Source organism: Aureisphaera sp. (genome assembly GCF_059726885.1).
This window is the reverse complement of record NZ_AP041051.1, coordinates 1,825,317-1,881,647: the sequence shown is the minus strand read 5'-3', so window position 1 is coordinate 1,881,647 and position 56,331 is coordinate 1,825,317. Positions and strand designations below refer to the sequence as shown.

Sequence of the window (56,331 nt, the reverse complement as noted above, 5' to 3'; positions counted from 1 at the left end):
TGTTCACCAAATGGTGATTGTGCAAATGCACAGCAAAGTCACAGTGTACTCCTTCATCTCTGGAAATTAGTTCGTTAGAGAATGTTAATCCAGGCATTAAACCACGTTTTTTCAACCAGAAGATAGAACAGAATGCTCCAGAGAAGAAAATCCCTTCTACTGCTGCAAAAGCGATTAATCGTTCTGCAAAACTTGGGCTATCTATCCACTTTAGTGCCCAATCTGCCTTTTTCTTAATGGCAGGAAAATTTTCAATAGCGTTAAACAACTGGTCTTTTTCCTTATCATCTTTCACATAGGTGTCAATAAGTAGCGAATAGGTCTCGCTATGAATATTCTCCATCATGATCTGGAAACCATAAAAGAACTTTGCTTCCGAATATTGAACTTCGTTTACAAAATTCTCTGCAAGGTTTTCATTCACGATACCATCACTGGCTGCAAAAAATGCCAAAATGTGTTTAATGAAATAGCGCTCGTCATCATTTAGCTTGTTGGTCCAATCGGTTAAATCCTGGTGCAGATCTATTTCTTCTGCGGTCCAGAAACTTGCTTCCGATTTTTTGTACCAATCCCAAATATCGTGATGTTGAATTGGGAAAATTACAAATCGGTCTTTGTTTTCTGCTAAAATGGGTTCTACTGCGCTCATGTCCTTCGTTTAAATTTTTCTGGATTAATTTCTCATTACTAGGGACTAACAAATATGAAAAAAATAGGAAGGAATTTTAAAAAAATCCGTGTTGGGTTTTCAACAAAGTTTTCAACACGACAACATATTGATTGTTATTATAATTATGTTAATTTTTGTATTTAAAATATTGATTTTCAGTTATTTAAAGTGTTTTGTTGAAGGTTATGAACAATGAAGAATTTTCCCGTTGATAACCCCAGCGGATGTCCATTCCACAGGTGCTGAACCACTTTTTCATAACGTTTTGGTAACACCAATTTTCAACAAAAATCTCACGAAAAAAAATTGAAAATTCTTCTAAAAAAGAATATTGAAACAAAAAAACCGAAGGGTTTTCCTTCGGTTATCTATTTCTTCCGGGCAAATTTCTATCCAAGCTTCCCCGGATCCAAATCTTTAATGGCATCCCAAGTAGCATCCACATCCATATTCATGCCCGTAACATTAAAGTAGAACCTTTCATCCTGCATAAATTGAATGACACTACGATTGTTGTTTTTGTGGTATTCCTCGACCGCTTTAACACCTTTTCGTTTTATGGTTCTTCTCGTCTTGTATTCTGTTTCCTCCTCGAAATCCTGAGAAAACATAATTCGCATAGCAGCCGTCGCATTGGCACCCATTTCGCCAGCACCGTCAATAATCTGAATCTTAAATTGTTGCGATTTATCCTCTGAGGCATAGGTTGCCTCCACACTTGCCAGGTTCATATAAGAGCCCTGTCCTGCCTTATACTTGATTCGCTTCATCCCCTTTATTTCATCGGGCAACCAATCCTTGAATTCCTCATTGGTGAGCGGAGTTAACTCCCTGAGCTTTTGGATATCCTCCTGCATTTCATTAATCTCCTTAAAGGCTTCTTGGGTATTGGATACATTTTGACGGGTTTCCTTTATTTTTTCGGAAACGGGATTGTCCTTGCAGGCTACAAAAAGCACCAGTACAAAGATGGCGTGTACTACTTTTTTCATTTTAATTTAAGTTTGATTGAAATTCGTAGCCGTAAGGTAATGATATTCAATAAGATAAAAACAGGGAAAAGACGGTATTTTTAAGGGGAATTTTACTACAGGTCTTTTGCGATCTTCTCGAGCTCACCGTACCAATGCACTCCAAATTTTCGGATTAGGGCATCCTTTACGAATTTATAAACGGGCACTTTTAATTCTTTACCCAAGGTACACGCATCATTGCAAATGGGCCACTTATGGTAATTCACGGCGGCAAACTCACTATATTCCTGTACGCGAACGGGGTACAAATGGCATGAAATGGGTTTTCTAAAATCAATTTCCCCTGCATTATAAGCATCTTCTATACCGCAGCCCGCTATTCCCTCGTCGGAAAAAGTGACGTATGCACATTCTTTTCCATTTACCAAAGGGGTTTCCAACTCACCAAGATCGGAAACGATATGTGTCCCTTGCTTTTCAATAGCTTCAATTCCTTCCTTTCTGAGGAACGGTTTAACCTTAGGGTAAATCTCACTAAGTATGGCCACCTCGTCTTTTGAAACTGGAGCTCCTGCCTCACCAGCAATACAACATTCTCCTTTACAGGCCCCAAGATTGCATACAAACTCCTTTTCGAGCAGATCCTCAGATACGATGGTTTTCCCCAATTGAAACATGCCGCAAATATACTTCCTTTATAAAGAAATCCAGACCAAGCATTACGATAAAAGTTTAGTATTAATAGGTCACTTTGGAGTTTTTATTGATTAATTTTGCACCCTAAACAACCTAGGTTATGAATTTTAATTTCAAAGAAATAGCCACAGCCACCATGGTCCTATTCGCGGTAATAGATATCGTGGGCAGCATTCCAATTATTATATCCCTACGCGAAAAATCGGGTAAAATTAAAAGCGGGCGTGCCAGTATCATTGCTGCGGTCGTACTCACCATGTTTCTTTTCGTGGGAGAGGAGATCTTAAATTTGATTGGTATTAATGTGAATGAATTTGCAGTAGCAGGTGCTTTTATCCTCTTTTTCATTGCCATTGAGATGATCCTCGGAATTGCTCTTTTCAAACAGAGTGAAGAAAGCCTTTCAACAGCCACAGTGTTCCCAATTGCGTTCCCCATAGTAGCCGGCCCGGGAAGCTTAACCACTTTACTATCCCTTAAAGCGGAATATACTACCGAAAATATCATCTTGGCGATCATCATCAATATTATAATCGTGTACATCGTACTTAAGACATCGGCCAAACTTCAAAAGTTTTTGGGGAAAAACGGGATTGGTATTATTGAAAAGGTATTTGGGGTAATTCTCCTTGCCATTGCCGTAAAACTATTCACTTCCAATATTCAAGAATTATTCACATAACCCTAATATGTCATCCTCATGAAAATATTCACCTATATATTGATACTCATCGGAGTTGGGTTAATCGTTCTAAACATCACCAAACTAGAATTCTCCAATCTTTTGGAAGGTGATAGCGGAACAGCGGTTATTGGAATTTTGGCTGCCTCTTGCGCCATCTTGCTTGCCCTTATCCTAAGGACTTCGCTAAAAATAAAAAACAGGAAAAGGTAATTGCTAGAGCTCTGAAGGATTTGCTTCTAGTTCCAATATTTTCGTAATCATAGGGTCGTCTAGGTTCAAAAAGTATTCGTACGCATTGGGGCCAAACAATTGTTGCGCAATATTTGCTTTTAGGGACTGCCTAAGTTCTTTCTCGTAGCCACTTATATCTATCTGAGCCTCTTCCAAACGTGCATAGGCAATAAAATCCTCTGCCAGGGCTTCATCGACCTCATAGGAATCTGCAAACTCCTTAAGGGAAATTCCTTCGAAGTCATCACGATTGGCTTCTAAATATTCGAAAATGAAATAGCTCATGAAACCGTTGCGGGTTACATATTCTAAGGTTTCATTCTCTACGCTGGTATCTTTAGGCACGAATATGTCGGGGATAATTCCTCCACCTCCATAGACAACCTTTCCTTTTGGGGTAACAAATTTCAGTGAATCTGCTACTTTAATACTGTCGGAACTTCGCATTTCCCCGTTTCTATACCTATTTTCATAATCGCGATAGTAATCGCCGTTTCCATTTCCGTAGGGACGCTGAATAGATCGTCCCGTAGGCGTATAATAACGTGCAATGGTAAGTCTAACCGCGCTACCATCGCCCAGAGCCATTTCACGTTGCACCAACCCTTTTCCAAAAGAGCGCCGTCCCACAATGAGCCCCTTGTCGTTATCCTGCAATGCCCCTGCCACAATTTCACTAGCGGAAGCAGAATTTTCATTGATTAACACATACAATTTGCCTTCTTCGAAGTCACCTTTACGGGTTGCATACGTTCTATTTTCATCCCCGTTTTTGTTACGGGTAATCAACACGAGTTTATCATCTTCCAGGAATTCATCCAACATACGTTCTGCAGCTGAAATATATCCTCCAGGGTTGTCCCTTAAATCTAAAACCAATGTCGACATGCCTTCATCTTCTAAATCATCTAACGCAGTCTTGAACTCGTTGAAAGTAGTTTCGGAAAAGCGGTTTACCTTTATATAGCCCACATCATCAGACAATTTATAAGATGCATCCACACTAACAATAGGTACACGTCGTCGCTTCAGCGTAAAATCCAATAGCTCCTCTTCCCCTTTTCTATATACCTTGAGCTTTACCTTGCTATTAATGGCCCCTTTTAGATATTTCGAGATACTATCGCGATTCATGTCTTCCCCAAAAAGCTGTTTGTCATCGGCATAAAGGATTCGATCGCCTCCTTTTATCCCTGATCTAGCCGCCGGACCTCCTTCAATGGCTCTAATAACCGCAATAGAGTCGTTATAGGGATAAAAGCTTACGCCAATTCCCACAAAGTTTCCTCGCATATCATCGGCATTATCCTCATATTGATCTACGGGAATATAAACAGAATGGGGATCCAGGTTTTCCAATATACCATTAACCGTAACATCTACGATACTATCTGTATTAACCTCATCCACATACTCATAGTCTATATAATCTATAAGACGGTTCAGCTTGTCCTTTTTGGAATTCGTGGCAAATATCTTCTCGTTGCTATCGTTGAAGTTTAATTTAGACCCAAGAAAGACTCCAAATATTAGAGCTATCCCAAGAAATAAAGGCATGTATTTTTTCACGTTCCCCATTTAATCCAATTCCGGTATGTGTGTTATTTCAACGCCGGCTTTCCTTAAAAATTTCAATCCACTATCGTCTTTGTATTCCTGCAAATACACCAAACGGGATATCCCGGCCTGATGAATTAGCTTACTGCATTGCTGGCAAGGTGACATGGTGATATACAACGTTGCGCCCCTGCATGATTGTGTTGAAGAGGCTACTTTAGAAATGGCATTCGCCTCGGCATGCAATACATACCATTTAGTATATCCTTCTTCATCTTCGCAGATGTTCTCGAAACCCGTGGGAGTTCCGTTATAACCATCGCTGATTATCATTTTATCCTTTACGATAAGAGCTCCTACTTGTTTGCGTTTGCAATAGGAAAGCTTACTCCATTCGGCTGCCATTCGCAGGTAAGCCACATCGTATTGTCTTTGTTTATTACTTGTCATATAGTAAGTAAGCGAATTTAGCAGTTAGTTACAGCCCAGCAAAGTGACTGGGTGTTAAATGTTTCAGAAATATTCCAGACAGCGTTCTACCGTCATATAGCCGCTTACCAAGACAATGATCGCAGATACAACTACCACCACAATTGATTTTCTAACCTTCAATAGCGAAAAGAAGGCACCTACTAAAAGTACGCCGATTACAATGAGTATTTGTGCGAGCTCAATTCCTAGGGCAAAGGAGAGCAAAGGGGTAAATCCCCCTTCATCGTTTATTTGATTGTAATAACGGCCAAAACCAAAACCATGGATGAGCCCGAACAGCAAGGTAGATCCCCAAAGAACCCAATTATTGCCATGGGCAGACACATTCTTCCAGGAAGTATAAAGCACATAGGCTGCGGTTGCGAAAATGGTGGCCGGGATTAATATTTCTATGATGCCAGCGCTTATGGGCAATATCCCTTTGCTTGCAAGATACAGCGACAGGGTATGTCCTAGGGTAAAGAAGGTAACCAAACCTAAAAGCCGTTTCCAATCCTTAATCTGAAATGTAATCGCCAGTGCAATAAGGAACAGTGCATGGTCATACCCCTGGAGATCGAGCACATGCTCCAGTCCCAATTTGAAATATAAACTAAAATCGTTCATAATGAATAAATGATAAGATTGATGAAATACGAGGCCCCAAAATAGCCAAACTGGAAGGAATTTCATAACTTTAAGAGAGAGTTTCATAAACTCCCCCCTAAATTGGAAGAGAACTTAACACTCCAATAAATCAAAGGAGGTCAAGTAGGATGAAAAACCGTTCGTTTTCAAGATTTCTTTAGAATTCAAGGTTAGATTATATGGCATTAAAAAACTGATCCCTATAGGTATTTCCTATTGTTAGTTGTTTATCGCCCACCTCCACGTAGTCCGATCCGTATGCTTTAATATTTGGGAGGGATACGATAAAGGATTTATGAATTCTAACAAAATCATTATTGGGAAGGGACTTCTCCAAATCCATGAGCCTATGGTACACCACATATTGAGAACCTATGGTATGAATAATTACATAATTGCTTAATCCTTCTATGTACAAAATGTCCTTGTAATATAGCTTTACATTTTTCCTGTCAACCTTAAAATACTCATATTCGGCTGAATCATTTTTCTTGTTTTTTAAAGAGATCTTATTGACCGCTTTTAAAAACCTTTCAAAAGAAAACGGTTTAAGAAGATAATCCACGGCATTCATGTCATAGCTCTCTAAGGCAAACTCCCGGTAAGCGGTAGTAAATATCACATTAGGGGCTTCATCCAGTGTTTTCAAGAAACTAATCCCAGTTATTTTGGGCATTTCGATATCCAAAAACATGATATCTATACGTTGCTCTTTGAGCACAATCACGGCTTCCATGGCATTGTCGCAAACACCAACTAAAACTAATCCCGGAGCATCATTTATATAACCCTTTAGGATATTCTGAGCGATAGGCTCATCGTCAACTATTAAACAGTTAATACTCATTCTCTAACCTATTTATTTGCAGTTTTACCAAAAAAGTATCACCCAAGTCCTTAGCTTCAAATTCTTTATTATCTGAATATATAAGATCCAATCTTCTGGAAACATTTGTTAACCCTAGCCCCCCCATGTTTTTAACCAAGTGATTTTTTGGAATTGTATTCTGAATCGTAAAAAGAAGTTTAGACCCTTCTACCTGTATTTCAATATGTATCCAACCCTTTCCAACTTCATCCTTTACACCATGCTTGAAAGCATTTTCCACCAACGGGATTAGGATTAGTGGCGGAATTTTAAGACCCTCAACATCTCCTTTTTTATCAAAAAGAATATCAACCCGTTTGCCAAAACGCTCCTTCTCTAAATCGATTATATTTTCTATCAATTCTATTTCTTTCTCCAAATCGACCCATTTGGTATTGACATCGTACAAAGTGTAACTCAGAATATTTGAGAGTTTAAGGATTAAGCTCGGTGTTTTATTGGACTTGCCCAATGCTAAGCCATAAATACTATTCAAGCTGTTGAACAAGAAGTGAGGATTTGTTTGGGCTTTTAGGAATTTTAATTCGGCTTCCTTTTTTTCCTGTCTCAAGGCTTCGGCTTCTTTTTTACTGTTAAACCAATTTACAAACAGTTTAAACCCTGTGGTGAAGGCTACTGGGGAAACAATGATTAACATCGCCTGAAATAATCTTGAAATATTAAAAGGTTCAATTCTACCACTCATCCATTGCGGGAAAAATTCCGGATAGCCCCAGTACAGCACGAAGAACCTATGAAAGACACCTACTATAATTAAGAGTCCAAATAGGGTTAAAAAATATATTACCAGCTTATTCTTGTATAAATAACGAGGGATTAAAACAAACCAATTGAAATACACAGCCATCAATCTGGATGGAAGAAAAAGGAGTTCGAAAATAATAGCTTCCATTAAATTCTCCCGGTAACTCCACTCAGATATTGCGAATGATGCCATTATAATAATCCAAAATAGCACATGATAGGTTATGTGTTTGATATTGTAAGCCATATTTTCAAAAGTATTACATTTTGACGAAGCCCCTCAATCATATTATCCCTACTCACTATTATCTTATGTGTACAACAACTTCCTATGAATTAACGCCAAAAATACTCGAAGACCCCTATAGTATTTACATAACCAAAATCAGGTTATACATAGCTTTATTTCTAGTATAGATAAAAAAAATCGGGCGGTACTATTCAATAATATCTTTATTCAAAATAGTTGACAATGTCTAAGTTTTTGAGTTTACTTATTTCGTTTCTAATGTGCCATTCCCTTGTTTTTTCCCAAAATGAAAAACAAAAAATCAACAACAGTTTCATTGCCTTTGCAATTGCGGAAAAAGATTTACTTCCCGAAAGCATTGCCTACGACCCCGTACATCGTGATTTTTTTATGGGCAGTACTAGGAAGGGGAAGGTCATCAAAATTTCCGAAGATGGAACAAGTTCCGAATATATAACTCCAAAATCAAATGGCCTCTGGATGACCGTTGGCTTGAAAATAGATGCGCAACGCAGGGTCCTCTGGGTGTGCAGTTCTGGTGGGGAAAACTTAGAAGGCTACAATCTAAAAGATGATTCGGAAGGCAGACCCGCTGGAGTGTTTAAGTACGACCTGGATTCTGGTAAACTCATTAATAAGTTTACACTCGAAGATAAGGGAGGTATACATTTTTTCAATGACCTGGTCATCGCGAAGAATGGCGACGTCTATATCACCCATATGTTTAAGGAGCACGCCATTTATAAAATTTCAAGTTCCAATAACACGCTTCAGAAGTACAATACCTCCAGTATTGTTAAATACCCCAATGGAATTACGCTATCCAATGATGAATCTAAGTTATATATAGCCCACGCCGAGGGCATTGCTTATATAGAATTAAAGAATGGCATAGCAAAGGAAGTGAAAGTCCCTTCAAACTTGAAAATCAAACACCGAGAGAGCATCGATGGCCTATACTTCTACAAGAACTCCTTAATAGGCGTGCAGTCGGACATAGGGACAATACAACAATTTCATTTAAATGAAGCCAAGGATGAAATTGTTTCAACAGAATTATTGGAAGTTAATCACCCTATGATGGATCACCCTACTACGGGTGAAATTATTAACGATCATTTCTATTATATAGCTAATGCTCAATTTGGCAGCTTCAGTGAGGATGGTAGTTTATATCCTATGGAACAGTTATATGAGCCCATAATATTAAAAGTAAAATTAAAGTGACAAAAATCCCAACTTTAAATGTAACATGGCTCATTCGTTATTGGCTCGGAATAATGATGATTTCGCATAGTTACGCCCCCTTACTCTTTGATGGAGTAAGTGATTTTTCGAGTTATCTGGAATCATTGGGTATTCCCTATCCCATCGTAATGGCTTATGTGGCAAAACTAGCAGAATTGGTCGGTGGTTTTATGCTTTTGGTAAATTATAAGTCTCGATTCTTTGCCAGCATTATAATGGCTGTCATGCTAGTTGCCACATTTGTAGCTCACAAAGGGCTAATTCTAACTGAAGGAGAACTTGCTTTTAATTATCTACTATTGGCAACGATCCTATTCTTTAACCCACATATACCTTTTAGAATTTTTAAGAAGTGAAAAATAAAAAGCCTTTCATATCTGTCGTGGTATCCATACTATTTCTTTGTCTTGTTCCGGGGATTTCGCTCGGTCAATCAAAAATAGCTATCGTTAATACAACGGTTATCCCAATGGATTCCAGTACTGTTCTAGAAAATCAAACCATCCTCATAGAAAATAATGAGATTGTAGCTCTAGACGCGTCTTCCAATATCACTTTACCAGCAACTGCAAAAATTATAGATGGTACAGGTAAATTCTTATTGCCTGGCTTCATCAATATGTACACCCATGTTAATGAAAGCAACCTAATGCTGTATCTGGCAACAGGGCAAACTACCGTTAGGGATTTACCCAGTCATATTAACGTTCTTGGTTTAAGGGAAGATATCAAAAAAGGGGAAATTGTTGGGCCGAACATACTGGCATACGGGCTTCGGGCTACTGGTGCTCCAGCCCCTTACCATACACAACAGCCCATATTTACAGTCGAACAAGGCAAGGAGCAGGTTAGGGAGGCCAAAAGATTGGGCTATGACGGTATGTTTATTTATGCCACTTGCAAACCTGAAACTTACAATGTCATTTTGGATGAGGCCGAAAAACTGAATTTTCCCATAAGCGGGCATTTCCCAATTTTTATTGATGAAGATGAAGTAATGAACAGCAAACAAATGGAGTTTGACAACTTAACTGGGTTGACTAGAAGAGGAGAATTAACCGTCGACAAGAGTAGGCTAATCCAAGCTTTAAAAAAGCATAACAAAGCCATTACCCCATCATTGGCAGTACATCATAGCTGGTCCATAGCACACAAGGAAGATAGCCTATACAACAGCCCAAACATGGACTATGTCCCCAACAAACTAAGGATAAATTGGAGGCCAGACGAAACCCCTTCAAGCGCTTCATCAAACTACAACTACAAGAACGTAGAAAAGCTTATTAAGGAGTTAAGTGATAACAACATTCAATTGTTCTTGGGAAGTGATGGTGGATACCCATTAATAATTCCGGGTTTTGCCTATTTAGATGAAATGGAATTATTCTCTAAGGCGGGTATAGACAATTTTAAAATTTTAAAATATGCCACTGTCGATGCGGCAAAATTTTTAAAACTGGAAAACCGTGGAACCATTGAAATTGGAAATATGGCCGACATTGTTTTATTGGATAACAATCCTCTGAAGGATATGGAGAATGTGAAAGGTATTTTCGGTGTAATGGTGGGTGGCAAATGGCTGGACAGGGAATATTTAAACGAACAATTGAAGTTGTTGAGAGCAGAAAATAATTCAACAAAAAACCGTTTCGAAAGCTGGAAAGAATACTTGGCGAAAAAGGAAACTTCGAGTGAGCTGGAATACACTTTTTATAACAAGGATACTGAAGTTGGCGGTCAGAAGATCATTATAGACACCCTAGGGAATAGACGTTTGGGGATAACATCGGTTATGATTTCCGATGCTCCAGATTATCGCGAAACCTACAGCTACCAATCGGTAAATAGAAAGAGGATAGACTCTTTATACATTCTAAACAAGGGTAGTGAAGGTATTACGGAGGCTACATTGGTGAGAGAGGGCGATTCCATTTTTATCGATGGAAAATCCCCGTTTCATGGTAGCTTTAATTACGCAAAATTTGCGCCGCCCGGCACTCAATTATGGAGTCCATTTACATCTCGATACTTTGAGCTAGAAAACATGCTCAGCTATTATTCGGCGGTTGGATTTTCACGGCGGTTGGAAACGAATGAATCCGAACAGTTCAATGTTTATCAAATTGAGCTCAACTCCGAAGAATTTGGAGATTCATATATATTGGATGAAGCCGTAACCACATTGTTCAAGATAGGTGAAAATGATTATAGGTTAATCTATCCTGGTTTCTCAGGGTTTTCCAATCGGACAAGCCTGCCCTTTTCAATAAGCATAACAACAAATGAAGATAATATTCCAATAGAGGTATCTAACGGGGATTTGTCGATTAAACAAAAAAAGCAATAGCATTATGGATAGAAGAACAATTATCAAGAACTCTGCCCTTGGCATATTAGGGTTATCACTACCTAACATGCTCAAAGCAGCCAATGTAAACCCACCAAGTCTGTTCGTTACAAGCAAAAACAATGATATCCCAAAGCACTGGCCTAACATTGACCCAGAGATTGTTTCGGAAGTTGTGGGAAAATCCCATTTCAACTTAGAAAGAGTCAAAGAACTAGTAGATGCTAGACCGGAATTGGCAAGGTCCGTTTGGGAATGGCGATTCGGTGATTTTGAGTCTGCCATAGGTGCAGCATCCCATGTAGGTAGAAGGGACATAGCACTTTACCTTATGAGCAAAGGGGCTAGGCCTTCCATTTTTACTTTTGCTATGCTGGGAGCATATGAGGCCGTCACGTCAATGATTGAATTCTCCCCAGGTATCCAAACAACAATGGGTCCGCATGGCATTAGTCTTCTTGATCATGCCCATTATGGAAAGCGCATGAAAGACAAAATGACCTCAAAAGAATTGGACAATGTAAAAAGAACCATTGACTACTTGGAATCTTTAGGAAACGCAGGAGGAGAAAAATATATCGAAGAAACCAAAGAAGAACAGGCAAAATTCCTAGGGGATTATAAATACGGTGATGGGGAAAAGGACGGGTTTACAATCGCCCTGAACATGAGGGAAATAATGGCTCTTGGCCCCATTGGTGGTTTCGGTGGTGCCCTACGTAAAATTCGGGATAACTATTATACCTATAACGGCGCTCCCTCGGTTCATGTGACATTCGATATGGATAAGGACAAAGTAAGGTCCTTAACACTATCAGATCCCGATATTACTATAACCGCAAAGAAAATGCACTAATGACGTCATGAATACAAAAGCTATTTTCACAATAGTATTGGCAATAATTGGAGGAGAAATCGCTCTTATTTTATTCGCCACGCTAGCTCAAGAGGTCCTGTTTAATGGAATAAGGTATACTACTGCTACGAATTTAGAGCTCTTATTTGGAGGGATGGCAACATTTGTTGCGGCAATGTTAGCAGGAATGGTTGCAAGGTTAATCAGTAAAAAATACAATTTTGCAGTGCCTTTGGGCATATCTCTTCTCATAACTGCAGAAACCAGTTACCTTATTTCTGTAAACTTCACAAATGACCCAATTTGGTTTGATATTATGGGCGGTTTCTCCCTCATTCTAGGTGTTTGGTTGGGGTACTCGCTTAAAGAATTTCTGTTTAGGAATAAACCAAATTTAATCTGAACCAACCGAAATTAACAATCTTAAATCGAATATAAAGTGAATAAAACAATAATGACTTTTGTGACCGTGCTATTTTCAATTTGTGCTTTCACACAAGAAAATGACCTTCAACATTTTGTAAATGAATTTGAAAATGAAGTGGGTGTTTGGATTACGGATAATTCTGAATACCAAAATGAAAATGAACCCTACGAACAATACGCTGTAGAATGGAAATGGGGTTTGGGGAAAAAGAGTTTGATCGGTAGATTGTATGGCATTAAAGGTGGCAAGGACATTGGAAATTTCTGGCAATTCAGAAAATATTTCGATCCATCCATTACCAAAGTTATAGTACTTCAATTTGGATCAGACGGTAGCTTTGGAAAAGGAGAACTGACACATCTTAGCGACAATGAAATAAAGCTAGAGCAAACTTTTACCAATCCCGATGGCTCCACTTACAAGATTGGGCATAAAACAACATATTTAGATCAAAATAAACACATAGGGAAATCTTTTATTATCGATGAGGAAAATAATTGGGTTGCCAACAGAACCTATACCTGGATTAGACAGCAGGAATAATTTGGTAGTACTTAATCGATAGGGATTTGCATTATTGATAGTGCATTACACATAAATAAGTCTACAATTAGCCTAAAAGTTTAAATCGGTTCAGTTAAAGGAGTTAATTTGGAGTGTAATCAAAAAAGAAATTTGACATGAAAAAAGTATTAATTGTAGCATTACTGGTATTTTCATTTTCAGCCAGTCTAAGTTGTTCTCCAGAACCTTTAGATTCTAATGAAGAGTTATATGGCCCTGGGATTGAACCTATGGGTGCAGACAAAGGCCCCGTGGTCGATCCGTATGGTTAATTATAAAAGCACGTTTCACATTCGTTCATAGTTTTGATGAACACGATCATTAAAGGGCATGAATCATTAAAACCAATATGCTAGTTTTAGCACCAATCCTCTGTTCTTACTATTCAAGGTTTCGGGATAATAATTATCCGAATACACAATGAATAAATCGGACATTGGGGCATAACGCCACTGAAATCTACTGTTGATATTTACATTATCATTCTGGGTATTATACTGTACAAATGTTGTCCAAAACATCTTATTCGAGAATGAAATTTCTGATGTAAGTCCAGCCAAATGAAAATCTTGGCTGTCTAAATTCTCAGGAAGATTCACATCATTGTAGTTGTAATTCAAGCTAAAATTGCCCCATGGTTGAATCCTATAATTAGCTTCGGCCTCAAAAAAGGTTCTTTTGCCATTGAAAAACTCCCCATGGGTTGCGCCCATTCTTCCAGAGAACTTTTTCCTAGGGTTGAATCTATACCAAAACCCATACCTGTTGTACGTGTAGTCGTCTTTTGGAAAAGGGATGTCTCCAACTATAAACGAGTCGAAGGGTAAATTGTCCCTATCTTGGGTAAACTTTACTTCGAGTGCACTTTGATTCTTAAAATTCACAAAGTAAAACAGACCCGCAAACATGGCGTTTAATGAACCGTCGATATTTAAAATGGATGTGGTCGATATCCTTGGGCCATGAAGATTTATAGGGGATGATTCTTTTTGAGGAAAAAAATCGTAAACCAACAAATACGCTAATTGATAAAAACCTTTCCTTACAATGGTATCACTTGCAGCATCATAGTTCTCAAGCCTTGGGACAAAACCAACATCGGTCAGGTAATTTTGCCCCACCCTATGACCCGACACCCGGGTTAATAGCCTTTTTGTCTGAAACCTTAATGTAGATGTAAAATAGGCTTCTTCATCCAAATCACCCGGATTAAAAGATTTATGCCCCCCTACATTAGCGCTCCACTTACCCTTGCTATCTACGAAGTTATATTCCATAGCAAATACCCTATTGTAGGCATTTTCAGATGGATTCTCTTTAGACGATGTTGCCTGTCTATTCACAAGCATAGCATCCAAAGTGGATCGATTTCCAATTCTCTGCGACAGGGATGAAACAAAGTAATTTTGCGGATTTATCCCATCCTCACTACCTGTTTGAATATCCATTACTCCAATACGTAGTTTTTTATTCAGGTTTCCAGATAATCTTGCTCCAAAATTAATGGGCACGTTTAGCCCGATACGTCTCGAGAAAAATGGGTTGATCGATCCTATGCCAAACGAATTGAATAGGTCACTGTTCTCCAGAAAAAAACCTCTTCTTTCAGGAAAGAATAAAGGGAACCTAGTTAGGTTTATTTGTTGTTGGTCAACATCTACCGTCGAGAAATCCGGATTCACGGTCAAGTCAAGGTTCAAAGCAGGACCAAGCCCAACCTTGGCATCCACCCCAAAGTCCAACCCATAATCCGCTTTTTCGCTGTTTTCAAAATCCCTATTTGCCGAACCCAATACATAGGGCAGAACATTGATTTTGCCTTTCTTTACTTTGGGTGGATTCTCAGGCCATGTCATTTCACCTGTGTAGCCTAGGTTTATGGTATTGAAGTTCAAAGGCACTCTATTCCAGGAAGAAAAGTAATTGTTCTTCATATCATTACGAACAAAATTCAACCCCCAAGTGGTATTACTGGAATCATATCGCAGAGTCCTGAAGGGAATGGCCATTTCTACGTACCACATATTTTGACCATAAGTGATTTCTGAAAACCATTTATTATCCCAATTTTCGTTAATGAAGGATTCGTTACCGCTTACACTTATTAATCCTTCGAATTGAGCACCGCCGGCATTTACACCAAAAAAGAAACCATTCGTTTTTTGATTAAATGGGTCCAAAACGATGGCTATTCCATCACTTCCGAAATGTTCGTCATCTTTATCCCTTTTTAGGGTTTGAATTATATGATCATTAGAAATGTCGAAACATATAATACCTACGTATAGGAAATCTTCATCAAATGCTAGCTTTACTTCCGTCTGAACTTGGGCCACACCCTCATCATTAGGCCACTGGTTCAGAAACTCATCAGTCGCTTCAACCTGCGACCAAGTTACTTCGTTCAGTACGCCATCAATAACTATTCTTTCTTGTGTTTTGCCAACCGTTATACTTTTTTGAGAAAATGCAATGAAGGAAGTAAATACGAATGCGATAGTAAAAAGTTGTTGTAACATGTTTTTACTATAAAAATGGAAGGAATATCAAATGCGCTTCTACTTTTTACACTAAGTATCTGAATATTGATGCCATCAAATAGTTCCCATATGTATAAACTTCAATGAAAGTTATATCTGAGCATAAAAAAAGCCCATACTTTCGTATGAGCTTTTATGTTTGTACTCAAGGTGGGAATCGAACCCACACTCCCGAAGGAACTGGATTTTGAATCCAGCGCGTCTACCAATTCCGCCACTTGAGCATTACGGGACGGCAAAAATACATAAATATTTATAAATTCGACATAATTCCTTTCAGCATTTTTTTGGAGAACACTCCCTACTATTTTTTACATTTGCAACCAACGCAACTAAATAAAATAACACCATGTCGCCATCCGTACCCGCACCCAAAATCTTTGCCTGCAAACAGAGTCAAGTGCTCGCCAAACAAATTGCCAATACCTTTGGCGCTCCCTTAGGAAATGTTATTACGTCCACCTATAGCGACGGAGAATTTCAACCCTCATTCGAAGAATCTGTAAGGGGAAGTCGGGTATTTATCATTGGCTCCACTTTTCCCAACAGCGACCACCTTATGGAAATGCTTTTAATGTTGGACGCCGCCAAAAGGGCTTCGGCAAGGCATATTACTGCAGTGCTCCCTTATTTTGGATGGGCACGACAAGACAGGAAAGACAAACCCAGGGTTCCCATTGCAGCCAAATTGGTGGCCAAAATGCTGGAAACAGCTGGGGCGACCCGAATTATTACGATGGACCTTCACGCTGACCAGATTCAGGGGTTTTTCGAAAAACCTGTGGATCATTTGTTTGCCTCCACTATTTTCCTTCCTTACCTAAAAAAATTGAACTTGGACAACCTGACCATTGCCTCACCAGACATGGGAGGATCCAAAAGGGCCTATGCCTATTCCAAAGCATTGGAAAGCGACGTGGTTATTTGCTATAAACAGCGTGCTAAAGCAAATGTGATATCGCATATGGAGCTTATAGGTGATGTAAGCGGAAAGAACGTAGTATTGGCAGATGATATGGTGGATACCGCTGGAACCTTAACTAAAGCAGCAGATCTAATGATGGAGCGTGGCGCTAAAAGCGTACGGGCAATATGCACACACCCAATACTTTCTGGCAATGCCTATGAACGATTGGAAAATTCGCAATTGCAGGAATTAATTGTGACCGACTCCATTCCCTTAAAACAGCAGAGCCCAAAAATAAAAGTCTTGAGTTGTGCCAAGTTGTTCGCCGATGTTATGCTGAGCGTACAACACAACGAGAGTATAGCCTCTAAATTCTTAATGTAGAAACGAAAGAATTTACTTTCGGTTTTAGTATAAAAAATGTACATTTGCAGCCGCTTTCAAAGGAAGCGGCTTTTTTAATTTAAATCATTAAGATGAAATCAATTACGATTAACGGATCTCAAAGAGAAAGCGTGGGCAAGGTATCGACCAAAGCCTTACGTAATGCTGGAAAGGTTCCCTGCGTTGTTTACGGAGGAGAAACACCTATACACTTTTCGGCAGATGAAATTGCATTTAAGAACTTGGTGTACACTCCAAACGTTCACACAGTTGTAATTTCATTAGAAGATGGAACAAAGGTAGAATGCATCCTTCAGGACATTCAATTTCACCCAGTTAACGATCGCATCCTTCACATAGATTTTTACCAAATCTTTGACGAAAAGGAAGTAACCATGAATATCCCTGTGAAAATCACTGGAAACTCCAGAGGAGTTAGAAATGGTGGGGTATTGCGTATTGTAAACCGTAAACTGCGGGTAAAGGCATTGCCTAAGGATTTACCAGACTTTATCGAAGCGGACATTACTGAAATGCGTATTGGTGCGAAAATGTATGTAACTGCCATTGAGCAGGAAAAATTCAGCATCCAGCATACAGACAACACAGTTATATGTCAAGTAAGAACTTCGCGTACTGCTGTTGATGATACTGATGAGGATGAAGAAGATGAAGGAGAAGAAGGAACGGAGGCAGCAGCAGAAGCTCCAGCCGCAGAAGCTCCAGCAGAAGAATAAATTCTATTCCCTAATAATAAAAAAAGCATCCCATGTTCGGGATGCTTTTTTTATTTTTACCAAAAATAACGGAAGGAATGCTGTCCTTTTTTAGATCACTCTTTGTTTCAGAAAAAAACAAACCGTTTACCACAGGCGATCCTATGAAAAAATTCCTCATTGCAGGTCTGGGAAATATCGGCCCCAAATATGAAAATACCCGTCACAATATTGGCTTTAGGGTGTTGGATCATATGGCAAAAGAAAATGAACTCACTTGGGAAACCGTTAAACTTGGAGATGTTACTACCTTTAAGAAAAAAGGGCGAACTTTTTTATTCTTAAAGCCTAGCACCTATATGAATTTGAGTGGAAAAGCCGTTAAATATTGGCTGGAAAAGGAAAAGATCCCTCTGGAAAACCTTTTGGTGGTGACCGATGACCTCAACCTCCCCTTTGGCACCCTTAGGGTTAAGGCCAAAGGAAGTGATGGCGGACACAATGGTTTGAAGGATATTCAAAATGTCCTGCAAACGACCAAATACAGCCGTTTTCGTTTTGGCATTAGTGATGCATTTAACAAGGGAAGGCAAGTAGATTATGTGCTTGGTGAATGGAACGAAGAGGAAGAAGAAAAAATAAACGAACGATTGGACACAGCCGCCAAAATCATAGAATCGTTCGGTTTGGCAGGATTACAAATAACCATGAACTCCTATAACGGAAAATAATTTGGAGGAATACACTTCGGCATTGGCTTACCATAACGAAAAAGGATGCGTCGTGACCATCGGCACTTTCGATGGCGTACACTTGGGACATACCGCTATTATTGAACGCCTTGTAAAGTTAGCCAAGCAAGAAGGATTAGATGCGGTCCTTCTCACCTTCTTTCCGCATCCACGAATGGTACTGCAAAAAGACACGAACCTTAAGCTCATTAACACACTAAACGAAAAAAAGGAGCTTCTGGAATCTTTGGGGATCGATCATATGGTGGTTGAACCTTTTACCAAGGAATTCTCTCGGCTTACAGCCCTTGAATATGTTCGGGATATATTGGTAAATCAGTTGAATGCCAAACACATTATCATTGGCTACGATCATAGATTTGGAAGGAATAGAACTGCCAACATCGACAACCTAAAGGAATACGGCGAGACCTATGGTTTTCAGGTAGAGGATATCACAGCTCAGGAATTGAACGATGTAGCTATTAGTTCGACCAAAATCAGGAATGCCCTAAGCGAAGGGGATATCACCACCGCCAATGAATATCTTGGGTACGCTTACCCACTATCAGGCCTTGTTGCCAATGGAAGAAAGATTGGAAAAACCCTAGGGTACCCAACTGCCAATTTAAAAGTAGATCAAGATTACAAGCTTATTCCCAAAAAAGGGGTTTACTTGGTGCGATCTTTCATTAATGGAACCCCTCACTATGGCCTAACCAGTATTGGAACCAACCCAACAGTGGGTGGAAAGGAAACTACAATCGAAACTTTTTTCATGGATTTTGAAGGTGACTTATATGGCCAATTCATTACCTTAGAGTTCATTACGCACATACGTGAGGAAGCACATTTCGAATCGCTGGACGAACTGGTAAGTGCCATTAAGGATGATGAACAATTCGCTAGGAATTTTTTGAAGGATCATGAATAGTTTCCTTTTTAAGCATATTGATAATACCGGATTAGTCCTCTGGCGCATTGCCTTTGGCCTACTCATCGCTCTTGAAGGTTTCGGCGCGATTGCCACAGGTTGGGTGCGCAGAACACTTGTTGAGCCCGACTTTACTTTTAATTTTATTGGTTTCGACTTCCTACAACCTTTACCCGGAATGGGCATGTATTTCTACTTCGCTGTACTTGGGGTTTTGGGTGTTTGCGTAATGCTGGGATATCGATATCGTTATGCTATGTTCTGCTATGCACTTATGTGGACCAGCGTATATCTCATGCAAAAAACCTCGTACAACAATCATTACTATTTAATGATGCTGCTCTGTTGGATCATGGTGTTTTTACCGGCTAACCGCTGGCTTTCGTTGGATGTAAAAAGAAAGCCTTCGTTACGATCGCTATCCATGCCCCAATGGGTGAAAATCATATTGATTCTTCAAGTCTTTATTGTATTCACCTATGCCTCAATTGCCAAAATGTATCCGGATTGGTTTAACTTAAAAGCACCTGCATTGCTCATGCTTGGAAAGCAAAAGTATTGGCTCATTGGTAATTTGCTCCAGGAAACATGGGTACATTACAGTATTGCTTATTTTGGACTGCTTTTCGACCTTTTAATCATCCCATTGTTTATATGGAAAAGGACCCGTGTTTTGGCATTTGGCCTTTCCTTGTTCTTTCATCTTTTTAATTCTATCGTATTCCAAATAGGGATTTTTCCTTATATGTCTATTGCTTTTGCTTTCTTTTTCTTTTCTTCTGAAACCCTTATAAAAAGATGTAAGCTAAAACGCGAAGTCTATCAAGGGAATGATATAAAAGTCTCTTCAATTGCAAAACCAGCCATTTTGGTGTTCAGTATTTATTTTCTTTTTCAGATCGGACTTCCCCTTCGGCATTGGTTCTTTACAGATGACGTGCTTTGGACCGAAGAAGGACATCGGCTTAGCTGGCGCATGATGCTTCGCTCACGTTCAGGCTTATTGAGTGTTTGGGTAGAAGACAAGGAAACTGGAGAGCGCACCAAATATCCGTACAAGGAAATGCTTTCTAAAAAACAGAAACGAAACGTGCAGACCAAGCCCGATCTTATTTGGCAACTGGCACAACGAATCCATGCTATTGAACTGGAAAAAGGTAATGATGTAGCCGTGTTTGCCAATTGTAAAGTGAAAATTAATGGTGGTGTGTACCATCCTCTTATCGACCCAAAAGTAGATTTGGCACAGGAAGAATGGCATCCCTTTCAACATCATGAATGGATTTTACCTTCCCCTGCAGATTACCACAGCAAGGCAGAAAAAGAATAAACCAAAACTTCGCTCACACCCTCTTTTTCCCTAACTTTGCGCTCTTAAAATCCTTACGAAAATGTTACACGTACAGAACATTCGCGACCATAAAGAAGCATATGTAACGGCACTAACCAAAAGAGGTTTACACGCCAATGAAGCACTGGACGAAGTATTGTCCCTTGATGAATTAAGACGTGCCACTCAAGCTAAACTGGATGAAACCCTATCGCAGTCCAATACATTTTCTAAGGAAATTGGTATACTTTTTAAGAATGGGGAAACTCAAAAAGCCAACCTGCTTAAGGAGAAAACCTCTCAATTAAAAGAGCAAAGCAAAGAACTGCAACAGCAATTAAATGAGGCTGCGTCCAAACTTAAGGAGGCATTGTACGCGCTTCCCAATATTCCTAATGAATTGGTGCCGGCAGGTACAGATGAAAACGATAATGAAGAGGTGTACCTAGAGGGAGATATTCCTGTATTGGAAAACGATGCCTTACCACATTGGGAGCTAGCCAAAAAATACGACCTGATCGATTTCGAATTAGGTGTTAAAATAACAGGTGCCGGATTTCCCGTATACAAAGGGAAGGGTGCTCGATTGCAGCGAGCATTAATTGCCTATTTTTTAGATAAGAACACGTCTGCAGGATATACGGAATACCAAGTTCCCCATTTGGTAAACGAAGCTAGTGGTTATGGCACTGGGCAGTTACCCGATAAAGAAGGGCAAATGTACCATGTGGGTATGGACGACCTGTACCTTATTCCAACTGCCGAAGTTCCCGTTACCAACCTTTTTCGTGGTGATCTGTTAATGCACAATCAATTGCCCATTACCTGCACCGGCTACACCCCATGTTTCCGTCGCGAGGCTGGTAGTTATGGAGCACATGTTAGAGGGCTTAATAGACTGCATCAGTTCGACAAAGTTGAAATTGTGCGTATTGAACATCCAGATACTAGTTACGCGGCCTTAGATGGAATGGTAGATCACATAAAGGAAATCCTTCGCGAATTGAAATTGCCTTACCGCATTCTTCGCTTGTGTGGTGGGGACTTAGGGTTTACCGCTGCCTTGACGTATGATTTCGAAGTATTCTCAACTGCTCAAGATCGTTGGCTGGAGATTTCGTCTGTTTCCAATTTTGAAACCTTCCAAGCGAATCGTTTGAAACTTCGTTTCAAGGATACGGATGGGAAAAACAAATTGGTACACACCCTCAACGGCAGTGCCTTGGCTTTACCCAGGGTTCTCGCAGGTATTTTAGAAAACTACCAAACCCCCAATGGAATTAAAGTGCCTGAAGTTTTGGTCCCTTATTGCGGATTCGATATCATTGACTAGGTACAAGATTTCCTGCGTTGGGAAAACGGCTCAATATTTGAGATATTTTTAAGAACTCTATTGCGTATATTTATCCCATGCGAATTGTACTTATAGCCTTATTATTTCTATTTACCCATATTTCCTTTGGCCAAAGCCAAGGATTGGCCAAGAATTATTTTGAACAAGGGGAATACGAAAAGGCTTTGAGTATATTCAAGAAGTTGGTAAAGCAAAACCCTGGAAACAATAGTCAGTTTCAATACTTGGTAAAAACATACCAGCAGCTTGAGCGATATGATGAAGCTCAGGAAGTCCTACTCGAAAAATTGAGCGGACGACGACAGAATCCGCAGTACATGGTAGAATTGGGGCATAATTATACCCTACAGGGTAAGGATAGCCTTGCCTCCATTCAATATGAAAAAGCCATTAGGTCTATTGATGAAAATCCAATATATGCATATGTGGTGGGTAGGACTTTTGGCAACTACAGCCTTTTAGACGAAGCTGCAGCGGTATACGAAAGAGCCATGGAGATTGATCCCACTAGGGATTACAATGGCCAACTCGCTAAGATTTATGGGGAACAGGGGAAGTTAGAGCAAATGTTCGAAAAGTACATAGATCTTATTCAGACCAATGTGGCCTATCGCCCCTCGGCTCAGCGTAATTTCAGTTTTTACATAACCGAAGATCCAAATAATGAAGCCAATATCATACTCAGGAAAACATTGCTGAAACGATTGCAAGGCACTCCAGATATCCTATACAATGAGTTGCTGAGTTGGTTATTCATTCAACAAAAGGATTTCAGAAAAGCATTTACCCAGGAGAAGGCCATTTATAAAAGAACGGGGGAAGATTTGCGTGGCATTATCGATCTATTACAAATATCCATGGATGAAGAAAGCTACGAAGATGCCCGTGAGGTTGCCAACTTCCTCATAGAAAAAGCAACCACACCGAACGCTGAAATCTCTGGCTATAAATACCTTATGCACATTGAGCTAAAATTGGCTCAAGAGGGTGATTACGAAAACATTCAAAAAGAATTTCTGGATCTCTTCGATCGATTTGGTTATGGGCCCGACACCTATGCCCTACAGTTGGATTACAATGAATTTTTGGCTTTCAAATTTGGAAAAAAGGAAGAGGCAATCAATAACTTAAAAAAACTTTCGAAAGAGAGCCTTTCGGTATACAAAGAGTCCCGAATTAAGTTGAAATTGGCCGATATCCTGGTGTTCGATGAAAAATTCAATCAGGCACTTATTTATTATTCCCAAGTTCAGAAAAAGGTAAAAAATGACCGTCTGGCGCAGGAAGCCAGGTTTAAAGTGGCGCGAACAAGTTATTACAAAGGGGATTTCGACTGGTCTTTGGTACAATTGGATGTATTGAAAAAGTCCGCTTCCCAGCTTATTGCAAATGATGCCATGGAGCTTGCCTTAATGATTAGGGATAACTCGCTGGAAGACTCAACACAAATTGCCCTAAAGAAATTTGCGCAAGCGGATTTGTTAATGCTTCAGAACCGAAACTTGGAAGCGATCACTTTGTTCGATGATATCCTTGAAAACCATAAAGGTGAAAAGATCGAAGATGAAGCATTATTAAAACAAGGTGCCGTATTCGAACTATTGGGTGACTTTGCAAAGGCCGAAATCAACTACGGTAAAATAATCGAATTTTACAATGAGGATATCTTAGCCGATGATGCGCATTTCCGCTTGGCAAAATTGTATGAAGATAAATTAGACCTTCCACAAAAAGCCAAGGATCTTTACGAACAGATTATCTTTAATTTTGCAGATAGTATTTATTTTGTCGAAGCACGCAAGCGTTACAGAATGCTCCGCGGTGATGAAATAAACTAAAGAACCTTCCAACTGAAAACCTAAAATAATAATTCTACTTCCATTGTATATCTACAGCGTTACCATTAATATAGAGGAAAGCATTCATGATACTTGGCTAGAATGGATGCAGAAAGAGCACATTCCAGCCATGTTGAACACCGGTAAATTTTCGAAAGCCCTCATGACCAAGGTTCAGGTGGAAGAGGAAATGGGCGGTATTACCTATTCTGTTCAATACACAACCGATAGTAAGGTAACTTTGGACAGGTACTATAAAGAGGATGCTCCTAACTTGCGCGCACAGAGCAAACCTTTTGAAGGAAAATTTGTGGCTTTCCGAACAGAATTGGAGGTCATTGCAGAATTCCAAAAAAAATAACCCGACAGGGGTTCCTATCGGGTTCTTGCGGGGATTCTGGAATTTATAACTTGGTTAGTTAGTTTTCCATTATTATAAACTCAATCCTACGATTGGTTTCATGTTCTTCTTCTGTACAGGGGTTACAATCAATAACAGGTTCCGATTCTCCGTAACCTTTCCAAGTTAGGCGATCTTCGGTTATTCCTTTAGATACTAGGTACTTCACTGCAGAGGCTGCACGTCTTCCAGAAAGGCTCATGTTGTAAGCATCATTCCCTCTAAAATCGGTATGGGCTCCCAATGCCACTGAAATCTCGGGGTTCTCATTTAATGTAGCGACCACTTTATTAAGCGTGATCTTGGAAATTTCCTTAATCTTGGCGCTATCGTAATCGAATAAAATATTATCAATTTTAATATAGCTTTTCTCTTCCTCTACCACGATCGGTGCAGGAATTACCTTCAACGTGACATCGGCTTCGTATTCGGGTGTTTTGTTATCCGTATTGAAGATTGTAGATCCTTTATAAAATCCTTCCTTCCCAGAAACTATGGTGTAGTACTCAAATGATGACAATGGAAAACTAAACTCTCCTTTTTCGTTGGTAATCATATTCCCAACTTCGGTCCCATCGGTATCGATCAGTTTCACCTCAGCATCTGCCAAGGGAATCCCTGTTTCGAAATCCACTGCTTTTCCGCGTACTGTTTGTTTTAGGACATATTCGGTAATCCTATAAATATCGTAATTGCCATAACCCCCTTCTTTGTTGGAAGTGATATAACCAATTCTTTCTGTAGCGGGCACAAAAGCAACCTCATCCTTCTGTGTATTTATAGTATTTCCGAGGTTCAAGATCGTTACATATCCCTTTTTTGTTCGACGGGACTTAAACACATCGAATCCTCCAATATTATCATGGCCTTTAGAAGAAAAGAACATGAACTTCTCATCATAGGATAGGTGTGGAAATTTTTCGTCGTTCTCTGTGTTAATCAAGCCTTCAATAGGTTGTACCTCACCATAGCTGTTTGGTCCCTTCACATCAACCTTGAAAATATCGTAGCCTCCTTTAGAGCTTGGCATGTCCGATGCAAAATATAACGTCTTCCCGTCCTTACTTAGATGTGGGTTTTCCACAGAATAATCATCACTGTTAAATGGAAGTGCAGTAATATTATACCACTCTCCCTGTCTCTCCGGATTAAGTTCGGCACGATATAATTGGAAATGCTGGGTATTACCTTCTATATTCTTAGTAAAGAACATTACTGTTCCCTCTTTTGAAAAAGAAACGGTCCCTAGATTCTCATTTTTATTCAAAATACTGGAAAAAAGCAATGGCCTGGTAAGGTCATAATTCTCTAGAATATCACTACAGTACAATTTGGTAAAGGGTTCATTCGTAGCACGATCTTTTGGAGCCAAGGCGCCAATCTTTCGAGCAGAGAAAGAAATGAACTTATCCATGAACAATCCCGAACCATAATCGGCATATTTGGAATTGATCCCTGTCGTAAGGGTTTCGAATTTAAAACCATTATCTCCAATATCATTAAGATTGAACTCGGAGGAGGCATCGGCTATTTCAGATGAAGTGTTTGTGTTAGCAGAACTTTGCGCATTCAATGGGTTTGTTAAACTAAAAAGCGCAATGAAGAAGAGGATAAAATTTCTCATGGTGAGATGAGGTTGACAATGTTAGATTCAAGCAAATCTAATCCATAAAAGGAATTTTCCTACATATTTTAGTTGAAGTGTATGTTTATTCGTTGAAGTGTAAATTTCAACGATTTTGAAATTTCAAATTAGAAAAGCTATTTTTATGCAAGCATAATACTTCCCTTGTTAACACCAATAAAAACAAGTAATTCCGCTACCTTTGAAAATATATGCAAAATTCAGTTAGAGCAAAAAAACACCTTGGGCAACACTTCCTACATGATGAGCGGATTGCTGAAAAAATTGGCGACACCCTCAATTTGAAAGGGTATACTCATGTTCTTGAAATTGGACCAGGTATGGGAATACTTACCAAGTATCTAATAAAGAAACCGTTAGAGGTCATTGCTATGGATTTAGATACGGAGTCTATCGCGTACTTAAATGAGCATTACCCGGAAGAGAATCTTTCAATTCTCGAAGCGGATTTTTTGAAGTTCGATCTCGCTCAATTATTTGATGAAGCTCCTTTTGCCATTACAGGCAACTTCCCATATAATATTTCATCCCAAATAGTCTTCAGGACATTAGAATGGCGTCATCGCATTCCAGAATTTACCGGTATGTTTCAGAAAGAGGTAGCACAACGTATTTGCGAAAAAGAGGGAAGCAAGACCTATGGCATATTGTCAGTACTAACCCAAGCATTCTATGATGCCGAATATCTTTTTACGGTGAAACCAGGGGTTTTTAATCCGCCACCCAAGGTAGATAGTGGTGTTCTTAGGCTAACAAGGAAAGAAAATTACAGCCTGTCATGCGACGAATCCTTATTCTTCAAAGTAGTGAAAACAGCTTTCCAACAGCGGCGAAAGACACTTCGAAATAGCTTAAAAAGTTTTAATCTGTCCGATAAACTAAAAGAAGATACTATATTTGCCCAGCGTCCCGAGCAACTTTCGGTTACAGAGTTTATAAATCTCACCCAAAAAATACAGGACGATGGCATTTCAACTCACAGATGAATTCGTTCAGCACATTGAGCATCTCATTGCCCAAAGGGATGGTCTTGGGTTAAAAGAAATGCTCCGTGAATTTCATTTTGCTGACATTGCGGAAATCATCGAAGAGCTTAAGTCAGATGACGCCACCTTCCTTATACAATCCCTAGAAAGTGAAATTACATCGGAAGCCCTTATGGAAGTGGACGAAGATGTTAGGGAAAAAATATTGGATCGTCTCTCGCCCAAGGAAATTGCAAAGGAGCTGGAAGAAATGGACACGGATGATGCGGCCGATGTTATTGCCGAATTAGATGAGGACATCCAATTAGAGGTAATCGATAAAATTGAAGATGAGGAGCATGCTGCAGATATTGTCGAACTTCTTACATACGATGATAATACCGCTGGAGCACTCATGGCAAAGGAACTAATTCAGGTAAAAGAAACCTGGACAGTAGCAGGCTGTGTGAGGGAAATGCGCAGACAAGCCAAAAATGTGACACGGGTACATTCCATTTATGTAACGGATAAGAACGGATTATTAAAAGGTCGATTATCATTAAAGGACTTGCTCACCGCCTCCGAAAAAGCCCATATTAGCGACATCTACATCCCGCGTGTAGATTATGTGACCGTTCATACGGAAAATGAAGAAGTGGCCCGAATCATGCAAAAGTATGATCTGGAAGCGATCCCTGTGGTAGATGAAAAGGGAATCTTAATGGGGCGTATTACCATTGACGATATTGTAGATTTCATAAAGGACGAAGCCGAAAAGGATTATCAGTTAGCCGCGGGTATTTCGCAGGACGTAGAGGCCGACGACAATGTATGGCTACTCACCCGCGCCCGTCTCCCATGGTTGGTACTAGGCTTGTTTGGTGGATTGGGCAGTGTGTATATCATGCAAGGATTCGATGAAGCGTTGAGCAAATTCCCTATCCTTTTCTTTTTCACTCCCTTAATTGCTGCCATGGCAGGTAATGTAGGAGTACAATCCAGTGCAATCATCGTACAGGGTTTGGCAAACGACATCATAAAAGGAAGTTTACTAAATCGGTTAGTTAAAGAGGTAGGACTGGCACTTATAAATGGTGCTGCCCTAGGGCTACTGGTCATTTTATTTGGTTTCATAGCGGGACTTAACCAATTGGTGAGTTTAACCATTGCGATTTCCATGCTTTGTGTCATTATTGTAGCGGCCTTGGTTGGCACGTTTGTCCCTATCATCCTTGATAAAAGAGGGGTGGACCCGGCTATTGCCACGGGACCCTTTATCACCACCAGTAATGATATATTCGGAATCTTTCTCTTCTTTTATATTTCAAAACTAATACTCGGTTTTTAATGGATCACAAAGTTTTCAAACATCGATTTACCGTTCCATCTTCGGCTATCGATGTGAGAAAGCACGTCAATAACATTGCCTATCTACAATGGTGTTTGGATGCTGCGGAATCCCATTGGGAGCAAAACGCCTCCAAAGAAATTCGTTCGAAATACATTTGGTACGTACTTAGTCATACAATCGATTATAAAGCATCTGCCTTCGAAGGTGATGTGCTGGAGATTCGAACCTGGGTCTCTTTTTCTGAAGGGGTCAAAAGTGAACGCCGTTACGAAATAAAAAATGTAGATTCGGGGAAAGTCATGGTCGAAGCCAAAACCCTATGGTGCTTTCTGGACGCAAGCAGTTTAAAACCCACAAAAATTCCCGAAGAAATTTGTAATTTGTTCTGAAAATTAGAAAGCTATGAATCCTATTAACGTTAAAGAGAAATTCGGGAAGTTCTCGAAGCAATGGCACCCTCATCAAATTGCCACTGTGGATGACATGCAGGTGATTCTTGCCAAAATTAAAGGCGAATTTGTCTGGCATAAACATGAGGAGGAAGATGAACTGTTTTATGTTCAGAAAGGTACTTTAGAAATGCATTTTAGGGACAAAGTGGAAATCGTTAACGAAGGAGAAATTATTGTGGTTCCGAAAGGTGTGGAACACTGTCCTAAAAGCATAGGTGATGAAGAAGTACATTTGCTTCTATTCGAAAAATTAGCTACAAAGCACACCGGCGACGTAAGTCATGAACGCACCCAAACCGAATACCCTAAAATCTGACAAAGTGAAAGTTCTTCACCTAGATCAAAACCATCCCCTACTTATTGAGCAGTTAAAAGACGCTGGTTTTCAAAATACCGAAGAATACATAGCTCCCAAAGAAGCTGTTGAAAAAATTATAGCCGACTACCACGGTATTGTGATACGTAGCAGGTTCAATGTAGACGCTACATTTCTGGATGCCGCTAAAAACCTGAAGTTCATTGCTAGGGTTGGAGCGGGATTGGAGAGTATCGATATTCCGCATGCCGAAAAAAAGGGCATCCGACTCATTTCAGCACCAGAAGGAAATAAAAATGCTGTGGGCGAACATGCACTGGGAATGTTGCTTTCACTATTCAATAAACTCAATTCCGCAGATCGAAGTATCAAATCGGGTACCTGGGAACGGGAGGCACATCGGGGCGTAGAATTGGATGGTAAAACCATTGGAATAATTGGCTACGGCAATATGGGTAAAGCCTTTGCCAAAAAGCTCAAGGGATTTAATTGTACCGTTTTCTGTTATGATATTTTAAACGATGTTGGCAACAAAAATGCAACTCAGGTTTCCCTAAAAACCCTTCAGGAAATGTCCGATGTAGTCAGTCTGCATACTCCTTGGACGCCTTTAACCAATAGGATGGTAAACGAAGAATTCATCGATCAATTTAAAAAACCATTTTGGCTCATTAACACAGCCCGGGGAAAAAGCGTGGTGACCAAAGATTTGGTAAAAGCCTTGCAAGAAGGTAAAATCCTAGGAGCAGGATTAGATGTGCTAGAATATGAGAAATTGTCCTTTGAGTCTCTTTTCTCTTCAGAAATGCCGGTTGAATTTCAAGAACTGCTTCAAATGGACAATGTTATTTTAAGTCCGCACGTGGCTGGATGGACCGTTGAAAGCAAAATAAAACTGGCTCAAACCATTGTTGAAAAGATTCTGAAGCATTTTTCGTAACTTATCTGATTAGTAGGGATTTCGCAGTTTAAATTGTTCTATTATTAGAAATCACCACTATGACCAACATGAAAACATTAGGCACAGTATTCCTCGCGCTACTATTTTTTACATGTAGTTTTGGGCAACAATTGTATATCGTTAATAATGTAAACGATATAAAAATCATTGATGTAAGTGATCTTTCGGTCACAGACCTATTTACCATACCCATTTCCGAGGCAGGGTTTATTACCGACTTGGCTTTCTCGCCAGATGGTCGCTTGTACGGGGTTACAAATAATTGGACGATCATAGAAATTGATTTGGTGGGCGAAACTTTTATTCCAGTGGCCGATCTCCCGGAAGGGGACTCCTACACCTCCTTGGTATGCAACGCTAACAACGAGCTCCTCACAAGCAGATGGTTAGCACAGGAGTTGTATTCTTATAACCTAGATACTGGTGTGACCACTTTCGTAGATAATAATATCTCTTCTCCCGGAGATTACACGTTTTATAAAGGGAATTTGGTCTATCCAGGGTTCTTGAATGACTTTATAAAGGCCTATGACGGCAACGAACGGATCAATATTGGTTGTTCGGTTCCATTACTATGGACTTTCGTCAATGATTTCGAGGATTGCCAAACCAATACAATTTATGCGTTAGATCAATTTGCAAAGCTATATCGCTACGACCTGGAATCGGAAGATTATGAACTATTAGCGGATTTGGTCGCACAAACGGGGCAGGTATATGGCGGTGCTACCATGACAGAGTACATGGCTTCCAGCTGCCCTCAAGAATCACTGGGTACCGTTGTATGTAGCCTGAATACTGAAGAATTTAACCCGTATGGCATTGACCTAATCGAAAATCCAGTACGCTCCACATTGCATTTTCAGATCCTAAATGAAGCGCCCCTTACCTATTCCATTTTCACTTTGGAAGGGAAGTTGGCACTTCGGGGAAAAGTACAAAACCAACGCATTCCTATTTCAGAAATTAACACTGGCATTTATTTTCTTGAACTAAAGGATGAAAATAGCCTAACAGCATTTACCGAAAGATTTCTTAAAGAATAAATAGCGAATTTTTTCTACTTTTAGGTGTGAAAAAAACCGTTTTTGTTTTTGGCGCACTTATTATTGTTTTGCTCTCTTTGTTTCAATTGAGCAAATACTCTATTGCCTCAGGTAACATGCGAATAGAAATAGTCATCGCTGTTTTTGCTATTTTATTTTTCGTCATTGGGGTTTTTATAAATCGAAAGGCTCAGAATAAATCTTCGGAAGATATTGTCCAAAATAAGCTGGACGATCAAAAAATATTGGAGTTGGGACTTAGTAAGAGGGAATATGAAATTCTGTCTAAAATTTCAGAAGGTCTATCCAATAAAGAAATTGCGGACCAACTTTTCGTTTCCGAAAGTACCATAAAGACCCATGTTTCCAACCTATTTACCAAATTGGATGTAAAACGACGCACCCAGGCCGTTCAAAAAGCCAAATCCCTAAATATCATCGTATAATGGCGATTCCTACTAAAGTATGAGGGAATTTGGTACTTTAGTATGAGTGCATTTCTAAGTGCCCTCTTTACTTTTGACCAAACCAAAATATAAATCATGAAAAAAACAATCTTAAAGTACGGAACGTATTCCCTTCTTATGGCCTCAGGCATTTTCCTGTTGGCCTTGCTAGTAGGTAAAAACCTGGATTATTCGGTACAGGAAGTTATTGGTTATGTATCTATGGGGCTTTCGCTCATTTTCGTCTTTTTTGGCATTCGTCATTATAGGGATCATGAGAACGAAGGTAAAATTTCCTTTGGCAAGGCATTGCTCATAGGTTTGCTTATTTCACTTTTCGCTGGTTTGGGATTCGGTATTATCGATTACATCTATACCACACTTATTAACCCAGATTTCGCCATTGAATACGAAACCAAAATGTTGGCCGATATGAAAGTGAACCTATCACCTTCAGAATACGAAGCCCAAAGCAAAATGCTGAAGGAACAGATGGCTCAATATGGTGGTTCCGGGTTTATGGCATTTATCATGTTTTCGACCGTAGTTATGATGGGATTGGTCATTTCCTTAATTTCAGGACTTATTTTACAACGTAAATAATCAACATATGCAATACGACGCAAATACAGTAGCGGAATACATTGAACAGCTACCCGAAGATCGCAAAGGCCCAGTAGAAAAGCTGCGCCAAATAGTAAAACAAAACCTTCCAGAAGGTTACGAAGAGGGAATCACCTATAAAATGATTGGGTTCTATGTACCCCATTCTATCTACCCGGACGGGTACCATTGCAATCCAAAGGACCCTCTTCCATTCATAAACATTGCTTCCCAAAAGAATTTTGTCGCTCTATATCATAGTGGTATTTATGCAAAAAAAGAACTACTGGATTGGTTTGTTTCCGAATTTCCGAAGCATTCTAAATATAAATTGGACATGGGAAAAAGCTGTGTTCGATTCAAAAAAGTGGATGCCATACCCTACGATCTCATTGCAGAGCTCTGTACAAAAATGAGTGTGAAAGAATGGATAGGCACATACGAAAGCGCCCGTCAGAAATAATGCAATGTATACCCTAAAAACACAACCGAACGATGATGATGTACTCTCCTTTCTAGAGTCCTTTAAAGAAGAGGAGCGTTTTCCGGATTTTCTCGAGTTGCTGGATATTATGACCACAGTTTCTGGGGAGCCACCGAAAATCTGGGGAAACAGCATTATTGGATTTGGAAAGTACGCTTACAAAAACACAGGCACTCAAGGTGAATGGTACAAAATTGGGTTCTCACCCAGAAAACAAAATATCACCATATATGCCACGAGTGGTTTTGAAGGGGAAAAAGAACTCATGGAACGATTGGGCAGCTACAAAACAGGTAAGTCCTGTCTATATATAAAGCGATTGAAAGATATTGATGGTAAGGTACTTCGCCAATTCTTGCGAAGTTCTATGGACAAAATGAACACTTGGTAAAAGAATATACACATGAAAAATAGAGTAACAGGATTAGGAGGGTTCTTCTTTAAAACAGAGGATCCGGACGGAATTAAAAATTGGTATAAAACACATCTGGGTATCCCAACAGATCAATACGGTTGGACGTTTTGGTGGAGGGACGCAAATGGTGAAAAGTGTTCTACCCAATGGAGCCCCTTCGCCCAGGACACCAAATATTTTAGCCCAAGTGAGAAACAATTCATGATGAACTTTCGGGTAGAGAACCTCAAAGAACTGCTAAAAGTACTGAAAGAAGAAGGGGTAACGGTAGTTGGTGAAATGGAAGAATACGACTACGGGAAATTTGGTTGGATCATGGATCCCGAGGGAAATAAAATTGAACTTTGGGAGCCAGTGGATAGTGCGTTTTTATAAAATAATTTTTTACTTTTATAACTCACTAATTATCAAACCAACATAATATGTCAGAAGACGAGAACAAAAACTTTGGCGACGACCTAAAAGACAAAGCCAACGAAGCTGCTAAAGAGGCGAAAGAATTTGCCGAAGAGGCCAAGGAAACGGTTGAAGAAGCAGCCAAAGAGATAAAAGAAACCTGGAACGAAGCAACCAGTAGTGGTGAAAACAAAAAAATCCTTGCAGGTATCTTGGCCATCGTAATAGGTGGTTTGGGTATCCACAAATTTATCCTAGGTTATAATAAAGAAGGTATCATTCAAATTCTACTTTCATTCTTATGCGGAATTGGGGGTATCATTGGTATTATTGAAGGTATCATATATCTTACCAAGAGCGATGATGAATTCTACCAAACGTATCAAGTAGGTAAAAAGCCTTGGTTCTAAAACGTTAAAGTCCTTGAAAAAAAGATCAAGGGCTTTTTTATTTCATTTTATAATCGTAATATTGCGATATATAAATTATAACTATGGGAATTTCAAAACGTTTTTTACATTCAGTTCAGGTCAATCAACTTGCCGATTTGGCAAAAGTTCTTTCGCATCCAGCACGTATCTCAATTCTCAATTATATAGGCGATTGTGAGGGGTGCTCCTGCATGCAGATCGCAGGGAACATACGATTATCACAACCTACTACCTCGCAGCACCTTCAAGTAATCAAGAAATCTGGATTGTTGAAGAGCAAGTTTGTTGGTAAAAGTCAGCTGTATACCATTAACAAGGACAAACTCTCTGCCCTAAAAGAACTGTTTCAGGACTTTTTTGAAACGACCGAAGAAAAATGTTGTTAATCAAATCTTTATATTATGAAGACACAAGAGTTATTCGAGCTGTTAAAAGCCCATCAAGATAAATCACTACTATTTGAATACGCACCCAATCAATTGGTGGGTGCAAATTACCACATCACCGAGGTAAAACATATAAAAATAGACTCGGTAGACTGTGGTGCCAATTCCGATGCTTGGAACGAAACTGTCGTCCAGCTTTGGGAAAGTCCGTCAGAACTCGGAAAGACCGAGTATATGTCTACCTACAAAGCACTTGGTATACTGAATAAGGTCGGGAGGATGAAGTCTTATGATTTGTCATCCGAGGTTAAGTTCGAATATGGCAATTCCTTATTTCATACTGCCCAACTATTTGTTAACGATTATGAAATACACGGAACGAACTTAGTGTTTAAATTAGCCGTCGAAAAAACCGATTGTAAGGCAAAGGAAACTTGTGGAGTGCCGGAAACTGTTAGCGAAGAAAGTGCAGAAGCGTGTTGCGCTCCCGGAGGTGGTTGTTGCTAAAACATGATCGTACGTTCCTTACATAAAGAGCATTTCCCTGCGGTAGCCCGCATTTATGCCGAGGGCCTCGCCACAGGGATTGCTACATTTGAAACTGAAGTTCCAGATTGGAACACCTGGAACCAAAAGTTCTTATCTAGTTGTAGGTATGTCTTTATTGAGGAAAATGAAATATTGGCTTGGTGCGCATTGAGTGCCGTTTCCAAAAGGGAAGTATACAAAGGGGTCGCAGAGGATACTATTTATGTCTCTCAGAAAGCAAGGGGCAAAGGAATAGGCCACAAACTTTTGCAACACCTTGTTGAAGCAAGTGAAAAAGAGGGGTTTTGGACGTTGCAAGCAGCCATATTTCCCCAAAATGAAGCGAGCATAGAGGTGCATAAGAAATGTGGATTCCGAATAATTGGCAGTAGGGAAAAAGTGGCTCAAAGGAATGGCATTTGGTACGACAATATTATAATGGAAAGAAGAAGTAAAAAAATCAATTATATGAAAAATATTCTTGTCCTCTGTACAGGAAACAGTTGTAGGAGTCAAATGGCCCATGGGTATTTAAACCTCTTGGCAAACGATAAGGCTCACATTTATTCTGCAGGTATAGAAACCCATGGACTCAATCCAGGTGCAGTAGCTATTATGAAAGAGGATCATATCGATATAACGGGTCATACCTCAAATCATGTTGACGAATACCAAGGAATCGCCTGGGATTTCATAATTACCGTTTGTGATCATGCAAACGAAAACTGTCCGTTCATTGCAGCACCAAATGCAGTTAGACTACACCATAATTTTTTCGATCCTTCAAAAGTAGAAGGTTCCGATGATGAAAAACATGCGGCTTTCGAAAAAGCAAGGGATGAAATAAAGGCATACTGCGAGACATTTGTTTCCAACAATTTATAGTTTGTCTGGTACGGCGGTATTCAAATGCTGAACTAAATTAGCTTAGGGAGTTGTTCTAAGATAGGGATACGTATTTTCCTTCACATGTCATCTATTTAATTTCCATACCTTTATAACAACTAACTAATCAATGCTTAATCATTATTACCATACACAAGGCAGCAATTCCGGTCTTGTTCCTCCTCTAATTTTATGTGATTGATAGGGTTCTATTATTGAAATCTAATGGCATTGCTAAAAATGTGCTGAATGAATTTGCGTAAATCGTTTATTCTAGCCTTGGCTTTGGGTCTTCTCTCAGTTGTGGCATGGGAAATGTACTGGCGGTCCCAAGGACGAATTCCCAATATTGATGACAATAAGGATCTTTGGGCCATTCAAAGAGCCAAACTAAAAAACCCTACTGAAGATCAGGTTGTATTTATAGGTTCTTCCCGAATTTTGTTCGACATTCAGAATGATCTATGGAGGAAGCATACGGGAACGGATCCTGTAATGCTTGCTGTTCAAGGTTCGTCCCCACTACCTATTTTGCGGGACATCGTAGATAATACCGACTATACGGGAACCATTATAGTTGGGGTCACTTCCGGCCTGTTCTTTTCAACTACTTTCCCTAAGGCTCCACCATGGGAAAGGGCTCAAAGCAAAGTAGATTATTTCAGGGATCGCACTTATGCGCAACGCCTAAATCACCAATTATCCATTCCCTTGCAACATAACCTAGCCTTCATTATGGCTGCGGATGAAAGCTGGGATTCGGACGTCGATCTGAAAACCCTTTTGATACATCAACGCAAAGGAGAGCGCGCTGGCCCAGTCCCTGCACCCTTTTATCAGTTTGAAGATGTATCGCTTGATAGAAATGTACAAATGCTCGAAAGGGCCACAAACGACACAGCTTATGCCAATACCATTAAACTAGCTTGGCAAGACATGCTGTCCGGAGACAGGCCGCCTCCTGATAAAGCCTCCACCATGGCATTTTTTCTAGATTATGCTCAGAAATTTCAGCAAAAAGGAGGGCAAATCATATTGGTTCGCTGCCCCTCAAGTGGATGGTTTAAAGAAATAGAAGCTATAGGCTCTGCAAGAACCGAATTCTGGGATTCCTTGGTGCTTAGATCACGGCTCAAATCCTATCACTATGATGACTACCCTCAATTTAGGGATTTAAACCTACCGGAGTGGTCGCATTTATCGAAAGAGGATGCCGATTTTTTCACGGTTGAGTTTATTTCTATTTTGAAAAAAGACGGAGTATTAACCCATTCTAAAACTGAATAGTTATGCTCTTTAATTCATTAAGTTTCGTTGTTTTTCTGGTAATTGTATTGGCATTGTATTATTCCAAATTATTGGGTTGGACGCATAAAAAAAGAATGTTATTGCTATCCAGTTATGTATTCTATGGGCTTTGGAACCCCCCATTGGTAGTTCTCCTCTGGATTTCGACCGTTGTTGACTGGACCGCTGGTAAAAAACTGGCAGTACTGGAAAATAAAAGAAAAAGAAAGCTTTGGCTCTTGTTAAGTATGACTGTGAACCTAGGCTTTTTGGCCTTCTTCAAATATGGAGACTTTCTATTGCAAAACTTCACCTCATTCTTACATGTCATCGGAATTGAATATACCGCAAGGCCTATGGACATTATCCTACCGATGGGTATTTCTTTTTACACCTTTCAAACCATGTCCTATACCATAGACATGTATCATAAAAGAATAGAACCCGCCAGAACCTTTCTGGATTTTGCCCTTTACGTTACTTTTTTCCCGCAACTGGTCGCTGGACCCATTGTGAGGGCAAAAGACCTAATTACACAGTTTTATCATGAAAAGAAGGCCTCAACCCAACAGTTCTTATGGGGCCTATTCCTTTTAACAATTGGGCTATTTCAGAAAGTGGTACTAGCCGACACCCTATTGTCTGGTACAGCAGACGAAGTGTTTGGATCAAAAGATATTTTGAATGGTTTGGATGCTTGGACGGGAACATTGGCATTTTCTGGGCAAATCTTCTTCGACTTTGCCGGGTACTCAACCTGTGCCATCGGGATTGCCTTACTTTTGGGTATTCACTTACCCGACAATTTTCGATATCCCTACGCCGCAATCGGATTTTCAGATCTATGGCGTCGTTGGCATATTTCGCTATCCACCTGGTTAAGGGATTACTTGTATATCCCACTTGGAGGAAATAGACACGGCATTACACGAATGTACGTTGCCCTTATGCTCACCATGTTGCTAGGTGGTTTATGGCATGGTGCAGCCTGGACCTTTGTAGCTTGGGGAGCACTTCACGGAATATACTTGGTCGTTGAACGCCTTCTTCGGGGTTCTGTTAACATAAAGATCAACGCTTGGAATGGTATCATTCTGGCATTACTCACCTATACTTGTGTTAATATTACCTGGGTGTTCTTTAGGGCTAGGGAATTTGGCACCGCCAAAAACCTACTTGCTTCCATGTTCTTCCTTAATGAGGACGGGAAAAAGGTACTGTACACCTTCGACATAGCTAAGGTTTTTGTAGTAATTATTGGGCTTTTTCTTTGCCATTGGGTAATGAGAAACACTTCCATGAAAAAGGTTTCCGAAAAAACAAACCCATGGGTTTTTGGGTTCTTTTGGGCGCTTTTGTTCTTTTTAATAGTCATTTCCCAGGGCAGTGGTGAGCAGTTTATTTACTTTCAATTTTAAAGGATCTGCCTATCTATGGATATTATAGTATCTTTATAGGAGACATTACTTTATGAAGTACGCCATTCAAATTTTAATTGGTATTGTTGCGGCATTACATCTTTATTTTATGTATTTCGAGATGTTTGCCTGGACTACCTTGGGAAGGAAAATATTTCGGGGGTTCCCCAAAGAACTATTCGAACCTACAAAACCCCTTGCAGCCAATCAAGGGCTTTACAATGGATTCCTGGCCGCTGGATTGATTTGGACTTTCTTCATTGATGATCCCATCTGGAAGGTAAATATTTCACTATTCTTTCTTGGGTGTGTTGCCGTTGCCGGTATCTATGGTGCACTTACGGCACATAAAAAAATATTCTTTTTTCAAGCGTTGCCAGCACTTATTGCTATTGCACTTTTATTATTCTCGTAACACCTGATCTGCTTTCCATACAAATAGGGCAAGCCGCTAATTTTTATATATTTAGTCCAATCATTTGTCATGATCCACTTTTTTCGTCGAATTAGACAAAACCACTTGAAAGAAAACAAAATTTCAAAATACCTTTTATATGCATTAGGGGAAATAGCCCTAGTTATGATAGGTATTCTTTTGGCTTTGCAAGTAAACAATTGGAACGCCCAGAGAATACAGAACAAGGAGATCGCCTCTAAATACAGCGGCATATTGGAAGAATTGAGAACAACCAGTGAGCTAGTTCATGGTAAGGCTCACTTTATAGACTCCATTATCGTGGGCAGGAACCAACGATCCCTACAATTATTGCAACTTAAAAACGAGGATTCCATTCAAACACTCTATGAATCCTTGAGGGGCATCTCCAACGTCATCACCGTCGCTTATGAGATGCCAGCAACAAGCGAATTTCTTGAAGAAGGGTATGCCTCTAAAATTAAAAATTTGACGCTCAAGGATTTCCTTTTAAAACTAAAACGTTCCCTTAGTTTCGGGAACAAGGTGGATGATTATGCCCAAACCCAGCTTAACACCCTTATTGAACCCTATATGGTTAGGCATTTAAATTATGCCCAAATGTTGAAAGGCCGTAAAATGATAGCCATTAATGAAACCAAGGACTTTTCTCAATTTTTTGATGATATGCAACTGGAAAACCTCATCAACCTGAAAATTGAGACAGATATAACCAAGGTAGATTACCTGTTGACTCTTGGAAACCTTCTTGACGCAACTAAAGAAGAAATAGAAAAAGAACTACAAGGTGTTTCAGAAGTAGAAGAATAAAAAATGAATACAGTAGCATCCCATAGAATTCAATCCATAGATATCCTACGCGGAGTAGTGATGGTATTAATGGCATTGGATCATGTTCGGGATTTCTACCATCTTGGCGGCATGACGAGCGATCCTGCTAATATGGACACCACCACCCCTCTACTTTTTTTCACTCGTTTCATTACTCATTTTTGTGCTCCAGTTTTTATTTTTTTAGCCGGCACCTCTGCCTATTTGTACGGACAGAAGAGAACCAAAAAAGAACTCTCCTATTTTCTATGGACTCGAGGTCTTTGGCTCATCATTATAGAAATTACCATTAACACCTTCCTTTGGTGGTTCGATCCGTCTTTTGGCTTTATTAATCTTCAAGTATTGTGGGCCATAGGAATATGTATGATCTTATTGGCAGGACTCATTCATTTACCGAAAAAAGCCATTATTGTGTTTGGCCTTTTATTGGTTTTTGGGCACAATGCACTCGATTCTATTACTTCCGAAAATAGCGGATTAGGTGTTTTTTGGGCCTTCTTACATGAACTTTCCTTTACTTCCCTCGGATCGAGATGGGTCAGCATTTCCTACCCAATTATTCCCTGGGTGGGTGTTATGTCCCTGGGATACGTCTTTGGTGAGCTTTATAAAAAAGGGAGCAACCCAAAGTTTAGACAAAAATGGTTAATGGGATTGGGACTAACATCTATTGCATTGTTCTTTGTGCTACGTGGCCTCAATATATATGGTGACTTGGTTCCTTGGTCCATCCAGAAAAATACAACGTATACAATTCTATCCTTTTTTAATGTGGCCAAATACCCACCATCCTTGGCATTTCTCCTCATTACCTTAGGTCCTGCCTTCCTTTTCCTAAAAGGTATTGAAAAAGTCCAAAACCGAATTTCCAACTTTTTTATTGTTTTCGGAAGGGTGCCATTCTTTTACTATTTGCTCCATATGCTGGTTTTACACCTTGCAGCCTTATTAGCTTTGGTGGCAATGGGCAAGGATTGGACCTTAATGGTTTTTACCCAGGAAAATTTTACCAATCCGGACTTGGCCAACTATGGATATTCGCTCGGAGTGGTTTATTTGGTTTGGATTGGAGTAGTGATCATCTGTTATCCAATTTGTAAAAAATACATGAAGTACAAGGCAGACAACAAACACAAAAAATGGCTTAGTTACTTATAGAAGAAATGTTATACCCTATCTTTGGGATATGCCAAAAACCTCTTTCCCATATTGCTTTGCATTCGTCGTTCTTATGCTATCGAGTTGTGGCATTAAAAACGACCTCCCCGATCCTTTAGAGGCAGGATGGGAAGGAGAGTCGGTTTGCAAAAAACTTGTGGACAACAAAGAAATTCGGGTGCTGAAATGCACCTTTCCCCCAGGAGTGGGCCATGAAAAACATTGGCATGCGAGACATTTCGGATATACCTTGGCTGGGAGTAAATTCAGGATTGAAGACACTACGGGCATAAGAGAAGTAAATGTTCCTACGGGTACCGATTTTTACAATGATGGGATCGAATGGCATAAAGTCCTTAACATTGGTGACAGCACTGCTGTTTTTTTAATTGTTGAACCAAAATAATCCCTATGAAATACAATCTAGAGGAAGCCATTTCCATATTGCAACGCACTCCATTAGCCCTTAGATCTATGCTTTCTGGACTATCCGATTCTTGGACCCATTCCAATGAAGGCGGTCGCAGCTGGAGCCCATACGATGTCATAGGTCATTTAGTTCATGGTGAGAGAACGGATTGGATGCCAAGATTGGAAATTGTCTTAAGTGAAGGGCCGAATAAAACATTCGAACCCTACGATCGATTTGCCCAATTTAGAATGAGCGAGGGCAAAAGTCTGGCGGATTTATTGGATGAGTTTGAAAATCTAAGGAAATCAAACTTAATTACGTTGCGATCTAAAGACCTGAGTGAAAAAGACCTTTCCAAAGAAGCGAATCATCCAGAATTAGGTCCCGTTGCCCTTCGTGAAATGTTAGCCGCATGGGTAGTACATGATTTAGGGCATATTGCCCAAATAGCACGTGTCATGGCAAAACAATACAAAGATGAAGTGGGCCCTTGGCCCAAATACCTTACCATCCTTAATTATACTCCTGCCGAATGAGAATACTACTCCTCATAACGCTCTTATTCATTTTAAGCTGTCAGCAAAAGGAAGAAAAAGAGGGTTCCCAAAAGGTAACTGCTGAGAAAGAAATTGTACCTAATTCCCCTTTTCTTACCGTACTTGGTACTATTCAAGATGCTGGATCACCCCATATAGCATGTAAAAAGGAATGTTGTAGTGAGTTATTCAAAAACCCAGATCCCTTGAGACAGGTAACTTCCCTTGGATTGGTAGATCCCATAAATAATACCTCATACCTTTTTGAGGCCACCCCAGACATTTCACGACAATTAAAAAAGCTGACGAAGATTGCCAAATCCGAAGGAGAATTCCCAGAGGGCATTTTCCTTACCCATGCCCATATTGGGCACTACTCTGGCCTCATGTATCTGGGTAAAGAGGCAACGAATGCCAATAACATTCCAGTATATGCCATGCCACGAATGAAGGCGTTTTTGGAAACCAACGGCCCTTGGGATCAATTAGTACATACGGGTAACATCTCCATAGAAGAAATGGCCGCTAAAAAAGAAATCCTCCTTACCGATCAGGTTTCTGTCACCCCTTTCCTGGTGCCGCACAGGGATGAATATTCCGAAACGGTAGGGTATACCATAGAAGGCCCTTCTAAAAAAGCCCTTTTCATTCCCGATATAGATAAGTGGGAGAAATGGGGAACTTCTATTATGGAGATTATCTCGGAGGTAGACTATGCCTTCGTAGACGCCACATTCTATCATGGAGAGGAGATTAATACGAGGGACATCTCACAAATACCACATCCATTTATAATTGAAAGCATGGCACTTTTCAGCTCGCTTACATTAGAAGAAAAACAGAAAATTCATTTCATCCACTTTAACCACACCAATCCTGTTCTCAATACAGAAAGTCAAGCTTATAAAACTGTTGTTGAAAGCGGATTTAATGTTGCGAGTATAGACGGTATTTTCCCTCTTTAAAGTAATGACCCATATGAGATATGGCGGTCTTTCTTGGAAAGCAAGAACTTCTTGCTTTCGTCTCTGCAAGCAATCTTCACGATATTTTTTGTTCGCCTATACACTTCGGTATAACTATCTACAGTCATCTCAATGGATTTCCAATTGGAAATTGGATCTAGATTAAATTTCAAAAAAGCATCGTGTGCATTGAGCGATGCATTATCTAGCTGAAATTGAATGCTTTTGTTATTTATTTGAAGTTGTATTTCGGAATTAAAATAGGTCGTGATATCTTGGTAATAATCCGAAAATTGAAAAGTCGTATTTCCCTTAACTCCCGGGCAGATATGCTCTACTAAATCCAAAGCCGATCGCAATGTAAATTGAATCGTTAAGGATTGATCTTCTTCATTTAAATTATATCCAATCTGATTGGGATTATGCCCACATACTGTGGACACCATCCCAATACAAACAACCAACCAAACTAATCTTATTTTTTGCATAATCGCATATCTTAAAAGAAACTGAAGTCATCGCTAGGAGTCCCGGAAAAACATAAGGGAGACGAAGGAAAGTTATCCGTAATCACATAATAATATTCATCACTGCTATCGGGAGTTAGCCCAAAGCGACCATTGCATTCATCAAGTGGAGAAATCCCACTTACATATTCATAATCCTGAAAATATGTGCCATCATAACATCCATCCGGAGCGGTATCACCATCCCCAGGTCGTGCCCCCTCTTTTAACTGATAACCACTTTCCAAGGCGATAATATCATTGCCTGCGTCGTCATACCCATATTTGTAGTAGATGGGAAATCCGTCTGCTGCATATCCCACTTTCACCATTTCACTTCCATCAATCCCCAGATCCGAGGCATAGGCTGTCGGTGTTCCATGGTAGTGATATTTGCCCGTAGGTTGCACATGAGCATTATTACAGTCTAAACCCAAATCTACGGTAGAGGTGAGCGTTGTGATATTCCACTCCATGTTCATTCCGTTGGTTCCTATGAAAAATTCCGCGGTATAAGGGTCCATAGAAACCCCACTGAACAAGACCCCAAATTCATACCCTTGCGAAGTTCTGGTAGTACTAGCTATAGAAGGGGTTAAATCTACATCGTAGGTTTCGCCTTGTTCACTTATGGTATTTGGGTTTCCAGCATTGGGAAATGTTCCCACTAAATGGCTTGGAATTCCATTAAATGTAATTGTACGAATATCCGATGTTGCGTCGGTCACCTCTGTGTACACACTCGTAGTGCTTAGATTCGTTGTACAGGTTGATTCCTCTAAATTAATGCTAAAGGTACTGGTAACCCCTGTGCACTCGGTGGTCCCTTGATCATCATCGCTTGAAGATGTAGTTTCCCCATCGTCATTGGTAGTACAGTTGAGGAGTGTCGGCAATAAAAGAAGGACTAAAAGAAGCTTATTCATAATTTGTGGTTTTGGTATGTCTTGTTACTTGTGACTGAAGAATCACCTCAAGGTTTTATTTGTTGGGAATAGTTTAACATTGTGATGATTATTTTGAATATCTTCGATGTACAGTCAACTCCCCTCCTTAAACCACGCATTATGAAACTTTTAGAATCTGTAATTGAGGTATTGATAAACCCAAAAAATGTCATTAACAAGGAGTATTTAATCGAAAACAAAGTCTCCGAACGCACCATTTCGCAAATTGAACATATACAGAGCATTATGGCACAATCATCCCATGAACAAGGAGAACAGGTGGATGCAACCGGAGAGGATACGCTTCGATTAATCAACAAACTAAAACTCTCCTTAGAAGCGTCCCTAAAGGAAAGTCAAAACGTTCAGAATATCATTAAGGTAATGTTTTCAATGACCTTCCTAATTGGGTTTATCCTCATAGGGGTTGCTATTTATTTTGGTTGGAAGGGCGAAACATTCTTAGCTACTGCTTTTGGTGGGTTTGGTATGCTTAGCATCGTCACTCTATTATTAAAGGATCCTCCATTAAAAATGCAGGATAGCAGGTCCAACTATGCCCAATTATCCGTTGGTATTTTGGCATGGCTAAATGACCTCATGGACAAAGCGGCCATGGCTAAACAAAATCAGTTGTTTTCCTTGGAAATCTTGACGGACAAAGAGAAGGGAACGGAAGAAAAACTAAAGGCACATAAGGAATGTATAGACCATTATCTTTCTATTTCGAATACGCAAATTGGGAACACCATTAAACTCCTGAATCTCATTGACGAAGTGGCAGAACCTTCCAAAAAACAAAAATACAGTCTGGAGGACATTATAAAAGCGGAAAGAGTCGAAAAGAAATAAGGAATGTTTACTCTTCCTCACTTCTATTGAGGTATTTCTTTTCCAATTCGGCTTGAAACTCTTCCATAACTGGTTTTACTGTACTTTCAGGAAGATCTGCAATTCGAATATACATGAGTCCATCTACTGCATTGTTGAACATCGGATCCACATTAAAGGCCACTACCTTGGCATTTTGTTTAATATACTTCTTAATAAGTACCGGTAGCCTTAAACTTCCAGGCTCCACCTCATCGATTAGTTTATCGAATTTATTGAGGTCGGCAGCACTAGCGTCGAAGATGAAATCCTTATCCGCATCCTTTAGTTTTACCTTATATTCCTTTTTGGGGTTAATATATTGTGCCACGTACGGATCGTAATAATTGGATTTCATGAACTCAATCATCAACGACTTCGAAAACTCTGAAAATTGATTACTTATACTTACACCACCAATTAAAAATTTATGCCGCGGAAAACGCAAGGTGGTATGAACGATTCCCTTCCAAAGCAAAAATAACGGCATTGGACGCTGCTGATATTCCTTTATGATAAAAGCACGGCCCATCTCAATGGATTTACTCATCATATCATGCAACTCTTCATCGAATCGGAAAAGGCTTTGCAAATAGAAACCATCTATACCATGCTTCTCGAATATTTTTTGTCCCAATCCCATGCGATATGCACCAGCCAATTTCTTTGCATCGTCATCCCATAAAAACATATGATGGTAATAGGCATCATAATGATCCAAATCGGTCGCATTATTGGTTCCTTCGCCCACTTCCCTAAAAGTGATTTCCCTTAATCTGCCTATCTCCTGAAGAATATTTGGAATGGCTACAGCCGGTGCCAGATAAACTTCATAGTTCTTGCTTTTAAGCAATCGTTTTCCATCTTCTTCTAAGGCCTTAATCTCTACTTCCATATTCTCAATGGACACGGGACCTGCAATTTGTTTGGGAGGTTTATTTATTTTGATAGTTTTCGGAATGGTTTCCAATAGTTTTTTCTTCTCAAAAGGATTGGAAAGCACATAGGTTTTCTTTCTTAAAAACTCTGTAAAATCCTCAAGGCTTTCATGCTCAGCTTGGTCCTTGGCAGAGATTGGATTCCCTATCCGAACTTTAATTACTCGCTCTTTCTGGGTTAACAATTCAGAAGGTAATTTGGCTGTTCTTAGGGTATCACTAAGTTTGGCCAAACGATAGAATAATTTACTGTTCTTGGCGTGAAAGTAAATAGGAACCACAGGCACCTCGGCTTTCTTTACCAACTTCATCGCGGCTACTTCCCAAGGTTTGTCCACCACTAGTTTCCCATCGCGATAGGTTGACACCTCCCCTGCCGGGAAAATACCAAGCGGATGCCCTTCCCTAATATGGGTAATTGCACTTTTAAATCCCATGACACTGCTCTTGGCATCCTTATGACCTTCGAAAGGATTCACAGGCATTACGTAGGGCTTTAATGGCTCTATACGATGCAATAAAAAATTTGCAATGATTTTGAAATCAGTGCGGTGTTCCAGTAATAACTTGAGGAGCAATATACCGTCTATTCCTCCCAATGGGTGATTAGATATGGTAATGAAGGATCCATTTTTAGGGATTCTTTTTAGGTCTTCCTCAGGGATTTCGAATTTTATCTCGAATTCATTCAACAAAGCATTCATGAACTCTAAATCGCTAAGGTGTTTGTGCTTGTTGTAGATCTTGTTCATGGTAGAAATTTTCAAGATCTTCATGAGTAACCACCCCATAGAAGTACCAATAAAGCCGAATTTATCAACTTTTATGGCCTTAGCAACTTCTTTGGCATTAACAAGTCCCATATAGGTGGTTAGGATTAGTAGTTCCTTCACAGCGAAGGAGAACAAATATAGGGAAACCCCCCGAAATTAAATAACTCACTCGTTTACTACCAATTGTACCGTTTCAGCACTTTCTTGCTTGAGTAAAACTTCCTTTTCTTCCGTCAGGGATTTAATCTCAACAGATTTAGAATGGCGAATTGTGTAAAGTGTTACCCCGTAGTAACATGTAACCTTAAATTTCTCCCGAAGCTTAGTTAGAAGCGCTTCTAGGTTGTTGTATTTATTATCGATACACACAGAAAAACTAATCGCAGAATTTTGAATAAGCTCTACTTTCATTTTGTACTGATGCAACAAATCGAAAACTTCACTAAAATTATCCTCCATCATAAAACTGAAATCCAGGGAGGATAGTGAAATCAAGACTTGATTCTTCTTAAGTATGAAACACGAAGTCATTGGGTCCAGGGTAACTCCTTTTCCCACACAGGTGCCTTCGTTCTGAGGGTTTTCAAACGATTTTACATATAGTGGAATCTCCTTACGCTGCAGTGGTTGTAATGTCTTCGGATGAATGACTGAAGCCCCGTAAAAGGCCAACTCAATCGCTTCGCGATACGAAATGTGTTTGAGTAATTGGGTATTGTTGAAATATCTCGGATCTGCATTGAGCACTCCTGGCACATCTTTCCAAATGGTTACACTTTCAGCATTTAAACAATAGGCAAATATGGCAGCAGTGTAATCGCTTCCCTCTCTCCCTAGTGTTGTTGTAAAGTTATTCTCCGATTCAGCACCCAAAAATCCCTGGGTAATGGCAATTCCTTTTCTGCTTACGTTTTTTGTGATTTGCTCTTGGGTCCGTTTCCAATCTACCCTTGCATCCCTGTAATAATCATTGGTCCGTATGCATGTGCGAACATCCAGCCAAGAATTCTTTAGTCCAATTTCATTGAGGTATGCGGAGATAATTGTAGTAGAAATCAATTCGCCGTAGGATACTACTTGGTCGTAGACGAAAGCGTGATAGGTAGACTTATTACCTTCCAAGAAAGAACCCAAATCTGTGAACAGTTCGTTTATTCTGTGAAAAACGGGATGTGATTCGTTGGAGAACAAATCTTTCAAAATAGTCTGATGGTATTGGTAGATTTCACTCTTCGCTGCTTTATACGCATCCGAATCCGAAAAATAATCTTTGACCATGGCTTCGAAGGCATTAGTCATTTTACCCATAGCAGAAACCACTACTACCAAATTATGCTCGTTCATGGTCTGTAACACAGAAACCATATTTTTAACTCCATTGGCATCCTTTACTGACGCTCCTCCGAATTTGAAAACTTTCATTTGTTACTTAAGGATCCTAATTAATTATTTTCAACAAAGTTCTTTATTCCGTCCTCGTCCATCCCTACTTGCCACCAATCTTCTAACACTTCGGCTCCTGTTCTTTCGTAAAACCGTATGGCTCCCTTGTTCCAACCCAGCACCATCCAGTTCACTCGTTTTACCCCTGCATCCAGTGCAAATTTCATCACTTCTTTATAGAGTAGGTTCCCTATACCATGCCCTCTCATTTTCTCCTTCACTACAAGATCTTCCAAATGCACCGTTTTCCCAACCCAGGTTGAAAAGCGAAAATAAATCAGGGCCATTCCCACAATTTCACTATTGTGTTCGGCTACGAAACAAGTATACATGGGATCCTCGCCGAAACCAGCTTCTTCCAAATCCTTTACACTTATCTTTACCGCATCGGGTTCTTTTTCAAAAATAGCCAGTTCAGTTATAAGCCCGAGAACTGCCTTCATATCGTTTGGAGTGGCTTTCCGAATTATAATGTCCATTTTTACAAGATTTTCCAAAGCAAATATCGGTTCAATTTTCCTAAAAATCCCGATATTTGGCCCAAATTCATACCAACCTACACCACAATGCCACAAAAAAACCAGACCCTCGGAGAATTCATCATTGAAAACCAAGGCGAATTCAAATATTCATCCGGGGAACTATCCAGACTAATCAATTCGATTCGTCTCGCTGCCAAGGTGGTAAACCACGAAGTAAACAAAGCTGGGTTGGTCGATATTCTTGGTGCTGCAGGCGATACCAATGTGCAGGGGGAAGATCAACAAAAACTGGATGTTTTTGCCAATGAGGCCTTCATTAAGACATTGACAAATCGTGAAATTGTATGTGGCATCGCAAGTGAAGAAGAAGATGATTTCATTACCATTAAGGGACGTAACGAGAAAAACGACAACAAGTACGTCGTTTTAATCGACCCTTTGGATGGTTCTTCGAATATAGATGTAAACGTTTCGGTAGGAACGATTTTTTCCATCTACAGAAGGGTCACACCAGAAGGAACTCCGGTAACCCTTGAGGATTTCCTTCAACCAGGAAAAAACCAAGTGGCCGCAGGGTATATTATTTATGGAACATCTACCATGATCGTATACACAACGGGGCATGGTGTAAATGGATTTACCCTAAACCCAGCCATTGGAACGTATTATCTCTCGCATCCCAATATGAAATTTCCCGAGACTGGAAAAATCTATTCGGTGAATGAAGGGAACTACGTGCATTTCCCACAAGGAGTAAAGGATTATATTAAATACTGTCAGGCCGAAGAAGGAGATCGCCCGTACACTTCCCGATACATTGGTTCCTTGGTTAGCGATTTTCATCGAAATATGATTAAGGGAGGTATTTATATTTATCCAAACACTGCCAAGGACCCCAATGGTAAGCTGCGATTGTTATATGAATGCAATCCTATGGCTTTTATTGCAGAGCAAGCTGGGGCAAAAGCAAGCAACGGCTCTAGACGTATAATGGATATACAACCCACTGAGCTTCACCAGCGTGTTCCTTTTTTCTGTGGAAGCAAAAAAATGGTAGAGAAAGCTGAGTCCTTTATGCAATAGCTATTATTGTTCGAACCGAGCAATAGATTATTCTTTTTTTAGTACATTTATATATGTTATAACTAACTACACCTAATCAATGGCTAAGAAAAGTACACCTCAAGATTCGCAAGCACCAATTGACCCCTCTTCCAAAATTGAGGCCATTAAAAATCTCATCTTTGGTGAGAATATAGAACAGTACGACAGTCAATTCGATACCCTAAAAAAGGAAATTGACAAGCGCAAAGCTGAACTGGAAAGCTATATAGATGAAGTTCGGAACGAACTTATGCAGTCTATTGACTCCTTAAGTACCGATGTGAATATTAGAATCACCGATCTAGAAGACAATTTGCAGGCAAAAACCAATGCGCTGGACGAAGAGAAATTGGATCGAAAAACCCTAGGAAAACTTCTTATCAATTTGGGTGAAAAAATAAGCTCTTAAATCACATTCTACCATGGTAGAGGAGGAAGAAGACAGGCTTAGATTGCTTCGTGAAATCCTGTTAATGGATGACAGGGAGGTTGCGAATGCAGTAAGCAAACGCTTAGACAAGGTCTCCGAAACCATTGAAAAACGGGATAAGCTTTCGAAAAAAATCGATCCAATCCTAGAAGATCGATTACAGGAATTTGTAGAGAGTATTCCTTCCAAGCTTGGGCCTATTATAACGGAAACCCTTCAGAAACAAATTCAGGACTCAAAAGATGAAGTTGTGGAGGCGTTATACCCAATTATGGGCCAAATGATAAAGCGGTATGTCCAAAACGAAATTTCACGTCTCTCAGAGACTATCAACAAGAAGGTAAACAATACCTTTTCAATTCAGTCGATAAAACGGAAACTAAGGGCTCGATTTACGGGCGTAAAAGAAAGCGACCTTATTTTAAGCGAGGCCAATCCACCTGTTTTAAATGAGATCTTTATCATTGAAAAAGGATCGGGTATATTACTGGGTAATTTCAGTAAAACGGAAACTTTGGACAAGGATATGGTATCTGGTATGCTTACAGCCATTAAAAGTTTTGTAGAGGATGCGTTTTCGGCTGGAGCGCAAAACCTGGAAGCCGTAGAATATGAATTATACACGATCCACATCCAGAATTTTTTCAGTTATTATATTGCTGCAGTGGTTTCTGGAAACTACACCCGCTCATTCGAAAGTAAAATAGAAAACAAGTTACTCACATTATCCAAAAAACTATCCCCTAAGGTTTCTACCCTCACCAGGGAGGAAATTGACTCTTTTTTGCGTGATTTTTTCAAGAAATGGAAATAACGAAAAAAATCGTTTTGTTAGGGCAATTTGGTGTCGGCAAAACATCGATTGCCAGACGCTATTTGTTGGACATTTTCGATAAGGACTACGTGCCTACATTGGGCGTACAGATTCTGAAAAAGGTGATCGAATTGCCTTCGGGAAGAAAACTATCTATGATTATTTGGGACTTGGAGGGATTTTCTTCCGTTTCCAGCACACGTGCTTCCTATTTATTAGGGTCCCATGCATTTGTGTATGTGTTCGATGTTACCCGGCCATATACGTATCAGGGATTAAAAAAGGACATTTCCTTTATGAAGGATGCATACCCCAAGGTACAATTGGAAATTATTGGCAACAAAATAGATCTTGGGGAAAAAGAGAGCATTGCCTTATTAATGAGGGAGAAAAAAATAGACGTTACAGGCTATGTAAGCGCAAAAACAGGAGATGGCATTAAGGAGCTTTTTACACGTCTTTCACAAAAACTAGAATCATGAACAAACAAAGTACATTCTTTTCGAAGAAGATTCAGGAAATTCATGCCAAGCCGTCCGGTGAACTATTTTTCAGCAGCAATACGATTTTTACCATTAATGAGGGTGAAAACCTATACCAGCTCCATCCTTTTTTTGAAAGTCTACAGCATGAATTGGAAAAAGACGGCATATTAGAAAATAGTTTGGCATTTCCATGTGTACAACTCAATGTTTACGGAAAAGAAGTTGTTTGCGACATTACCATTAAAAAAGAAAGGGATTTCCTAGCCATTCTGCTTTTCGATTATTCCCAACATTACGAGCATCTTCACGAAGCAGCCCAAGAAAAGAAAAGTGCCATGTTACAAGAGCGGGAACACGAGCTTAAATTAAAGTATACTTCCGAAAAAGCCGCTTATTTGGACTTTATTCGAGAAAGAATCGACACCAAACTCATTGCAGAAATGGAAAAGGTAGTTCACAAGGTCGAGCAACTGAAACGCACATCCCTAGAGCCTGAACAAAGAGCTCATCTTCAAGAAATTGAAGAAATTATAGGAAACTTCCACCTTCGGTCCATACAGATTAAGGAGGGCTTGGATTTTGACTTCGATTCGTAAGAAAATTAGTCCTTCATTTTCTAACTCTAAGGAAAAAGATATCTTTACCATTCATATTACTACAATTATCAATGGCCCAAACCAAAAAAATTGTACTCCTCGGGCACTTTGGTGTTGGTAAAACCAGTTTGCTAAGGCGCTATGTAGATGATGCCTTTAGCGAAGATTACCTAGTGACGGTGGGAGTACACGTAAAGAAAAAAGACATCTCCATAGGGGACGAGACCATCACGCTCATTATTTGGGATGTGGAAGGTAATACTTCTATAGATAAAGCCCGAAAATCGTACTTGTTGGGCACACATGGTTTTGTGTACGTATTCGATATAACACGCCCAGAAACCTATGAGCAATTAGAAAATGAGTTTTCTTATTTAAAAGAGCACTTTCCGAATGTTCCGGTAAGTCTGGCTGGGAATAAAGCCGATCTTTTTGATGACGATTTTACCGAATCCTTTTTTAAAGATCCCATCTTTGAAAATTGCTTTTTTACCAGTGCCAGAACTGGCGATACCGTAGAAACCCTTTTTCAGGATATAGGGGTTAAAACCACTTAAGATGAGTCTAAGCGATTTAAAATCTGAAATTGCGCACAAGCGCATTCAGGAAATAGAAATTGAAAAAGACGGCACTGTTATTAATAGCGACGAATCCTTTTTCAAATTCCCAAAGGGTAAAAATATAGCAACGCTTCATCCCTTTTTTGAGGGGTTACAAACTTTATTCCCTGTACTCAATGAAAAGACAACACTCCCCTGTGTAAATCTGGAAATAGGCGGTACTTCGAAAATTGTGGATATAGAGATTTTACCCAAGGACCAAAGTGTCATCATGCTCTTTTTCGATTTTACTGAGCACTATGAAGCTTCGCATCCACTGGTACAGGAAAAGAATGAGGCGTCCATTGCCAAAAACAAATTGGAATTCGACAAAAGGTTACTGGAAGCCAAGGAAAACTTTAAAAATGGATTTCTGTCCAATCTAAATCACGAGATAAGAAACCCTCTTAATAGCATGCTCGGTTTCTTAGAGTTACTGGGTGAAACCAAATTGGATTACGAACAGTATGAAACCTTAAAAGTTATTCGCAAAGCGGGCACACATGTAAAAACTTTACTGGAGGACATGTTGGATATTTCGAAAATAGAACGGGGTATCATTACGAAAAAACATGTCAATTTTCATTTAGGATATATACTGGCTAACATTCAGAATCACTACGATTTAAAATACGAAAAGCAAAAGGTCGACTTCACAATTTCCACAGAAGAGCAAATGCCCAAGACTTTTATTGGGGATCCAATTAGATTGAACCAGATTCTTTTCAATTTGCTTGAAAATGCTTTTAGGAATACCCAAGAAGGCTCCATACGTTTAAAGGTATCCCGGGAAAGCATCGACAAAAAAGTGGCCAATGTCATTTTTGAGGTAAGTGATACGGGCAAGGGGATTCCTGAAAAAGAGCTTACAAAGGTTTTCGATTCCTATTTTCAATTGAAACTTCAAAAGGAGAAGCCATTGGGTGAAGGATTGGGCCTTAAGATTGTGAAGGATTTGGTTGGACTCCTTGGAGGCTCCATTCGCGTAAATAGTAAAGTAGGTCAAGGCACGACATTTATATGTGAGATTCCTTTCGAAAAAAGGGCTTCAAAACGTGAAAAGAAAACCGTAAAGAAAGGGACGGGGATTTTTCATAGCAAGCGTATCCTAATTGTGGAGGACGATCCAACAGCTCAAATGCTGTTTATGAAGACCTTTCTAAACAATGAGAAAGGATATGTAATTGAAATGGCCAATAGTGCAGAACATTTGTTCTCCATTTTAGTGAAGAAAAAATACGACCTCATCATTTTGAAAAAAGCCCTTCCAGATGCTACTGCAGCCGAGTTATTGAAAGTGCTGAAGGAGGACGATCACGTACTGCGGCACCAAATCCCACTTCTCATGGCAAGTGGCAGCACACTAGTGAATGAACAAGAGGATATGATAAAAGCTGGCGCCGATGCTTTTTTGGCCAAGCCCTATACAAAAAAAGAGCTTTTCAAAACCATTGAAAAGCTCCTTGAAAAATAATAGCTAACAGCCTTTTATTTCTTGTTCAATAAGTATCGGTAGTCTTCTAAATCCAGACCTCCGCTAAATATATCGATGGATCGTTTAATCAATTTGGCCGCCAAATCCTCGGTATACCCCAAGCCTATGGCATAGCGTTCTAGAAGAGCTCTTTCTTCATCGTCAAATTCATTATCCGCAAATATCATTTTGAACAAATCCAACATTCTTTCCAATCTCTTATCTGCAGAATTTGGTGGATGAATTGGATATTTAGACGGGTTCTTTACAATCTCTGTATAATCGGAATCGCTAATATTCAACTTAGTAGCAAAACGCTTTAGCAACTGTTCTTCTGCTTCATTTAAGGCCCCATCTATTGCCGCCATATTGGCTATGGAAGCAAAGTGGCCCAAATTTCTCTTACGTTCTCCGCTTTGGAATAAATCTGTGAATGACATAGTACTAATTTAGAATGCAAATATAAAATTATTGCATGGTATTTAATTGAAAAATACAGGGAAAAAAGTAGTAATTTAAGCTCACTATGAATAAGGGACAAAAATTACTGTCTAATGGTATCCTTTCGCAAAAAATAAGGAATTTGGCAATTACAGATTGGCAAACTTTAACCACTTATGTTCAATCACTTCCTTATGGCAGAAATTCCAACCGGGAAGACTTTTCGTTAGTGCTCTCTGAAGGTAAAGGCACCTGTAGTAGTAAGCATGCGTTCCTAAAAAGCGTGGCTTCGGAAAACCACCTGGAGGAAGTGCAGCTTTTTTTGGGCATGTATAAGATGAACCCATACAACACCCCTGGGATAGGCGCTGTTCTGAAGGCATCCATTTTAGATTTTATCCCCGAAGCCCATTGTTATCTAAAAGTTCACGGAATTAGAAAAGATCTTACCTCACCGCGTTCCAATATCAATATAATTGAAAATGCACTTATGGAAGAATTGGAAATCTCCCCAGGGCAGGTTGTAGGGTTTAAAGTTGACTATCATAAAGATTATATAAAAAACTGGATTAAAGAAGAACAGATCGCGTTGTCCTTTGCCGAAGTATGGAATCTACGGGAGCTTTGCATAGAGCACCTGTCCAACCCCCAAAACCTATGAAAAAAACGCTGCAAATTGCCAATGGGCTTGCCTTTGGAAGCACCATTTTCATTAATTATTTATCGAATACAGGAGTAATGAACGGAGAAACCATTGGTTCAATTTCTGATGGATTGAATTCCCTTTTTACACCGGCAGGGTATGCCTTTGCCATTTGGGGCCTCATTTATTTATTATTATTAGGCTTTGCCATATATCAGGGAAGAAGTCTTTTTATCCGTGTTGAAAACGACGATTTTGTATTAAAAATCGGTTTCTGGTTCCTCATTTCCTGTGTCGCCAATTGCTGTTGGGTATTCACTTGGATGTATGGCTATACGGGGTTATCTATCATTGCCATGTTCCTTTTGTTGGTATCCCTACTCAAGATAATCCTCCATAATGATATGGAGTTATGGGATGCTCCGTTAAGGACCATCCTATTCCTTTGGTGGCCATTTGTAATATATGCAGGATGGATCACAGTAGCTAGTATCGCCAATGTCTCTGCTTACCTCGTAAAAATAAATTGGTCCGGTTGGGGAATCTCACCTACATTATGGACGGTATTTATGATAGGAATTGCAACCTCGGTGAACACTATTCTGATCTGGAAAAGGAATTTAAGGGAATTTGCGGCAGTAGGTGTTTGGGCACTTTTCGCTATTGCTGTTGCCAATTGGGATGCGGAACAAGCAGTGAAAACCACGGCCCTTATTGCAGCCGTATTCTTGAGTGTGAACATTGTAATACATGCAGCCAAAAATTATAAAACGAACCCTATTGTAAAACTCGTCCGAAATAATAAAAAATAATGCTCACAAACCAAAGACATTTATTCAATCTACCCGACTCTCCCATCTACCTTAACCATGCGTATATGGGACCTCAGCTAAAATCTGTTGAACATATTGGTATAGAGAACCTAAAACGTAAATCCAGGCCTTTTGAGATTACCGCAGAAGATTTCTTTACCGAAAAGGAAGTCCTTCGAAAAAGCTTTGCTGAATTAATCGATTGTCCGGATCCAACATGTGTT

Annotated in this window: 67 protein-coding genes and 1 tRNA gene (2 of these 68 running past the window's edge); 51 read left to right on the top strand and 17 right to left on the bottom strand. The window is 39.7% G+C overall.

The genetic code is table 11. From position 1 onward, the window contains the following. From AC6JAD_RS08275 to AC6JAD_RS08265, 3 genes are all read right to left on the bottom strand, one after another. On the bottom strand, window positions 1-652 hold the 5' portion of the coding sequence (locus AC6JAD_RS08275; protein ID WP_461304770.1) for a ribonucleotide-diphosphate reductase subunit beta. Its footprint begins 326 nt before the window's first position; the window shows 652 of its 978 coding nt (coding positions 1-652); it begins with the start codon at window positions 650-652; the stop codon falls past the left edge of the window. Between the two features lie 410 nt (window positions 653-1,062). Next, window positions 1,063-1,665 (bottom strand): hypothetical protein, encoded by a 603-nt coding sequence (locus AC6JAD_RS08270; RefSeq protein WP_461304769.1) that lies wholly within the window; start codon window positions 1,663-1,665, stop codon window positions 1,063-1,065. A 95-nt stretch (window positions 1,666-1,760) separates the two neighbouring features. Continuing rightward, window positions 1,761-2,324, bottom strand: a complete 564-nt coding sequence (locus AC6JAD_RS08265) for a DUF3109 family protein (protein ID WP_461304768.1) — start codon at window positions 2,322-2,324, stop codon at window positions 1,761-1,763. Between the two features lie 119 nt (window positions 2,325-2,443). Between AC6JAD_RS08265 and AC6JAD_RS08260 the strand changes: the two genes are divergently transcribed. Further along, on the top strand, window positions 2,444-3,025 hold the full coding sequence (locus tag AC6JAD_RS08260) for a MarC family protein (protein ID WP_461304767.1): 582 nt from the start codon (window positions 2,444-2,446) through the stop codon (window positions 3,023-3,025). An 18-nt stretch (window positions 3,026-3,043) separates the two neighbouring features. Then, entirely contained in the window at window positions 3,044-3,238 is a 195-nt protein-coding gene (locus AC6JAD_RS08255) for a hypothetical protein (protein ID WP_461304766.1), read from the top strand. 3 nt (window positions 3,239-3,241) lie between these two features. Here the strand turns inward: AC6JAD_RS08255 and AC6JAD_RS08250 are convergent, their stop codons facing one another. From AC6JAD_RS08250 to AC6JAD_RS08230, 5 genes are all read right to left on the bottom strand, one after another. Further along, complete coding sequence (locus AC6JAD_RS08250; RefSeq protein WP_497866266.1) at window positions 3,242-4,837, bottom strand: S41 family peptidase; 1,596 nt, start codon at window positions 4,835-4,837, stop codon at window positions 3,242-3,244. Then, a complete protein-coding gene (locus AC6JAD_RS08245; protein WP_461304764.1) occupies window positions 4,838-5,266 on the bottom strand; it encodes a deoxycytidylate deaminase in 429 nt (142 codons plus the stop codon). A gap of 63 nt (window positions 5,267-5,329) precedes the next feature. Beyond that, the gene (locus AC6JAD_RS08240) at window positions 5,330-5,980 is read right to left on the bottom strand and encodes a HupE/UreJ family protein (RefSeq protein ID WP_461304763.1); all 651 of its coding nucleotides are present in this window, start codon (window positions 5,978-5,980) and stop codon (window positions 5,330-5,332) included. A 130-nt stretch (window positions 5,981-6,110) separates the two neighbouring features. Then, window positions 6,111-6,782 carry a LytR/AlgR family response regulator transcription factor gene (locus AC6JAD_RS08235; protein WP_461304762.1) on the bottom strand — a complete coding sequence of 224 codons (672 nt, stop codon included), beginning with the start codon at window positions 6,780-6,782 and terminating at the stop codon, window positions 6,111-6,113. After that, entirely contained in the window at window positions 6,772-7,815 is a 1,044-nt protein-coding gene (locus AC6JAD_RS08230; RefSeq protein ID WP_461304761.1) for a sensor histidine kinase, read from the bottom strand. Before AC6JAD_RS08230 ends, AC6JAD_RS08235 begins: the two co-directional genes overlap by 11 nt. Window positions 7,816-8,040: 225 nt before the next feature. On the opposite strand from AC6JAD_RS08230, the gene AC6JAD_RS08225 reads away from it, so the two are divergent. The 7 genes from AC6JAD_RS08225 (at window position 8,041) to AC6JAD_RS08195 (ending at window position 13,532) form a co-directional block, all read left to right on the top strand. Then, window positions 8,041-9,045, top strand: a complete 1,005-nt coding sequence (locus AC6JAD_RS08225) for an SMP-30/gluconolactonase/LRE family protein (protein ID WP_461304760.1) — start codon at window positions 8,041-8,043, stop codon at window positions 9,043-9,045. Further along, a complete protein-coding gene (locus AC6JAD_RS08220; RefSeq protein WP_461304759.1) occupies window positions 9,042-9,422 on the top strand; it encodes a DoxX family protein in 381 nt (126 codons plus the stop codon). The genes AC6JAD_RS08225 and AC6JAD_RS08220 overlap by 4 nt, the downstream gene beginning before the upstream one ends. Window positions 9,423-9,535: 113 nt before the next feature. Continuing rightward, window positions 9,536-11,413, top strand: coding sequence for an amidohydrolase family protein (locus AC6JAD_RS08215; RefSeq protein WP_461304758.1), 1,878 nt, complete (start codon window positions 9,536-9,538; stop codon window positions 11,411-11,413). 4 nt (window positions 11,414-11,417) lie between these two features. Beyond that, on the top strand, window positions 11,418-12,269 hold the full coding sequence (locus tag AC6JAD_RS08210) for a hypothetical protein (protein WP_461304757.1): 852 nt from the start codon (window positions 11,418-11,420) through the stop codon (window positions 12,267-12,269). A 7-nt stretch (window positions 12,270-12,276) separates the two neighbouring features. Beyond that, on the top strand, window positions 12,277-12,672 hold the full coding sequence (locus AC6JAD_RS08205; RefSeq protein WP_461304756.1) for a hypothetical protein: 396 nt from the start codon (window positions 12,277-12,279) through the stop codon (window positions 12,670-12,672). Between the two features lie 36 nt (window positions 12,673-12,708). Then, entirely contained in the window at window positions 12,709-13,239 is a 531-nt protein-coding gene (locus tag AC6JAD_RS08200; protein WP_461304755.1) for a hypothetical protein, read from the top strand. 137 nt (window positions 13,240-13,376) lie between these two features. Continuing rightward, window positions 13,377-13,532 (top strand): hypothetical protein, encoded by a 156-nt coding sequence (locus tag AC6JAD_RS08195; RefSeq protein WP_461304754.1) that lies wholly within the window; start codon window positions 13,377-13,379, stop codon window positions 13,530-13,532. Between the two features lie 66 nt (window positions 13,533-13,598). On the opposite strand, the gene AC6JAD_RS08190 is transcribed toward AC6JAD_RS08195, so the two are convergent. Together AC6JAD_RS08190 and AC6JAD_RS08185 are read right to left on the bottom strand one after the other, a co-directional pair. Further along, window positions 13,599-15,779 (bottom strand): DUF5916 domain-containing protein, encoded by a 2,181-nt coding sequence (locus AC6JAD_RS08190; protein WP_461304753.1) that lies wholly within the window; start codon window positions 15,777-15,779, stop codon window positions 13,599-13,601. Between the two features lie 163 nt (window positions 15,780-15,942). After that, window positions 15,943-16,024: transfer RNA gene (locus AC6JAD_RS08185), tRNA-Leu, on the bottom strand. 125 nt (window positions 16,025-16,149) lie between these two features. Between AC6JAD_RS08185 and AC6JAD_RS08180 the strand changes: the two genes are divergently transcribed. The 8 genes from AC6JAD_RS08180 (at window position 16,150) to AC6JAD_RS08145 (ending at window position 24,355) form a co-directional block, all read left to right on the top strand. Next, on the top strand, window positions 16,150-17,091 hold the full coding sequence (locus tag AC6JAD_RS08180; protein WP_461304752.1) for a ribose-phosphate pyrophosphokinase: 942 nt from the start codon (window positions 16,150-16,152) through the stop codon (window positions 17,089-17,091). A gap of 92 nt (window positions 17,092-17,183) precedes the next feature. Continuing rightward, window positions 17,184-17,828 carry a 50S ribosomal protein L25/general stress protein Ctc gene (locus tag AC6JAD_RS08175; RefSeq protein ID WP_461304751.1) on the top strand — a complete coding sequence of 215 codons (645 nt, stop codon included), beginning with the start codon at window positions 17,184-17,186 and terminating at the stop codon, window positions 17,826-17,828. A gap of 77 nt (window positions 17,829-17,905) precedes the next feature. Further along, window positions 17,906-18,538 carry an aminoacyl-tRNA hydrolase gene (gene pth / locus AC6JAD_RS08170; RefSeq protein WP_461304750.1) on the top strand — a complete coding sequence of 211 codons (633 nt, stop codon included), beginning with the start codon at window positions 17,906-17,908 and terminating at the stop codon, window positions 18,536-18,538. Window position 18,539: 1 nt separating this feature from the next. Then, window positions 18,540-19,472, top strand: coding sequence for a bifunctional riboflavin kinase/FAD synthetase (locus AC6JAD_RS08165; RefSeq protein WP_461304749.1), 933 nt, complete (start codon window positions 18,540-18,542; stop codon window positions 19,470-19,472). Then, window positions 19,465-20,802: an HTTM domain-containing protein gene (locus AC6JAD_RS08160; RefSeq protein ID WP_461304748.1), complete on the top strand. Its 1,338-nt coding sequence runs from the start codon at window positions 19,465-19,467 to the stop codon at window positions 20,800-20,802. The genes AC6JAD_RS08165 and AC6JAD_RS08160 overlap by 8 nt, the downstream gene beginning before the upstream one ends. A 61-nt stretch (window positions 20,803-20,863) precedes the next feature. After that, entirely contained in the window at window positions 20,864-22,135 is a 1,272-nt protein-coding gene (gene serS, locus AC6JAD_RS08155; RefSeq protein ID WP_461304747.1) for a serine--tRNA ligase, read from the top strand. A 77-nt stretch (window positions 22,136-22,212) separates the two neighbouring features. Next, window positions 22,213-23,994 (top strand): tetratricopeptide repeat protein, encoded by a 1,782-nt coding sequence (locus AC6JAD_RS08150; RefSeq protein ID WP_461304746.1) that lies wholly within the window; start codon window positions 22,213-22,215, stop codon window positions 23,992-23,994. 43 nt (window positions 23,995-24,037) lie between these two features. After that, window positions 24,038-24,355, top strand: coding sequence for a DUF4286 family protein (locus tag AC6JAD_RS08145; protein WP_461304745.1), 318 nt, complete (start codon window positions 24,038-24,040; stop codon window positions 24,353-24,355). 58 nt (window positions 24,356-24,413) lie between these two features. Here AC6JAD_RS08145 and AC6JAD_RS08140 read toward each other — a convergent pair whose 3' ends face one another. Further along, on the bottom strand, window positions 24,414-26,018 hold the full coding sequence (locus tag AC6JAD_RS08140) for an OmpA family protein (protein WP_461304744.1): 1,605 nt from the start codon (window positions 26,016-26,018) through the stop codon (window positions 24,414-24,416). A 212-nt stretch (window positions 26,019-26,230) separates the two neighbouring features. Between AC6JAD_RS08140 and rsmA the strand changes: the two genes are divergently transcribed. From rsmA to AC6JAD_RS08025, 23 genes are all read left to right on the top strand, one after another. Continuing rightward, entirely contained in the window at window positions 26,231-27,025 is a 795-nt protein-coding gene (gene rsmA / locus AC6JAD_RS08135) for a 16S rRNA (adenine(1518)-N(6)/adenine(1519)-N(6))-dimethyltransferase RsmA (RefSeq protein ID WP_461304743.1), read from the top strand. Then, the gene (mgtE, locus tag AC6JAD_RS08130) at window positions 27,003-28,352 is read left to right on the top strand and encodes a magnesium transporter (protein ID WP_461304742.1); all 1,350 of its coding nucleotides are present in this window, start codon (window positions 27,003-27,005) and stop codon (window positions 28,350-28,352) included. Before rsmA ends, mgtE begins: the two co-directional genes overlap by 23 nt. Continuing rightward, on the top strand, window positions 28,352-28,744 hold the full coding sequence (locus AC6JAD_RS08125; RefSeq protein WP_461304741.1) for an acyl-CoA thioesterase: 393 nt from the start codon (window positions 28,352-28,354) through the stop codon (window positions 28,742-28,744). The genes mgtE and AC6JAD_RS08125 overlap by 1 nt, the downstream gene beginning before the upstream one ends. Window positions 28,745-28,757: 13 nt before the next feature. Further along, window positions 28,758-29,123 (top strand): cupin domain-containing protein, encoded by a 366-nt coding sequence (locus AC6JAD_RS08120; RefSeq protein ID WP_461304740.1) that lies wholly within the window; start codon window positions 28,758-28,760, stop codon window positions 29,121-29,123. Window positions 29,124-29,127: 4 nt separating this feature from the next. After that, window positions 29,128-30,063 carry a 2-hydroxyacid dehydrogenase gene (locus AC6JAD_RS08115; protein ID WP_461304739.1) on the top strand — a complete coding sequence of 312 codons (936 nt, stop codon included), beginning with the start codon at window positions 29,128-29,130 and terminating at the stop codon, window positions 30,061-30,063. A 68-nt stretch (window positions 30,064-30,131) separates the two neighbouring features. Next, window positions 30,132-31,130 carry a T9SS type A sorting domain-containing protein gene (locus tag AC6JAD_RS08110; RefSeq protein ID WP_461304738.1) on the top strand — a complete coding sequence of 333 codons (999 nt, stop codon included), beginning with the start codon at window positions 30,132-30,134 and terminating at the stop codon, window positions 31,128-31,130. Window positions 31,131-31,156: 26 nt separating this feature from the next. Next, window positions 31,157-31,576, top strand: coding sequence for a LuxR C-terminal-related transcriptional regulator (locus AC6JAD_RS08105; protein ID WP_461304737.1), 420 nt, complete (start codon window positions 31,157-31,159; stop codon window positions 31,574-31,576). Between the two features lie 96 nt (window positions 31,577-31,672). Next, window positions 31,673-32,179: a DUF4199 domain-containing protein gene (locus AC6JAD_RS08100; RefSeq protein WP_461304736.1), complete on the top strand. Its 507-nt coding sequence runs from the start codon at window positions 31,673-31,675 to the stop codon at window positions 32,177-32,179. Window positions 32,180-32,186: 7 nt separating this feature from the next. After that, on the top strand, window positions 32,187-32,642 hold the full coding sequence (locus AC6JAD_RS08095; RefSeq protein WP_461304735.1) for a DUF1801 domain-containing protein: 456 nt from the start codon (window positions 32,187-32,189) through the stop codon (window positions 32,640-32,642). A 4-nt stretch (window positions 32,643-32,646) separates the two neighbouring features. Continuing rightward, on the top strand, window positions 32,647-33,054 hold the full coding sequence (locus AC6JAD_RS08090) for a DUF1801 domain-containing protein (RefSeq protein ID WP_461304734.1): 408 nt from the start codon (window positions 32,647-32,649) through the stop codon (window positions 33,052-33,054). A gap of 12 nt (window positions 33,055-33,066) precedes the next feature. Further along, window positions 33,067-33,453 carry a VOC family protein gene (locus AC6JAD_RS08085; protein ID WP_461304733.1) on the top strand — a complete coding sequence of 129 codons (387 nt, stop codon included), beginning with the start codon at window positions 33,067-33,069 and terminating at the stop codon, window positions 33,451-33,453. Window positions 33,454-33,500: 47 nt separating this feature from the next. Continuing rightward, window positions 33,501-33,884, top strand: a complete 384-nt coding sequence (locus tag AC6JAD_RS08080) for an NINE protein (RefSeq protein ID WP_461304732.1) — start codon at window positions 33,501-33,503, stop codon at window positions 33,882-33,884. An 83-nt stretch (window positions 33,885-33,967) separates the two neighbouring features. Then, a complete protein-coding gene (locus tag AC6JAD_RS08075) occupies window positions 33,968-34,291 on the top strand; it encodes an ArsR/SmtB family transcription factor (protein WP_461304731.1) in 324 nt (107 codons plus the stop codon). A gap of 15 nt (window positions 34,292-34,306) precedes the next feature. After that, window positions 34,307-34,798: a DUF6428 family protein gene (locus tag AC6JAD_RS08070; protein WP_461304730.1), complete on the top strand. Its 492-nt coding sequence runs from the start codon at window positions 34,307-34,309 to the stop codon at window positions 34,796-34,798. Between the two features lie 3 nt (window positions 34,799-34,801). Beyond that, window positions 34,802-35,704 (top strand): GNAT family N-acetyltransferase, encoded by a 903-nt coding sequence (locus AC6JAD_RS08065; protein WP_461304729.1) that lies wholly within the window; start codon window positions 34,802-34,804, stop codon window positions 35,702-35,704. A 249-nt stretch (window positions 35,705-35,953) separates the two neighbouring features. Then, on the top strand, window positions 35,954-36,991 hold the full coding sequence (locus tag AC6JAD_RS08060; protein WP_461304728.1) for a hypothetical protein: 1,038 nt from the start codon (window positions 35,954-35,956) through the stop codon (window positions 36,989-36,991). Window positions 36,992-36,993: 2 nt separating this feature from the next. Continuing rightward, window positions 36,994-38,409, top strand: a complete 1,416-nt coding sequence (locus tag AC6JAD_RS08055; protein ID WP_461304727.1) for an MBOAT family O-acyltransferase — start codon at window positions 36,994-36,996, stop codon at window positions 38,407-38,409. A 52-nt stretch (window positions 38,410-38,461) separates the two neighbouring features. After that, entirely contained in the window at window positions 38,462-38,824 is a 363-nt protein-coding gene (locus tag AC6JAD_RS08050) for a DUF1304 domain-containing protein (protein ID WP_461304726.1), read from the top strand. 105 nt (window positions 38,825-38,929) lie between these two features. Next, window positions 38,930-39,655, top strand: a complete 726-nt coding sequence (locus AC6JAD_RS08045) for a hypothetical protein (protein WP_461304725.1) — start codon at window positions 38,930-38,932, stop codon at window positions 39,653-39,655. Window positions 39,656-39,658: 3 nt separating this feature from the next. Continuing rightward, a complete protein-coding gene (locus AC6JAD_RS08040; protein WP_461304724.1) occupies window positions 39,659-40,837 on the top strand; it encodes an acetyltransferase domain-containing protein in 1,179 nt (392 codons plus the stop codon). A gap of 28 nt (window positions 40,838-40,865) precedes the next feature. Further along, window positions 40,866-41,243, top strand: coding sequence for a cupin domain-containing protein (locus tag AC6JAD_RS08035; protein ID WP_461304723.1), 378 nt, complete (start codon window positions 40,866-40,868; stop codon window positions 41,241-41,243). A 5-nt stretch (window positions 41,244-41,248) separates the two neighbouring features. Next, complete coding sequence (locus AC6JAD_RS08030; RefSeq protein WP_461304722.1) at window positions 41,249-41,785, top strand: DinB family protein; 537 nt, start codon at window positions 41,249-41,251, stop codon at window positions 41,783-41,785. Then, window positions 41,782-42,750 carry an MBL fold metallo-hydrolase gene (locus AC6JAD_RS08025; protein ID WP_461304721.1) on the top strand — a complete coding sequence of 323 codons (969 nt, stop codon included), beginning with the start codon at window positions 41,782-41,784 and terminating at the stop codon, window positions 42,748-42,750. Before AC6JAD_RS08030 ends, AC6JAD_RS08025 begins: the two co-directional genes overlap by 4 nt. On the opposite strand, the gene AC6JAD_RS08020 is transcribed toward AC6JAD_RS08025, so the two are convergent. Together AC6JAD_RS08020 and AC6JAD_RS08015 are read right to left on the bottom strand one after the other, a co-directional pair. Then, a complete protein-coding gene (locus AC6JAD_RS08020) occupies window positions 42,747-43,238 on the bottom strand; it encodes a DUF6702 family protein (RefSeq protein WP_461304720.1) in 492 nt (163 codons plus the stop codon). The genes AC6JAD_RS08025 and AC6JAD_RS08020 overlap by 4 nt on opposite strands. 11 nt (window positions 43,239-43,249) lie before the next feature. Further along, entirely contained in the window at window positions 43,250-44,182 is a 933-nt protein-coding gene (locus AC6JAD_RS08015) for a YHYH protein (protein WP_461304719.1), read from the bottom strand. A 141-nt stretch (window positions 44,183-44,323) separates the two neighbouring features. On the opposite strand from AC6JAD_RS08015, the gene AC6JAD_RS08010 reads away from it, so the two are divergent. Next, window positions 44,324-45,055: a hypothetical protein gene (locus AC6JAD_RS08010; RefSeq protein WP_461304718.1), complete on the top strand. Its 732-nt coding sequence runs from the start codon at window positions 44,324-44,326 to the stop codon at window positions 45,053-45,055. A 7-nt stretch (window positions 45,056-45,062) separates the two neighbouring features. On the opposite strand, the gene AC6JAD_RS08005 is transcribed toward AC6JAD_RS08010, so the two are convergent. The 3 genes from AC6JAD_RS08005 to AC6JAD_RS07995 form a co-directional block, all read right to left on the bottom strand. Then, window positions 45,063-46,874, bottom strand: coding sequence for a GNAT family N-acyltransferase (locus AC6JAD_RS08005; RefSeq protein WP_461304851.1), 1,812 nt, complete (start codon window positions 46,872-46,874; stop codon window positions 45,063-45,065). A 75-nt stretch (window positions 46,875-46,949) separates the two neighbouring features. Then, window positions 46,950-48,206 carry an aspartate kinase gene (locus tag AC6JAD_RS08000; RefSeq protein ID WP_461304717.1) on the bottom strand — a complete coding sequence of 419 codons (1,257 nt, stop codon included), beginning with the start codon at window positions 48,204-48,206 and terminating at the stop codon, window positions 46,950-46,952. A 20-nt stretch (window positions 48,207-48,226) separates the two neighbouring features. Further along, a complete protein-coding gene (locus AC6JAD_RS07995; RefSeq protein ID WP_461304716.1) occupies window positions 48,227-48,706 on the bottom strand; it encodes a GNAT family N-acetyltransferase in 480 nt (159 codons plus the stop codon). An 87-nt stretch (window positions 48,707-48,793) separates the two neighbouring features. On the opposite strand from AC6JAD_RS07995, the gene fbp reads away from it, so the two are divergent. The 7 genes from fbp (at window position 48,794) to AC6JAD_RS07960 (ending at window position 54,211) form a co-directional block, all read left to right on the top strand. Then, a complete protein-coding gene (gene fbp, locus AC6JAD_RS07990) occupies window positions 48,794-49,792 on the top strand; it encodes a class 1 fructose-bisphosphatase (protein WP_461304715.1) in 999 nt (332 codons plus the stop codon). A 79-nt stretch (window positions 49,793-49,871) separates the two neighbouring features. Next, window positions 49,872-50,222 (top strand): fructose 1,6-bisphosphatase, encoded by a 351-nt coding sequence (locus AC6JAD_RS07985; protein WP_461304714.1) that lies wholly within the window; start codon window positions 49,872-49,874, stop codon window positions 50,220-50,222. Window positions 50,223-50,235: 13 nt separating this feature from the next. Beyond that, window positions 50,236-51,057 carry a cell envelope biogenesis protein OmpA gene (locus AC6JAD_RS07980; RefSeq protein ID WP_461304713.1) on the top strand — a complete coding sequence of 274 codons (822 nt, stop codon included), beginning with the start codon at window positions 50,236-50,238 and terminating at the stop codon, window positions 51,055-51,057. Further along, window positions 51,048-51,539, top strand: a complete 492-nt coding sequence (locus AC6JAD_RS07975; RefSeq protein ID WP_461304712.1) for a Rab family GTPase — start codon at window positions 51,048-51,050, stop codon at window positions 51,537-51,539. Before AC6JAD_RS07980 ends, AC6JAD_RS07975 begins: the two co-directional genes overlap by 10 nt. Then, on the top strand, window positions 51,536-52,138 hold the full coding sequence (locus AC6JAD_RS07970) for a hypothetical protein (RefSeq protein WP_461304711.1): 603 nt from the start codon (window positions 51,536-51,538) through the stop codon (window positions 52,136-52,138). Before AC6JAD_RS07975 ends, AC6JAD_RS07970 begins: the two co-directional genes overlap by 4 nt. A gap of 71 nt (window positions 52,139-52,209) precedes the next feature. Continuing rightward, window positions 52,210-52,695: a Rab family GTPase gene (locus AC6JAD_RS07965; RefSeq protein WP_461304710.1), complete on the top strand. Its 486-nt coding sequence runs from the start codon at window positions 52,210-52,212 to the stop codon at window positions 52,693-52,695. A 1-nt stretch (window position 52,696) separates the two neighbouring features. Beyond that, on the top strand, window positions 52,697-54,211 hold the full coding sequence (locus tag AC6JAD_RS07960) for an ATP-binding response regulator (protein WP_461304709.1): 1,515 nt from the start codon (window positions 52,697-52,699) through the stop codon (window positions 54,209-54,211). A gap of 14 nt (window positions 54,212-54,225) precedes the next feature. Here the strand turns inward: AC6JAD_RS07960 and AC6JAD_RS07955 are convergent, their stop codons facing one another. Continuing rightward, window positions 54,226-54,651 (bottom strand): tellurite resistance TerB family protein, encoded by a 426-nt coding sequence (locus tag AC6JAD_RS07955; protein ID WP_461304708.1) that lies wholly within the window; start codon window positions 54,649-54,651, stop codon window positions 54,226-54,228. Between the two features lie 86 nt (window positions 54,652-54,737). Between AC6JAD_RS07955 and AC6JAD_RS07950 the strand changes: the two genes are divergently transcribed. From AC6JAD_RS07950 to AC6JAD_RS07940, 3 genes are all read left to right on the top strand, one after another. Further along, window positions 54,738-55,313 (top strand): hypothetical protein, encoded by a 576-nt coding sequence (locus AC6JAD_RS07950; protein ID WP_461304707.1) that lies wholly within the window; start codon window positions 54,738-54,740, stop codon window positions 55,311-55,313. Then, entirely contained in the window at window positions 55,310-56,107 is a 798-nt protein-coding gene (locus tag AC6JAD_RS07945; RefSeq protein WP_461304706.1) for a TspO-related membrane protein, read from the top strand. Before AC6JAD_RS07950 ends, AC6JAD_RS07945 begins: the two co-directional genes overlap by 4 nt. 65 nt (window positions 56,108-56,172) lie before the next feature. Then, window positions 56,173-56,331, top strand: partial view of an aminotransferase class V-fold PLP-dependent enzyme gene (locus tag AC6JAD_RS07940; RefSeq protein WP_461304705.1) — the 5' end (the start) only. The gene runs 921 nt beyond the window's last position; only the first 159 of its 1,080 coding nucleotides appear in the window; its start codon is at window positions 56,173-56,175; its stop codon lies off the right edge, out of view.

Bases quoted from the DNA above. Each gene is read 5' to 3' on its own strand.
- AC6JAD_RS08270 (WP_461304769.1), bottom strand. From the start codon at position 1,665: ATGAAAAAAGTAGTACACGCCATCTTTGTACTGGTGCTTTTTGTAGCC.
- AC6JAD_RS08265 (WP_461304768.1), bottom strand. From the start codon at position 2,324: ATGTTTCAATTGGGGAAAACCATCGTATCTGAGGATCTGCTCGAAAAG.
- AC6JAD_RS08260 (WP_461304767.1), top strand. From the start codon at position 2,444: ATGAATTTTAATTTCAAAGAAATAGCCACAGCCACCATGGTCCTATTC.
- AC6JAD_RS08255 (WP_461304766.1), top strand. From the start codon at position 3,044: ATGAAAATATTCACCTATATATTGATACTCATCGGAGTTGGGTTAATC.
- AC6JAD_RS08250 (WP_497866266.1), bottom strand. From the start codon at position 4,837: ATGGGGAACGTGAAAAAATACATGCCTTTATTTCTTGGGATAGCTCTA.
- AC6JAD_RS08245 (WP_461304764.1), bottom strand. From the start codon at position 5,266: ATGACAAGTAATAAACAAAGACAATACGATGTGGCTTACCTGCGAATG.
- AC6JAD_RS08240 (WP_461304763.1), bottom strand. From the start codon at position 5,980: ATGAAATTCCTTCCAGTTTGGCTATTTTGGGGCCTCGTATTTCATCAA.
- AC6JAD_RS08235 (WP_461304762.1), bottom strand. From the start codon at position 6,782: ATGAGTATTAACTGTTTAATAGTTGACGATGAGCCTATCGCTCAGAAT.
- AC6JAD_RS08230 (WP_461304761.1), bottom strand. From the start codon at position 7,815: ATGGCTTACAATATCAAACACATAACCTATCATGTGCTATTTTGGATT.
- AC6JAD_RS08225 (WP_461304760.1), top strand. From the start codon at position 8,041: ATGTCTAAGTTTTTGAGTTTACTTATTTCGTTTCTAATGTGCCATTCC.
- AC6JAD_RS08215 (WP_461304758.1), top strand. From the start codon at position 9,536: ATGGATTCCAGTACTGTTCTAGAAAATCAAACCATCCTCATAGAAAAT.
- AC6JAD_RS08210 (WP_461304757.1), top strand. From the start codon at position 11,418: ATGGATAGAAGAACAATTATCAAGAACTCTGCCCTTGGCATATTAGGG.
- AC6JAD_RS08205 (WP_461304756.1), top strand. From the start codon at position 12,277: ATGAATACAAAAGCTATTTTCACAATAGTATTGGCAATAATTGGAGGA.
- AC6JAD_RS08195 (WP_461304754.1), top strand. From the start codon at position 13,377: ATGAAAAAAGTATTAATTGTAGCATTACTGGTATTTTCATTTTCAGCC.
- AC6JAD_RS08190 (WP_461304753.1), bottom strand. From the start codon at position 15,779: ATGTTACAACAACTTTTTACTATCGCATTCGTATTTACTTCCTTCATT.
- AC6JAD_RS08180 (WP_461304752.1), top strand. From the start codon at position 16,150: ATGTCGCCATCCGTACCCGCACCCAAAATCTTTGCCTGCAAACAGAGT.
- AC6JAD_RS08175 (WP_461304751.1), top strand. From the start codon at position 17,184: ATGAAATCAATTACGATTAACGGATCTCAAAGAGAAAGCGTGGGCAAG.
- pth (WP_461304750.1), top strand. From the start codon at position 17,906: ATGCTGTCCTTTTTTAGATCACTCTTTGTTTCAGAAAAAAACAAACCG.
- AC6JAD_RS08160 (WP_461304748.1), top strand. From the start codon at position 19,465: ATGAATAGTTTCCTTTTTAAGCATATTGATAATACCGGATTAGTCCTC.
- serS (WP_461304747.1), top strand. From the start codon at position 20,864: ATGTTACACGTACAGAACATTCGCGACCATAAAGAAGCATATGTAACG.
- AC6JAD_RS08150 (WP_461304746.1), top strand. From the start codon at position 22,213: ATGCGAATTGTACTTATAGCCTTATTATTTCTATTTACCCATATTTCC.
- AC6JAD_RS08140 (WP_461304744.1), bottom strand. From the start codon at position 26,018: ATGAGAAATTTTATCCTCTTCTTCATTGCGCTTTTTAGTTTAACAAAC.
- rsmA (WP_461304743.1), top strand. From the start codon at position 26,231: ATGCAAAATTCAGTTAGAGCAAAAAAACACCTTGGGCAACACTTCCTA.
- mgtE (WP_461304742.1), top strand. From the start codon at position 27,003: ATGGCATTTCAACTCACAGATGAATTCGTTCAGCACATTGAGCATCTC.
- AC6JAD_RS08125 (WP_461304741.1), top strand. From the start codon at position 28,352: ATGGATCACAAAGTTTTCAAACATCGATTTACCGTTCCATCTTCGGCT.
- AC6JAD_RS08120 (WP_461304740.1), top strand. From the start codon at position 28,758: ATGAATCCTATTAACGTTAAAGAGAAATTCGGGAAGTTCTCGAAGCAA.
- AC6JAD_RS08110 (WP_461304738.1), top strand. From the start codon at position 30,132: ATGAAAACATTAGGCACAGTATTCCTCGCGCTACTATTTTTTACATGT.
- AC6JAD_RS08100 (WP_461304736.1), top strand. From the start codon at position 31,673: ATGAAAAAAACAATCTTAAAGTACGGAACGTATTCCCTTCTTATGGCC.
- AC6JAD_RS08095 (WP_461304735.1), top strand. From the start codon at position 32,187: ATGCAATACGACGCAAATACAGTAGCGGAATACATTGAACAGCTACCC.
- AC6JAD_RS08090 (WP_461304734.1), top strand. From the start codon at position 32,647: ATGTATACCCTAAAAACACAACCGAACGATGATGATGTACTCTCCTTT.
- AC6JAD_RS08085 (WP_461304733.1), top strand. From the start codon at position 33,067: ATGAAAAATAGAGTAACAGGATTAGGAGGGTTCTTCTTTAAAACAGAG.
- AC6JAD_RS08080 (WP_461304732.1), top strand. From the start codon at position 33,501: ATGTCAGAAGACGAGAACAAAAACTTTGGCGACGACCTAAAAGACAAA.
- AC6JAD_RS08075 (WP_461304731.1), top strand. From the start codon at position 33,968: ATGGGAATTTCAAAACGTTTTTTACATTCAGTTCAGGTCAATCAACTT.
- AC6JAD_RS08070 (WP_461304730.1), top strand. From the start codon at position 34,307: ATGAAGACACAAGAGTTATTCGAGCTGTTAAAAGCCCATCAAGATAAA.
- AC6JAD_RS08065 (WP_461304729.1), top strand. From the start codon at position 34,802: ATGATCGTACGTTCCTTACATAAAGAGCATTTCCCTGCGGTAGCCCGC.
- AC6JAD_RS08060 (WP_461304728.1), top strand. From the start codon at position 35,954: ATGAATTTGCGTAAATCGTTTATTCTAGCCTTGGCTTTGGGTCTTCTC.
- AC6JAD_RS08055 (WP_461304727.1), top strand. From the start codon at position 36,994: ATGCTCTTTAATTCATTAAGTTTCGTTGTTTTTCTGGTAATTGTATTG.
- AC6JAD_RS08050 (WP_461304726.1), top strand. From the start codon at position 38,462: ATGAAGTACGCCATTCAAATTTTAATTGGTATTGTTGCGGCATTACAT.
- AC6JAD_RS08040 (WP_461304724.1), top strand. From the start codon at position 39,659: ATGAATACAGTAGCATCCCATAGAATTCAATCCATAGATATCCTACGC.
- AC6JAD_RS08035 (WP_461304723.1), top strand. From the start codon at position 40,866: ATGCCAAAAACCTCTTTCCCATATTGCTTTGCATTCGTCGTTCTTATG.
- AC6JAD_RS08030 (WP_461304722.1), top strand. From the start codon at position 41,249: ATGAAATACAATCTAGAGGAAGCCATTTCCATATTGCAACGCACTCCA.
- AC6JAD_RS08025 (WP_461304721.1), top strand. From the start codon at position 41,782: ATGAGAATACTACTCCTCATAACGCTCTTATTCATTTTAAGCTGTCAG.
- AC6JAD_RS08020 (WP_461304720.1), bottom strand. From the start codon at position 43,238: ATGCAAAAAATAAGATTAGTTTGGTTGGTTGTTTGTATTGGGATGGTG.
- AC6JAD_RS08015 (WP_461304719.1), bottom strand. From the start codon at position 44,182: ATGAATAAGCTTCTTTTAGTCCTTCTTTTATTGCCGACACTCCTCAAC.
- AC6JAD_RS08010 (WP_461304718.1), top strand. From the start codon at position 44,324: ATGAAACTTTTAGAATCTGTAATTGAGGTATTGATAAACCCAAAAAAT.
- AC6JAD_RS08005 (WP_461304851.1), bottom strand. From the start codon at position 46,874: ATGGGACTTGTTAATGCCAAAGAAGTTGCTAAGGCCATAAAAGTTGAT.
- AC6JAD_RS08000 (WP_461304717.1), bottom strand. From the start codon at position 48,206: ATGAAAGTTTTCAAATTCGGAGGAGCGTCAGTAAAGGATGCCAATGGA.
- AC6JAD_RS07995 (WP_461304716.1), bottom strand. From the start codon at position 48,706: ATGGACATTATAATTCGGAAAGCCACTCCAAACGATATGAAGGCAGTT.
- fbp (WP_461304715.1), top strand. From the start codon at position 48,794: ATGCCACAAAAAAACCAGACCCTCGGAGAATTCATCATTGAAAACCAA.
- AC6JAD_RS07985 (WP_461304714.1), top strand. From the start codon at position 49,872: ATGGCTAAGAAAAGTACACCTCAAGATTCGCAAGCACCAATTGACCCC.
- AC6JAD_RS07980 (WP_461304713.1), top strand. From the start codon at position 50,236: ATGGTAGAGGAGGAAGAAGACAGGCTTAGATTGCTTCGTGAAATCCTG.
- AC6JAD_RS07975 (WP_461304712.1), top strand. From the start codon at position 51,048: ATGGAAATAACGAAAAAAATCGTTTTGTTAGGGCAATTTGGTGTCGGC.
- AC6JAD_RS07970 (WP_461304711.1), top strand. From the start codon at position 51,536: ATGAACAAACAAAGTACATTCTTTTCGAAGAAGATTCAGGAAATTCAT.
- AC6JAD_RS07965 (WP_461304710.1), top strand. From the start codon at position 52,210: ATGGCCCAAACCAAAAAAATTGTACTCCTCGGGCACTTTGGTGTTGGT.
- AC6JAD_RS07960 (WP_461304709.1), top strand. From the start codon at position 52,697: ATGAGTCTAAGCGATTTAAAATCTGAAATTGCGCACAAGCGCATTCAG.
- AC6JAD_RS07955 (WP_461304708.1), bottom strand. From the start codon at position 54,651: ATGTCATTCACAGATTTATTCCAAAGCGGAGAACGTAAGAGAAATTTG.
- AC6JAD_RS07950 (WP_461304707.1), top strand. From the start codon at position 54,738: ATGAATAAGGGACAAAAATTACTGTCTAATGGTATCCTTTCGCAAAAA.
- AC6JAD_RS07945 (WP_461304706.1), top strand. From the start codon at position 55,310: ATGAAAAAAACGCTGCAAATTGCCAATGGGCTTGCCTTTGGAAGCACC.